The organism is Mongoliimonas terrestris, assembly GCF_001927285.1.
GTDB lineage: Bacteria > Pseudomonadota > Alphaproteobacteria > Rhizobiales > Pleomorphomonadaceae > Chthonobacter > Chthonobacter terrestris.
In genome coordinates, this window is record NZ_MSIG01000012.1 from 111,895 (window position 1) to 155,711 (window position 43,817).

General features: G+C 69.0%; 36 protein-coding genes (1 of these 36 running past the window's edge). 20 read left to right on the top strand and 16 right to left on the bottom strand.

Annotation, left to right across the window (positions count from 1 at the left end; all coding sequences use genetic code 11):
* Together BUQ68_RS16930 and BUQ68_RS16935 are read left to right on the top strand one after the other, a co-directional pair.
* Positions 1-2,271, top strand: partial view of a DUF4159 domain-containing protein gene (locus BUQ68_RS16930; RefSeq protein ID WP_075217183.1) — the 3' portion only. Its footprint begins 555 nt before the window's first position; the window shows 2,271 of its 2,826 coding nt (coding positions 556-2,826); its start codon lies beyond the left edge, outside the window; the stop codon is at positions 2,269-2,271.
* A 31-nt stretch (positions 2,272-2,302) separates the two neighbouring features.
* Positions 2,303-4,375, top strand: a complete 2,073-nt coding sequence (locus tag BUQ68_RS16935) for a hypothetical protein (RefSeq protein ID WP_075217184.1) — start codon at positions 2,303-2,305, stop codon at positions 4,373-4,375.
* Between the two features lie 325 nt (positions 4,376-4,700).
* On the opposite strand, the gene BUQ68_RS16940 is transcribed toward BUQ68_RS16935, so the two are convergent.
* Both BUQ68_RS16940 and BUQ68_RS16945 read right to left on the bottom strand, forming a co-directional pair.
* Complete coding sequence (locus BUQ68_RS16940; protein WP_083656656.1) at positions 4,701-5,249, bottom strand: GNAT family N-acetyltransferase; 549 nt, start codon at positions 5,247-5,249, stop codon at positions 4,701-4,703.
* A 423-nt stretch (positions 5,250-5,672) separates the two neighbouring features.
* Entirely contained in the window at positions 5,673-6,149 is a 477-nt protein-coding gene (locus BUQ68_RS16945; protein ID WP_075217185.1) for an NUDIX domain-containing protein, read from the bottom strand.
* Positions 6,150-6,635: 486 nt separating this feature from the next.
* Here BUQ68_RS16945 and BUQ68_RS16950 point away from each other — a divergent pair, with 486 nt between their 5' ends.
* Positions 6,636-7,535 (top strand): metallophosphoesterase family protein, encoded by a 900-nt coding sequence (locus tag BUQ68_RS16950; RefSeq protein WP_075217186.1) that lies wholly within the window; start codon positions 6,636-6,638, stop codon positions 7,533-7,535.
* 23 nt (positions 7,536-7,558) lie between these two features.
* Here BUQ68_RS16950 and BUQ68_RS16955 read toward each other — a convergent pair whose 3' ends face one another.
* From BUQ68_RS16955 to BUQ68_RS16985, 7 genes are all read right to left on the bottom strand, one after another.
* Positions 7,559-8,164, bottom strand: coding sequence for a hypothetical protein (locus tag BUQ68_RS16955; protein ID WP_075217187.1), 606 nt, complete (start codon positions 8,162-8,164; stop codon positions 7,559-7,561).
* A 194-nt stretch (positions 8,165-8,358) separates the two neighbouring features.
* A complete protein-coding gene (locus BUQ68_RS16960) occupies positions 8,359-9,108 on the bottom strand; it encodes a FadR/GntR family transcriptional regulator (protein ID WP_075217188.1) in 750 nt (249 codons plus the stop codon).
* Between the two features lie 415 nt (positions 9,109-9,523).
* Entirely contained in the window at positions 9,524-10,546 is a 1,023-nt protein-coding gene (locus tag BUQ68_RS16965) for a Gfo/Idh/MocA family protein (RefSeq protein WP_075217189.1), read from the bottom strand.
* 210 nt (positions 10,547-10,756) lie between these two features.
* A complete protein-coding gene (locus BUQ68_RS16970; RefSeq protein WP_075217190.1) occupies positions 10,757-11,698 on the bottom strand; it encodes an ABC transporter substrate-binding protein in 942 nt (313 codons plus the stop codon).
* Between the two features lie 243 nt (positions 11,699-11,941).
* Positions 11,942-12,952, bottom strand: a complete 1,011-nt coding sequence (locus BUQ68_RS16975) for an ABC transporter permease subunit (RefSeq protein ID WP_075217191.1) — start codon at positions 12,950-12,952, stop codon at positions 11,942-11,944.
* A 53-nt stretch (positions 12,953-13,005) separates the two neighbouring features.
* Positions 13,006-14,550 (bottom strand): sugar ABC transporter ATP-binding protein, encoded by a 1,545-nt coding sequence (locus BUQ68_RS16980; RefSeq protein WP_075217192.1) that lies wholly within the window; start codon positions 14,548-14,550, stop codon positions 13,006-13,008.
* Positions 14,537-15,799 (bottom strand): ROK family transcriptional regulator, encoded by a 1,263-nt coding sequence (locus BUQ68_RS16985; protein WP_210215656.1) that lies wholly within the window; start codon positions 15,797-15,799, stop codon positions 14,537-14,539. Before BUQ68_RS16985 ends, BUQ68_RS16980 begins: the two co-directional genes overlap by 14 nt.
* 937 nt (positions 15,800-16,736) lie before the next feature.
* On the opposite strand from BUQ68_RS16985, the gene BUQ68_RS16990 reads away from it, so the two are divergent.
* Entirely contained in the window at positions 16,737-17,612 is an 876-nt protein-coding gene (locus BUQ68_RS16990; RefSeq protein WP_075217193.1) for a hypothetical protein, read from the top strand.
* 24 nt (positions 17,613-17,636) lie between these two features.
* Here the strand turns inward: BUQ68_RS16990 and BUQ68_RS16995 are convergent, their stop codons facing one another.
* The 3 genes from BUQ68_RS16995 to BUQ68_RS17005 form a co-directional block, all read right to left on the bottom strand.
* Complete coding sequence (locus BUQ68_RS16995) at positions 17,637-18,545, bottom strand: ROK family protein (RefSeq protein WP_075217194.1); 909 nt, start codon at positions 18,543-18,545, stop codon at positions 17,637-17,639.
* 76 nt (positions 18,546-18,621) lie between these two features.
* Positions 18,622-19,638, bottom strand: a complete 1,017-nt coding sequence (locus BUQ68_RS17000) for a diacylglycerol/lipid kinase family protein (protein ID WP_075217195.1) — start codon at positions 19,636-19,638, stop codon at positions 18,622-18,624.
* A gap of 127 nt (positions 19,639-19,765) precedes the next feature.
* Positions 19,766-20,566, bottom strand: a complete 801-nt coding sequence (locus tag BUQ68_RS17005) for a response regulator (protein ID WP_075217196.1) — start codon at positions 20,564-20,566, stop codon at positions 19,766-19,768.
* A gap of 318 nt (positions 20,567-20,884) precedes the next feature.
* On the opposite strand from BUQ68_RS17005, the gene BUQ68_RS23845 reads away from it, so the two are divergent.
* The 3 genes from BUQ68_RS23845 to BUQ68_RS17020 all read left to right on the top strand — a co-directional run bounded on the left by BUQ68_RS23845 (position 20,885) and on the right by BUQ68_RS17020 (position 23,602).
* A complete protein-coding gene (locus BUQ68_RS23845) occupies positions 20,885-21,184 on the top strand; it encodes a NepR family anti-sigma factor (RefSeq protein WP_075217197.1) in 300 nt (99 codons plus the stop codon).
* Positions 21,181-21,768 carry a sigma-70 family RNA polymerase sigma factor gene (locus tag BUQ68_RS17015; protein WP_075217198.1) on the top strand — a complete coding sequence of 196 codons (588 nt, stop codon included), beginning with the start codon at positions 21,181-21,183 and terminating at the stop codon, positions 21,766-21,768. The genes BUQ68_RS23845 and BUQ68_RS17015 overlap by 4 nt, the downstream gene beginning before the upstream one ends.
* A 205-nt stretch (positions 21,769-21,973) precedes the next feature.
* Entirely contained in the window at positions 21,974-23,602 is a 1,629-nt protein-coding gene (locus tag BUQ68_RS17020; RefSeq protein WP_075217199.1) for a sensor histidine kinase, read from the top strand.
* A 282-nt stretch (positions 23,603-23,884) separates the two neighbouring features.
* On the opposite strand, the gene BUQ68_RS17025 is transcribed toward BUQ68_RS17020, so the two are convergent.
* From BUQ68_RS17025 to cobU, 3 genes are all read right to left on the bottom strand, one after another.
* The gene (locus BUQ68_RS17025; RefSeq protein ID WP_075217200.1) at positions 23,885-24,064 is read right to left on the bottom strand and encodes a DUF1328 domain-containing protein; all 180 of its coding nucleotides are present in this window, start codon (positions 24,062-24,064) and stop codon (positions 23,885-23,887) included.
* 169 nt (positions 24,065-24,233) lie between these two features.
* The gene (locus tag BUQ68_RS17030) at positions 24,234-25,706 is read right to left on the bottom strand and encodes a cobyric acid synthase (RefSeq protein ID WP_245293293.1); all 1,473 of its coding nucleotides are present in this window, start codon (positions 25,704-25,706) and stop codon (positions 24,234-24,236) included.
* A complete protein-coding gene (cobU, locus tag BUQ68_RS17035; RefSeq protein ID WP_095407356.1) occupies positions 25,703-26,221 on the bottom strand; it encodes a bifunctional adenosylcobinamide kinase/adenosylcobinamide-phosphate guanylyltransferase in 519 nt (172 codons plus the stop codon). The genes BUQ68_RS17030 and cobU overlap by 4 nt, the downstream gene beginning before the upstream one ends.
* A gap of 462 nt (positions 26,222-26,683) precedes the next feature.
* Between cobU and BUQ68_RS17040 the strand changes: the two genes are divergently transcribed.
* The 7 genes from BUQ68_RS17040 (at position 26,684) to BUQ68_RS17065 (ending at position 32,677) form a co-directional block, all read left to right on the top strand.
* Complete coding sequence (locus BUQ68_RS17040; RefSeq protein ID WP_075217203.1) at positions 26,684-28,045, top strand: glutamine synthetase family protein; 1,362 nt, start codon at positions 26,684-26,686, stop codon at positions 28,043-28,045.
* Between the two features lie 84 nt (positions 28,046-28,129).
* Complete coding sequence (locus BUQ68_RS17045) at positions 28,130-28,594, top strand: DUF7662 domain-containing protein (protein ID WP_075217228.1); 465 nt, start codon at positions 28,130-28,132, stop codon at positions 28,592-28,594.
* Positions 28,584-29,015: a type II toxin-antitoxin system VapC family toxin gene (locus BUQ68_RS17050; protein WP_175577834.1), complete on the top strand. Its 432-nt coding sequence runs from the start codon at positions 28,584-28,586 to the stop codon at positions 29,013-29,015. The genes BUQ68_RS17045 and BUQ68_RS17050 overlap by 11 nt, the downstream gene beginning before the upstream one ends.
* A 12-nt stretch (positions 29,016-29,027) precedes the next feature.
* Positions 29,028-30,431, top strand: coding sequence for an aldehyde dehydrogenase family protein (locus BUQ68_RS17055; protein ID WP_075217205.1), 1,404 nt, complete (start codon positions 29,028-29,030; stop codon positions 30,429-30,431).
* A gap of 315 nt (positions 30,432-30,746) precedes the next feature.
* On the top strand, positions 30,747-31,892 hold the full coding sequence (locus tag BUQ68_RS17060; RefSeq protein ID WP_075217206.1) for an iron-containing alcohol dehydrogenase: 1,146 nt from the start codon (positions 30,747-30,749) through the stop codon (positions 31,890-31,892).
* A 61-nt stretch (positions 31,893-31,953) separates the two neighbouring features.
* Complete coding sequence (locus tag BUQ68_RS23360) at positions 31,954-32,268, top strand: hypothetical protein (protein ID WP_139315262.1); 315 nt, start codon at positions 31,954-31,956, stop codon at positions 32,266-32,268.
* Between the two features lies 1 nt (position 32,269).
* Positions 32,270-32,677 (top strand): type II toxin-antitoxin system VapC family toxin, encoded by a 408-nt coding sequence (locus BUQ68_RS17065; protein ID WP_075217207.1) that lies wholly within the window; start codon positions 32,270-32,272, stop codon positions 32,675-32,677.
* Positions 32,678-32,824: 147 nt separating this feature from the next.
* Here the strand turns inward: BUQ68_RS17065 and purU are convergent, their stop codons facing one another.
* Positions 32,825-33,682 (bottom strand): formyltetrahydrofolate deformylase, encoded by an 858-nt coding sequence (gene purU / locus BUQ68_RS17070; RefSeq protein WP_075217208.1) that lies wholly within the window; start codon positions 33,680-33,682, stop codon positions 32,825-32,827.
* Positions 33,683-33,942: 260 nt separating this feature from the next.
* Here purU and pyrF point away from each other — a divergent pair, with 260 nt between their 5' ends.
* The 6 genes from pyrF to BUQ68_RS17100 all read left to right on the top strand — a co-directional run bounded on the left by pyrF (position 33,943) and on the right by BUQ68_RS17100 (position 43,402).
* Positions 33,943-34,794, top strand: a complete 852-nt coding sequence (gene pyrF / locus BUQ68_RS17075; RefSeq protein WP_075217209.1) for an orotidine-5'-phosphate decarboxylase — start codon at positions 33,943-33,945, stop codon at positions 34,792-34,794.
* A 51-nt stretch (positions 34,795-34,845) separates the two neighbouring features.
* Positions 34,846-36,657, top strand: a complete 1,812-nt coding sequence (locus tag BUQ68_RS17080) for an ABC-F family ATP-binding cassette domain-containing protein (RefSeq protein WP_075217210.1) — start codon at positions 34,846-34,848, stop codon at positions 36,655-36,657.
* Between the two features lie 286 nt (positions 36,658-36,943).
* Positions 36,944-38,176, top strand: a complete 1,233-nt coding sequence (locus BUQ68_RS17085) for a methyl-accepting chemotaxis protein (RefSeq protein ID WP_175577835.1) — start codon at positions 36,944-36,946, stop codon at positions 38,174-38,176.
* Between the two features lie 92 nt (positions 38,177-38,268).
* On the top strand, positions 38,269-40,704 hold the full coding sequence (locus tag BUQ68_RS17090) for a mechanosensitive ion channel domain-containing protein (RefSeq protein WP_075217212.1): 2,436 nt from the start codon (positions 38,269-38,271) through the stop codon (positions 40,702-40,704).
* A 220-nt stretch (positions 40,705-40,924) separates the two neighbouring features.
* Positions 40,925-41,941, top strand: coding sequence for a putative bifunctional lysylphosphatidylglycerol flippase/synthetase (locus BUQ68_RS17095; protein WP_075217213.1), 1,017 nt, complete (start codon positions 40,925-40,927; stop codon positions 41,939-41,941).
* 222 nt (positions 41,942-42,163) lie between these two features.
* Entirely contained in the window at positions 42,164-43,402 is a 1,239-nt protein-coding gene (locus BUQ68_RS17100; RefSeq protein ID WP_075217214.1) for an MFS transporter, read from the top strand.
* Positions 43,403-43,817: the final 415 nt, after the last annotated feature.

Here is a 43,817-nt window from a genome sequence, read left to right on the forward strand (position 1 = left end):
ATCGTCTGGCTCGCCGAGCCGGTGGACGACGGCTCCGGCGCCGCTTTCGCGGCAAGCCTCCGCGGCCTCGCCCCGGAGGCCGCCATCACCGTGGCCGGCGCCGACAGCCCGCCACCGGTCGCCGCCCTCACGGTGGAGCACGACGCGGAGGGCCTTGCCACCACGGTCCGGCGTATCGATGCCGCGACCGCCGCCACCGGCACGCTCCGCGCCGTCGACCGCCGCGGCACGCTTCTCGACGAGCAGCCCTTCGCCTTCGAGGGCGACGCCACGGAGGCGACCGTCGCCTTCAACCTGCCGCTGGAGCTGCGCAACGAGATCGCCCGCATCGAGGTGGTCGGCGGCAACAGCACCGCCGGTGTGCAGCTTCTCGACGACCGCTGGCGCCGGCGCACCGTCGGCCTCATCTCCGGAGCCACCGCCGACCGGGCCCAGCCGCTCCTGTCGCCGACCTACTATCTCACCCGCGCCCTCTCGCCCTTCGCCGACATCCGCGAGCCCCGGTCGCCCGCGGTGGACACGGCCGTGGAGGCCTATGTGGACGAGGGCATCGCCGCCATCGTGATGGCGGACGTCGGCACCCTCAGCGGCGACACCGCCGAGACGGTCGCCTCCTTCGTGGAGAACGGCGGCGTGCTTATCCGCTTCGCCGGCCCCAGGCTGGCCGCCGGCGAGGACGAACTGGTGCCGGTGCCGCTCCGGCGCGGCGGCCGCACCCTCGGCGGCTCCCTTTCCTGGGAGGAGCCCCAGTCCCTCGCTGCCTTCTCCGAGGGCGGCCCCTATGCCGACGTGATCGTGCCGAACGACGTCGCCGTGGAGCGCCAGGTGCTCGCCGAGCCGTCGCCCGACCTCGACGCCAACACCTGGGCGACCCTTTCCGACGGCACTCCACTCGTCACCGCCCGCCCGGTCGGCGCCGGCTGGCTCGTGCTCTTCCACGTGACCGCCGACACCACCTGGTCGAACCTCCCGATCTCCGGCGCGTTCGTCGAGATGCTCCGCCGCACGGTCGCCCTCGGGCAGGCCGGCGGCCCGGCCACCGGCGACCGCACGGTCACCACCGACGCGCTGCTCGCGCCGCTCTCCGTCCTCGACGGTCGCGGCCGGCTCACCTCGCCGCCGTCCGACGTGCGCGGCATCCCGTCCACCGCCTTCGGGACGGTGACCGCGAGCCGCGAAACGCCGCCCGGCCTTTACGGCACCGATGACGCCTTCCGAGCGGTGAACCTGATGCGCCCCGACACGCCCTTCGCCCGCCTCGACCTCTCCGGCCTGGACGACGCCACCCGCGCGCCGCTCGCCACCGACACCGGCGTGCCGCTGGAGCCCTGGCTCTTCTCCACGGCCTTCCTGCTCCTGGTGATCGACGCCATCGCGGTGCTCGTCCTCGTCGGCGGCATCGGCGCCCTGATCCGCCGCCGCGCCGCCCCGGCGGCGCTGGCGCTCGCGGTGGGCCTTGGCACCCTCGCGTCGGTCCCCGACGCCAAGGCCCAGGGCCTAACCCCGGAGGAGCAGGCGATCGTCGACGCCGTCTCGGTCACTCGCCTCGCCTACATCCGGACCGGCGACAGCGAGGTGGACGAGACGAGCCGCCTCGGCCTTTGGGCGCTCACACGCTTCCTCGCCGCCCGCACGGCGCTGGAGGGGGGCGAGCCGGTGGGGCTTGATCCGGAGAGCGACGAGCTCAGCCTCTTTCCGCTCATCTACTGGCCGATCGACCCGTCCACCTTGCCGCCGACCGACGAGACCATGGCGCGCATCGACGCCTTCATGAAGACCGGCGGCACCGTGCTCTTCGATACCCGGGACCAGTTCTCCAACATCCAGGGCGGCTCCACGCCCTCGTCGGAGCGCCTGCGCGACATGCTCTCCACCCTGGACGTGCCGGCGCTGGAGCCCGTGCCGCCCGACCACGTGCTCACCAAGGCCTTCTACCTGATGGCCGATTTCCCCGGCCGCTATGTGGGCAGCCCGCTCTGGGTGGAGGCCTCCGCGTCGGCGGAAGCAGAAGCCGAGGCCGAGGGCGGCGACGTCCGGCCGGTGCGCACCGGCGACGGCGTGTCGCCCATCCTGATCACCGGCAACGACTTCGCCGGCGCCTGGGCGGCCGACGACGCCGGCCAGTTCCTCTACCCGGTGGTGCCGGGCGAGCCCCGCCAGCGGGAGTTCGCGCTCCGCGCCGGCGTCAACATCGTCATGTACAGCCTGACGGGCAACTACAAGGCCGATCAGGTCCACGTCCCGGCGCTCCTGGAGCGCCTCGGGCAATAGGACATCGTTCGGACACAAGGAAGATTCGCCCTTGGCCTGGTCCCTCGCTTTCGATCCCTTCCTGCCATGGTGGGCGCTCGCCGTCCTGGCGCTGATCGCCATCGCCCTGGTGGCCTTCGGGGCCGTTCGCCGCATCCGCGGCGCGCTCCTGCGCGGTCTCGTCTTCCTGGCCCTTCTCGGCGCCCTGGCGGACCCGTCGCTGGTGCGCGAGGAGCGCGCGCCCCTCGAAAGCGTCGTCGCCATCGTGGCCGACCGCTCCGCCTCCCAGGAGGTGGAGACCCGCCGGGCCGATACCGACGCCACCGTCGCCGCCCTTACCGAACGGCTCCGCCGCCTGCCGGGCCTCGACGTGCGCGTGGTGGAGACCGCCCGCACCGGCACCGGCGACGGCACGACGCTCTTTTCCGACGTCTCCCGCGCGCTTGCCGACGTGCCGCCCGACCGGGTGGCCGGCATTGTCGCCGTCACCGACGGCGAAGTGCACGACGTGCCGGAAAGCGCCGAAAAGCTCGGCTTCAACGCGCCCGTGCACGCCCTCGTCACCGGCCACACCGAGGAGATCGACCGGCGCATGGCGCTCGTGTCGGCGCCGAAGTTCGGCCTCGTGGACAGCACCCAGACCCTGCGGCTTCGCATCGACGACCAGGGCGCCGGCACCGGCGGCCCGGCCGCCGTGGTGGTGAAGCGCGACGGCGAGGTGCTGACCCGCCTCGACGTCGGCTCCGGCCAGGAGTTCTCCATCGACGTGGAGATCGCCCACGGCGGCCCGAACATCTTCGAGGTCGAGACCGAGGTGATCGACGGCGAGCTCTCGCCCATCAACAACAAGGCCGTCGCCGTCGTGGAGGGCATCCGGGAGAACCTCCGTGTCCTCCTCGTCTCCGGCGAGCCGCACGCGGGCGAGCGCACCTGGCGCAACCTCCTGAAGTCGGACGCCTCTGTGGACCTCGTCCACTTCACCATCCTGCGCCCGCCGGAAAAGCAGGACGGTACGCCGATCAACGAACTGTCGCTGATCGCCTTCCCGACCCGCGAGCTGTTCGCCACCAAGATCGACGAGTTCGACCTCATCATCTTCGACCGCTACCAGCGGCGCGGCGTGCTGCCGCTCATCTACTTCGACAACATCGCGCGCTATGTGGCCGAGGGCGGCGCCGTTCTGATCGCCGCCGGTCCGGACGGGGAGAGCAACGACAGCGTCTACGACACCCCCCTCGCCCCCACCCTCCCGGCGCGCCCGACCGGCGACACCGTGGAGACGCCCTTCCGGGCGGACGTGACCGAGATCGGCGCCCGCCATCCCGTCACCCGCGACCTGCCGGGCTCGGAGGCCTCGCCGCCCGCGTGGTCGCGCTGGTTCCGCCTGATCGACGCGGTCGCCGACCGCGGCGAGACCATCATGAACGGCCCCGACGACAAGCCGCTGCTGGTCCTCTCCCGCGAGGGCGAGGGCCGCGTCGCCATGCTCCTGTCTGACCAAGTCTGGCTCTGGGCGCGCAACTTCGAGGGCGGCGGCCCGCACGTGCCGCTTCTGCGCCGCCTCGCCCACTGGCTGATGAAGGAACCGGACCTCGAAGAGGAGACCCTCCGCCTGATGGCTGAGGCGGGCGACCTCGTGGTCGAGCGCCAGACCCTGGAGGACGCCGTCGCGCCCGTCCGCGTCACCATGCCGACCGGCGAGGTCCGCGAGATGCCGCTGACGGAGGCCGAGCCCGGCCTCTTCCGTGCGTCCATCGACGAGGCGCCTTTCGGCCTCTATCAGGCGACCGACGGCGAGCGCACCGCTCTTGCCCACGTCGGCCCCACGGATCCGAAGGAGTATCGCTCGCTGATCTCCACCACGGACCTGCTGGCCCCCATCACGGAGGCCACCAACGGCAGCGTCCAGCGCCTGAAGGACGGTGCCGACGACACGCCGGTCGTCCCGCGCGTGGTGCCGCAGCGCGGCGGCAGCACCTTCGGCGGCGCCGGCTGGATCGGCCTCGACATGACCGACGCCTACGAGGTCACCGGCATCGAACGCACCCGCCTCCTCGCCGGCTTCCTCGGCCTCGCCCTCTTCCTCGCCGCCCTCGGCACGACGTGGTGGCGCGAAGGCCGCTGACGACTGGGGAAAGCGTGGGTGGTCCGCCTTCGCGGACCATGACGATGGCGAGGATGCGTCACCGGCGGCGAACGCCCGTCGAAAAGCGGTCCGGCCAGACCACGCCCCCCACCCTCCCCCATGCGGGGAGGGTTGACGGCGCGGGGAGGGTCGACGGCTTCCGGCCGTCGGGGAGGGGTCGCCGGCCATTCCCGCCCTCCGCCGTCATGGTCCGCGAAGGCGGACCACCCACGCTTTCACCGACCGACATCGTCGCGATAGGCGTGGCTGGTCTGCCTTCGCGGACCATGACGATGGGAGGGTAGGCCCCACATCCCCTCCCCCATCACCCCCCGCGCGCGTCCCCCCGCACCCCGTCGCTCGCCCCGGCCACCAGTTCCGCCCAGAGCAGCCGTGCCGGATCGACCGGCCCCGGCATCGTCACCGCGCCGCCCGGCACCGCCCGAAATCCGAACGGCCAGTAGTAGGGCAGATCCCCCACGAGCAGCACGAGCCGGTGCCCCTCCACCCGCGCCGCCTCCATGGAGCGGCGCATCAGCGTCTTGCCGACGCCGAGGTTCTTCAGCTCCGGGCGCACGCAGAGCGGCCCGAGGAAAAGCGCCGGCGTGGCGCCGATGCGCATGGGGGTGAGCCGCACCGCGCCGACCAGAGCGTCGCCTTTCAGCGCCACCAGGCTGAGGGCCGGGTCGTGCGGCACGCCTTCGCGCAGGCGAAAGGCCGTGCGGGCAAAGCGGCCGGGGCCGAACACGGCCGCGTGCAGGGCCTCCACCGCCGCCGCGTCGTCGGCGCGCTCGGGGCGGATGGTGAGGCCCGCCAGGAAGGCGGCGGCGGGGATCGGCTGGCTCGGCAGGTCGGCGGACTTGGCAGCGGTCATGGAAGGCGGCTCGTCGGATCAGGAGGCGGAAGTGTGCGTGCGCCGTTCAGTGTCCGCGGTCGCGACCGCTCCGTCATGACGATCGGGCCACCTCGGGCCGGTCGGATCGTCGAGGAAACCGCCCGGGGCCTCCGGTCAGCCGAAGCCGGCGGACGGTGCCTTTGGGCGCGTCAGAAGACGGGTACGCGAAACGGACGCGGCAGGAAGCCACGGTCCATCCGTCGTCGTCGCAGATCCGCACCCTGGATCATCGCCCGTCCCGTTTCGCCGGGTCGCCGCAGGCCATGCCTGAACGCGTCACCCGATCCTTGCCGGATCCCCGTCGGATCCGCGCAAATTCGCCTGTAGCACGACCGCGCACGCCTCACAAGCACGCCCAGACGCGCGCCTAGGTGCGCCCGGAGGCCCACGGCCACCGCCCCGTCACCAGAGATCCGACACAGCCGCCCGGCCCAGGAACTCGTCGACCCGGCGGCGCGACCCGCCCTGCGTGTCGGCCGGCAGATCCTCCATGGAGAAGAAGCGCGCCTCCAGGATCTCCCGGTTCGGCACGAAGGGCGACGGCTGACGCCAGGCCGGCACATGATAGACGGCCACATGGTCGCGCCCCGCCATGGCCTTGTTGAAATGCACGCTCATCAGGCGGAGCGGCCCGGCCGCTTCCACCGCCGTCTCCTCCCGGACCTCCCGCACCACCGCCTCGGCCGCCGTCTCGCCCGGATCCACCGATCCGCCCGGCAGGTGCCAGCCCGGCACATAGGAATGCCGCACCAGGAGCACGCCGCCGTCCGCGTCCGTGACGAAGCCGCGGATGCCGAAGGTCAACCCCTTGGTCACCCGCAGCATCAGCGACTGCACGGATCGCAGGCGGGGTTCCAGGGCTCCAGGAATGCGGATCATTCAAACCTCGCGAGAATCCGTGATGATTGGCTAAGTATTAGTCAACTTGATCATGCGTTAGGCGCGGGTCTGCTCCGCTCGCTAGCATATGGCTCAGAAGTAGGCCAAGTGCTACATCCTCAGTCGATCCTGGGACCAACAGTCCCGATCGTCCCGTAAAAGACCTTAAAGGTTATCATGTTTTCCCTGTTCAGCCGTCGCGGCACCCGTGCTCCCCGCTTCCAGTGGGCGCCCGCCGTCGACGTGACCAACCCCCGCGTCGTCGCCACCCTCATCGCGCTCGCCGCGCGCTGACGCGTCGGGCCGGCCGCCGGCTCCGCCGGGTGCGCCGCCCTCGGTCCCGACCCCACGTCCCGCACCACCATCCCCGCCCTGGTCCGCGCCCGCTTCGGTCGCCGCGGCCAGGGCGGTTTCGTGTGCGGGGAACCGGGCCATTTCGGCATCGTGTCGCTTGCCCTCGACACGCCGGGTCTGTAGGGCTCGACCATGTTCCGTCTCGCCCACCTGTCCGATCCCCACATCGGCCCGCTGCCGGCCGCCTCGGTCGCCGACCTCGCGTCGAAGCGGCTCCTCGGCTACATCAACTGGCACCGCAACCGCGCGGTCGCCATGCGGGGCGACCTGCTCGCCCGCCTGATCGACGCCGTGAAGGCGGACGGGCCGGACCACGTGGCGGTCACCGGCGATCTCGTCAACATCGCCCTGCCCGCCGAGTTGGAACCTGCCAGCCGCTTCCTGCAGTCCATCGGCCCCGGCGCCGACGTCTCGGTCGTACCCGGCAACCACGATGCCTACGTGCCGGGCGCCCTCGTCCGCTGCACCGAAGCCTGGCGGCCCTACATGCAGGGCGACGACGACCGCGGCGCGCCGTCCTGGCCCTTCGTGCGCCGCCGCGGTCCGATTGCGATCGTCGGCGTGTCCACGGCGCGCGCGTCCGGACCCTTCATGGCCACCGGCCACGTGTCGGTGCCCCAGGCCACGCTTCTCGCCGAACGGCTGGAGGCGCTCGGACGCGAGGGGCTCTGCCGGGTGGTGCTCATCCACCATCCGCCGATCCGCGGCTCCACCGAATGGCACAAGCGCCTGATCGGCGGCAGCCGGGTGCGGACGGCCATTCGCCAGAGCGGCGCCGAACTGGTGCTGCACGGCCATACTCATCTGGCAACCCGGATGGAACTGGATGGCCCGAACGGTCCGGTGCCGGTGGTCGGTGTCCCGTCGGCCAGCCAGGAGCCCTCCGGGCCGAAGCCCGGGTCCGGCTACAACCTCTTCACCATCGAGCGCCAGGACGCGGGCTGGGCGATCAACCAGATCGAGCACCGCATCCTCAGGCCCGGCGGCCCGTTCGAGCGGCTGGGTGAAAGCCGGTGGATGATCCGGGTCTGACGACCCCTGTCATCCAGGGTCGGTCAGGTCATCAGCCACGCATAGGCGAACAGACCGAAGACGCCCGCCGACAGGCCGAACAGGAAGGCGATCAGTCCCCAGATCAGGGACGACCCGCCGCGCGCGGGCTCCGCGTCGCGTCCGCCGGCCACCGCCTGTCCGCGCGGCACGGGGCCTGAAGCAGCGGAGGCCATCTTGCGCAGCAGGAAGTCGCTTTCAAGCGCCCGCTCGCGCTCCACGGTGCGCTCGGCCATATAGTCGGTCACCTGGTCGGCCATGGCCTGCAGATCGGCGGTCTCGTGGAGCACCGTCCGGCCAAGGCGCGTGTCCTTCAGCAGGCGATAGGTACGCCGGTCGCGCCCGATCACCACGTGGGTGGTCGGATCGACCCAGAGGCGCGGCGGCGTGCCGGTGTCGACCCGGCAGATGAAGAACACGTCGTCGGTCGGCACCTCGCCGAACACGCCGGCCAGTTCGTCCGCCAACATGCCGAGCCGTGCGCGCTCGGCGTCATGGAGATCCGCCACGGAGTCCAGGCGCTCCGTCTCGGCGGTTCTGACCCGGCGGACCGCATCCGTCAGCCTGCGCACTTTCGGCGCCCCGGTTCCACTGCCGAGCTGCTCGCTCATCACTCAACTCCCGAACCCCGTCTGAGGCCGCGGCCATGATCCGTCGTGCGCCGGTCGCAACCGTTCGCCCGCCGACGGCGTCACGCAGCAGCCTTGATGAACGAAAGATTAACGGATCGGTTCGGCTTTTTTAAGTCGCCGAGCGACGCATGCCGCAGGAATCCATCGCGCGTGCGTCGGCGGACCGGCACGCCTCAGCGCGGTCTGTTGCGCACCACCCCGGCTTGGATGTCCGTGTAGCTGAGGTGGATGATGCTGGAAATCAGCGTCCGCGCCAGATGCGCGTCGCCCGCCCGGATCGCGTCCAGCACGACGGCGTGGGAGGCCACTAAGTCCCGGAACGCCGTGTCCTGGGCCGTCGGGTCCAGCTTCGGTTCCCAGGACAGCGACAACCGCATCACCGATTCGATCAGGGTGCCGAGCGACCGGAGCAGCGGATTGCCGGCCGCGTCCAGAACGGCCTCGTGGAAGGTCAGGATGCCTTCGATCATGTGGTCGCGCGTGGAGGAGCGCTCCATCATCAGGATGGCCTTCTCCATGGTCGCCAGGTGGCGATCGGCCCGCCGGTCGGCGGCGAAGGCGGCCGCCTCCGGTTCCACCAGCAGCCTCAGCTCGAACAGCGACTTCAGGAAGACCTCGTTCACCGGCTCGGTCAGATGCCAGGCCAGCACTTCGTGGTCGAGGATGTTCCACTGGCCGCGCGGCCGGACCCTGGTGCCGATCTTGGGGCGTGAGTTGGTCAGCCCCTTGGCCGCCAGGATGCGGAAGGCCTCGCGAACCGCCGTCCGCGACACCCTGAACCGCTCCGCCAGCGCGACTTCGGTCGGCAGCAGCGCGCCCTCCTGATAGTCGCCCCGCACGATCTGCTGACCGATGGCATGGGCGATCTGTTCATGGAGGTTCCGCCTCACCCGTCCCGAAGGCACCCCGTCGCTGAAGTACATCGCCCGTGTCTGCCCCTTCTCGCGGCTCCCGACGACGCCACGCCGCAGATGCGGTGGGCGCCGTCCGCGACGTATGCGTTGCTTATGCGCATGTTTCGCAGTGGAAAATTACGGAAGGCTCGCGAAAATGCAACCAGCCAGAGGTCCTGCTTTACCGGAAGGACAAGGGCGAAGCGGCGCCAAAACTGTCAATAATGCCTATACGGCACAATCAATAAACGGTTGCAACTCCATGAATTTCCGGACGCTTTGGCCCCCGGAGCGACATTGTCGCCCGGCGTTCCATGTCGGATTTTTTTTCGAGGGTTGAAGGTGTCGCAGGCTGCGGGAAACGCACCTCGATCGAACTTGGCGCAGAACCGTGCAGGTATAGCCGCTCTCGATTCGGCGAACGGGAGCGCCGCTGTGGTGGATTTCACCGGCCCTTCTCTGTCAGATCCACCCATCCGGCAGCGGTTTCCGACGCGAAGACGGCGTCCAGGATCCGCATCATGCGGACCGTATCGGAAGGCCCGTAAGGCAGCACGGCCTCCTCCCGGATGGCCTTGGCGAAGGCCTCGCCCTGCAACCCATACTGGTCCGATCGCGGCAGGATCATTAGTTCCGCGCCCTCGTCCCCGAGATAGTTCCCATCGTAAAATTTCAGCACCGTTTCTTCGCCCTGCGGCGCATTGAACGGGATCAGCACCTCCACCCTGCCCTTGGTGCCGACCACGGTCACCCGCTGGTGCGGCGTGCACTGGGTGCCGACCGTAAAGGTCAGGTGCCGCCCGTCGCCGAAGTCGATGAGCGCGCTCGTCAGCCGGTCGGTGCCGAACGTCGGGTCGCGGTCCACCAGCGAGACCAGCCGGGTCGGCTCCGCGTCGAGCACGAAGCGGGAGACCACGATCGGGTAGCAGCCGATGTCGAGGGCCGCGCCGCCGCCGGTCTCCGGCTTGTTGCGGATGTTGCCGGGATCCGCGTTGGCGTAGCTGAACCAGGCCTGCACGCCCACCGGGCTGCCGATCCGGCCGGTCCGCACCATGTCCCGCACGGCGATCCACTGCGGATGGAAACGCACCATGAAGGCTTCCAGGTAAACGATGCCCGCCGGCAACGCGAGCAGCCGCTCCGCGTCGGCCGCGTTCATGCCGCCCGGCTTTTCCGAAAGCACGTGCTTGCCCGCCGCGGCCGCCTGCAGCGACAGGTCCACGTGGCTGTCGTTCGGCGTCGGGATGTAGACCGCCTCGATGGTCGGGTCCGCCAGGAGCGCCTCGTAGGAGCCGAAGGAGGCCGGAATCCCGAGCGCTGCCGCCGTCGCCGCCGCCCTTTCGGCATCGCGCGAGGCGAGCGCCGCCACCTCCAGCCAGGGCGTGGTCCGGAAGCCCGGGATCACCTTCTCGCGGGCGATCTTGGCGGTGGAGAGAATACCGATGCGAACGGGGCGGACGGGGGCCATGGGGTGCCTCTTGCGGGTCTGGGTCGGGCCGGATCCCCCGGTTCTACAAGCCCGTCGGCCTCACCGCCATCTTGTCGAATCACGCGCCGCCCGCGCACGGCCACGCCAGAGAAAACGCCGCCCGGCTTGCACCGGGCGGCGATATCCGTCTCATCCGCCACCGTCAGGGTCCGCGAGACCCGACCCTGACGAGGACAAAGGACTGCGACTTCAGCTGCGCGGGGCGGTCCAGCCCTTGTACTCGCCGATGTTGTCGCGGGTGACGAGGGTGGAGGGCAGCAGCGTCACGGTTTCCGCCGGCTTCTCGCCGTTGAGCAGCTTGGCGCCGATCTCGGTGGCGAGCTGCGCCATCGCATAGGGGTCCTGGCTCGCCGAGGCGTGGATCATCGGCGAGTTCGGGTCCTTCAGCGACGCCTCGATGTCCGGCGCGCCGTCCACGGAGGTGATGATGATCTCGTTTCGGCCGAGCTGCTTGGCCGCCAGATCCGTGCCGATCGCCTGCGGGTCGTTGATGGCGAAGATCGCGTCCACTTCCTGGAAGCGGGTCAGGTGACCCTGCGCCACCGCCAGACCGCCGTCGCGCGAGCCCTTGCCGTCCTGGTCCGACGACAGCACCTCGATGCCGGACGCCTTCTCGAACACGCTCTTGCAGCCGTTGACGCGATCAATCACCGCAGAGACTTGCGGGCCGTTCTGGATGATCACTTTGCCCTGGCCGTTCAGCTTGTCCACGATGTACTGGCAGGCGATCTCGCCGGCCTGGACGTTGTTCGTGGTCACGGTGGCGTCGGCGCCCTTGGCGGCGGTGTCCACGGCGACGACGATGATGCCGGCCGCCTGGGCGCGCTTGATCGCGGGCTCGATGGCGTTCGGGTCGCCCGGGTTGAGAAGGATCAGGTCGACGCCGGCGGCGATGAAGTTGTCGATCTGGGTGAACTGCTTGTTGAGGTCGTAGTCGTAGCCGACCGTCAGCACTTCCGCGTTCGGGTTGATTTCCTTGGCCTTGGCGGTCGCGCCGTCGGCCAGGGCCACGAAGAACGGGTTGCCCATGGAGCCGAGCGAGATGCCGATCTTGTTCAGGTCCTTGGCGGCGGCGGCGCCGGTCATCGCCAGGGCGGCGACGGCGGCGAGAAGAATGGTCTTGGACGTCATGAGCTTGATCTCCTCCTGGGTGATATCCGCCGGTTCCTGATTCCACTCGCGGACCGGCGGTTTCTCCGATCCGGCGCCCGCCCCCTCATCCCTTAAGGGTCGCGGTCGCCGGTTTCTCCCGGGGCAGGCCACCGGGGGCGACGGGTTCCACCCGTCTCCCCCGGGCGGCCGCCCGAGCCTTTGGCGGACGGCAGAGGCCGTCCGGCCGGGGCGGCCGAAGCCGCCCGGAATGTCAGCGGCCCGTCAGGTGCGGGCCGAACCCTTGGTCCGGTAGCGGTCGAGCGCCACCGCGCCGATGATCACCAGGCCCTTGATGATGTACTGCCAGATGTCGCTGACGCCGGTGAGGATCAGCCCGTTGGTCAGCACCGCGATGATCAGCGCGCCGATCAGCGTGCCCCAGATCGACCCGATGCCGCCGACGAAGGACGTGCCGCCGAGGATCACCGCCGCGATGGCGTCGAGCTCGTAGCTCTGGCCGAGCTGCAGGCCGTTGGCCGCGTAGAGCCGGGCCGCGCTCATCACGCCGCCAAGGCCGGCCATCAGGCCCGAGAAGCCATAGACGAAGAGGAGCACCGCCCACACCTTGATGCCGGAGAGCCGCGCCGCGTCCGGGTTGCCGCCGACCGCGTAGATGTGCACGCCGAGCACCGTCCGCCGGAGGATGAACCACGAGACCAGGATGGTCGCGAAGGCGATCACCACCAGCCACGGCACCCCGAACAGCGTCCCGTTGCCGATGAAGGCGAACGGCAGGTTGGAGTTGAACACCGTGGTGTCGTTGCCGAGGAGGCGCGCGACGCCGCGCACCGCGGTCAGCGCGCCCAATGTCACGATGAAGGGTGGCAGCTTCACGAAGGCGATCAGCGCCCCGTTGACGAGGCCGAACAGGAGGCCGATGGCGAGCGCGAACGGGATGCCCAGCATGCCGGCTTCCGGGATCAGCGAGCCGATCACCGCGCCCATGGCCGCCGCCGCCAGGATGGAGCCCACCGACAGGTCGATGCCGCCGGTCAGGATCACCATGGTCATGCCGGCCGCCAGCACGATGTTGATGGCCGCCTGCTGGGCGACGATCGAGAGGTTCTGGCCCGACATGAAGCGCCCGGTCATCGCTTCGAACGCGATCGCCAGGATGATCAGCACCGGCAGCATGCCGACAGTGCGGATGATGGTCTGGATCCGCATCTTGCGGGCGGCGGCGGCGCGGTCGGCCCCGCCGGTGCCGGTAGCGGTTGTGGTCTGGTCGGCCATCGGGCGAGCTCCATGGAGATCCGCGGTCGGGGGCGGATGTCGGGACGAAAGGGTCAGGGGTGGGCAGCCCGGGGCGCGGTGGCGGCCCCGGTGGCGTAGGCGATGATGGTCTCCTGGGTGGCCGGCGTGCCCGAGGCGCCGCCGACTTCGCCGGCGATATGCCCCTCGCGCATCACCAGCACCCGGTCGGCGATGCCCACCACCTCGGGCAGTTCCGACGAGATCACGATCACGCCGACGCCGGATTTGGCGAGATCGTCGATGATCCGGTAGATCTCCGACTTGGCGCCGATGTCGACGCCGCGGGTCGGCTCGTCGAGGATCAGCACTTTCGGCCGCGTCTCCAGGAGGCGCGAGAGCAGCACCTTCTGCTGGTTGCCGCCGGAGAGCGACCCCACTTCCACCTGCGGCCCGGCCACCCGGATCGACAGGGAGCGGATGCCCTCCGCCGCCCGCTCGCGCGCCTTGCCCCGGTCGAGGATGCCGAACAGGCGGGCATCGCGGCCGATCACCCCGAGGTTGATGTTGTCGGCCACCGACATGTCGAGGAAGAGGCCCTGCCCCTTGCGGTCCTCGGTGAGGTAGACGAGCCCGGCGTTGATGGCGTCCTGCGGCGTTCGCGGGTCGATCGGCTTGCCCATCAGGGTGATGGTGCCGCTCGCGCGCACCTCCGCCCCGTAGATCAGCCGGGCAAGCTCCGTCCGCCCCGATCCGACGAGGCCGGCGATGCCCAGCACCTCGCCCTGGTGCAGCTCGAACGAGCACGGCTTCACCCGCCCGCCGTCGCCGACGCCGTCCACCTTCAGGATCACCGGCCCGCGGCTGCCGTGGGCGTCGTGGTCCTTCTTGTAGAACTTGGAGAGGTCGCGGCCGACCATCATCTTGACGAGCGCCTCGGCGCTGAGGTCGCTGCGCGCCAGCGTGCCCACGTAGGAGCCGTCCCGCAGCACCGAGCAGCGGTCGGAAAGCTCATACACCTCCGCCATCCGGTGCGAGATGTAGATGATGGCGAGCCCCTCCCGGCGCAGCTGCCGGATCAGGTCGAACAGGCGGTCCGTCTCGCGGCTGGAAAGCGCCGTCGTGGGCTCGTCCATCACCAGGATGCGGGCGTTGGCGTGGATGGCGCGGGCGATCTCCACCAGCTGCCGCTCGGCGATGGAGAGGTCCTGCACCAGCGTGGAGGGTCCGAACCCGGCGCCCAGCCGGTCGAGCACCGATCGGCAGCCCTCCTTCATGGCCTTGCGGTCCACCTGGCCGCCGGCCTTCGCCTCGCGGCCGAGATAGATGTTCTCCGCCACGCTGAGGTTGGGCGCGAGCGCCAGCTCCTGGTAGATCACCGCCACGCCGAGCTGCTTGGCGGAGAGCGGCCCGTCGATGGTCACCGGCCGGCCTTCCACCCGGATCTCGCCGCCCGGGTCCGCCGTGTAGGCGCCGGAGAGGATCTTCATGAGCGTCGACTTGCCGGCGCCGTTCTCCCCCATCAGCGCGTGCACCTCGCCCGGATAGACGGTGAGGTCCACGCCGGCGAGCGCACGCACGCCCGGAAAGGTCTTGGAGATGCCGCGCATTTCCAGGATGGGCGCCTTATTCGGCTGCATGGGTCGTCTCCCGGATGGATCCGGCGGCCCCGGTCAGGATCGAGGACCGCGGAGAGAAGTTGAAGAAGAGCGGCAGCGTGGCGGCCCCGAGCGCGCCCGCGTCCGGCCCGAACGAGCCGCGGAAGAACAGCGGCCGGCGCACGCTCTCCGGGCTCGCCAGGTCGATCGCCCGGTCGAGATCCTCGATCAGGTCGTCGAGGAGGCCGCCGTCCACGTCCGCGTCGATCACCACGTGCGGCATGTCGATGAGCGACACCACCGACATCAGCGCCGGCACCAGCGCCGCCACGCAGTCGTCGATCCACTCGGCCACCGCCTGCGGTCGGGGCCGGCGCGCCAACACCGCCGACACCTCCTTCAGGCTGTTCGCCGCGATGCCGTGCCAGGCCAGATGCCGCTTCAGCGCCGTCAGCGACGCGCGGGTGAGCAGCACGTCGAAGGCCCGCGTCGGCGCCGGCGCGGAGGCGAGCCGCGAGCCCGGCACCGGCATCATGGCGATGTCGCCGGCGTTGCCCGCCACCCCGTGCACGCAGTCGCCCGCCATCACCAGGCCGCCGCCGATGGCGCCGCCGATGAATACGTAGAGGAAATCGTCGATCTGCCGGCCCTTGCCGTAGAAGAGTTCGGCGATGGCGGCCGCGTTGCCGTCGTTCTCGGCAAACACCGTCTGGCCAGTCGCCCGGCCGAGGGCGAGGGCGAAGTCGTAGTCGTCCCAGAGCTTGAAGGACGACGACGGCAGCTCCAGTTCGCGCAACCAGCTGCCGAGGTTGTAGGGCTGCGCCACCCCGATGCCGGAGAGCCGGCCGCGCTCGCCCGCCGGCACCTCGGCCAGCAGGCTTTCGATATCGTCGAGCACCAGCTCCAGCACCTCGTCCGGCGCCGGCAGCACCCGGTCGTGGCCGCGATGGGCGAGGATGCGCCCGCCGAAATCCACCCGCACCACCTCGATGCCCACCCGGTCGAGCCGCACCCCGATCGCAAAGGCGCCGGTCGGGTCGAGCGTCAGCATGGTGGCCGGCTGCCCGCGCTGCCCCTCGCGCTTCTTGCCCACGTCGCGGACGAGCCCTTGCGCCTCCAGGTCCCGGATGATTCCGCCGACCGCATTGTTGGTCAGCCCCGCCGCCCGCGCCAGATCGGCCTTCGACGCTTCGCCGAGCCGGCGCAGCGCCTGCAGCACGATCCGTTCGTTGAAATGGCGAAGCTGGGCCGAATTCGACCCCTGCCCCGTCCGCGTGATGCGAACCGGCACGACATGCTCCTCCCAGAGCGGCGCGCTCACATTCGGAGCACGTCATCTTTATTAATTCACTGTGAAGTATTTAAATGCTGGAATTTGGACGCCGTCAACCCCGTCATGACGACTTTTCCACTTTTCGCATTGCAGCAAGACCTTGCTGCCATGCAAGCCGCACACGAGCGCCCACCCGCGACGCTCTTCCCAGCCCCCCGACGATACGCCCTTCCCACCGGGACGCAATGCCCGCACCGTCGCTGCGCAAAAAAGCGGCACGCACCGCGGAGGCTCAGGGCGCCTCGACCATCCTGGTCAGCGCCGGCGGACCACCCACGCATTTCCCCACCCGCCCCCAGCGACATGCGTGGCTGGTCCGGATGAACCGGACCACGACGATCGCAGAGGTCGGTCGATGACGAGGAGCTCCCCTCGTCGAAGCGCCCTCCACTTCCCCGCCCCCTCCCCGATCGTCATGGGCCGCGCAGGCGGACCACCCACGCATTGCCCACCCGCTCCGTACGACATGCGTGGCTGGTCCGGATGAACCGGACCACGACGATCGCGGGGGGACGGCAGTGACGGCAACCCTCAGCCGCCGTCGCGCACCTCGCCACCCCCATTGACCGTCATCCCGACGAAAGTCGGGATCCAGCCGACGCCCCCGCCACACGCGCCGGTGCAATCCTCCCACCGACGGTTGGGCCCCGGCTTTCGCCGGGGTGACGCCATTGGAATAGTGTCGAGCCCCAAAGACCAGGCCCAAACTTGTGCCCCCCGCGCGCTCCCGTCCCCTCCCGAACGCGCTCCACCCCCCCCTTCCCTCCTCCCCCATCATCGGGGGCGGACGGCAGTTACCGCCACCCCACCCATTCCGCTTTCCCTCCCCATGCCCCTCCCCGCCCCCAACCCCACGCGCTACACTCCTCCGGAATCGCCCCCTCGAAAGGCCCCCATGCCGGTCCAGAAGGTCTGCGCAGTCCTTGCCTGCAACGCGCCCTTCCTCGAGCAGGCGGTGCGCGCCATGGCGTCGATCCGCCGGTTCGCGGATCGCATCGGCGACGTGGAGGTCACGCTCGCCCTCGTCGCCATCGACCTCGACCCGAGCGCGCTCGAAACCCTTGAAGCCGACGGTGTCCGCGTCTTCACCGATCTCGACCGGCTGCCGACCTACGACAACCAGCCCCGGCACGGCTATTCGGCGACCTGCCGGCCCTACCTGCCCGACCTCTTCCCCGGCTTCGACGCCTATCTCTGGGTGGACGCGGACATCCGCTTCGTGCGGGCGGAGGGCCTTCTGTTCTGGCTGTCCGGCGCGCTCAATCCGGACGCCGCCCTCGTCATGTGCCAGGAGATCGAGCCCGCCTACACGGTGGTGCACAGCGCCCACAAGGCGCGGCTCTGGCACGAGGCCAAGATCGCCCGCATGAGCCGGGTCTGGTCCGGCGACCTGATGGAGCTTGCGCGCTATTTCGCGCCCTTCAACGGGGGCCTCTACGGGGCGCGCGCCGACAGCCCGATCTGGCCCACTTACCGGCGCCACTTCGAGGCGGCGCTCCGGCGCGGCTACGATCACTGGGCGGACCAGGACGCGCTCAACGTCTCGCTCCTGGAGGTCGGCCGCTACATCCGGGCGCCCGGCACCATGAACTGGATCGTCTCCCTCGCCCAGCCGCTCGCCCTCGACGACGGCAGCTTCCGCGATCCGGCATCGCCGGAGCGGATCATCAACGTGCTCCACCTCACCGAGTCCACCCGCGTGGTCGACGTCGGCGACGGTCGGCGCATGACCCGCTACGACGCCTACAAGATCCTCGGCTACACCGACTGACCCCGCCGGCGACCGCTGCCCGGCCTAGATCCCACCCGCGTCCTTCCACAGCCACGCCGCCCCGCGCACCCCGGAGCTGTCGCCATGCAGCGCCTTGCGGATCGGCGTCTCGACGCTGTCGGAGAACACGTAGGGCACCACGAGCCCCGGCAGGTCCGCGTAGAGTTCGTCCACGTTGGACATGCCGCCGCCGAGCACCAGCACGTCCGGATCGAGGATGTCGATGAGGAGCGCCAGCGACCGCGCCAGCCGGTCCGCGTACACCTCATAGGTTGCACGCGCCACCGGGTCGCCGCCCCGCATCCGGGCGATGATCTCGGCGCCCGTCGGCCGTTCGCCAGTGCGCCGGTGGTATTCGTCCTGGAAGCCCGTGCCGGAGCAGTACATGTCCAGGCACCCGTGCCGGCCGCACCAGCACTTGGGGCCGGGCAGTTCGTCCGGCTTCGGCCAGGGCAGCGTATAGTGGCCGATTTCGCCGCCAAGCCCCTGGAATCCCGTGTGCGTGCGGCCGTCGATGGCGATGCCGGAGCCGTGTCCGGTGCCGAGGATGATGCCCTGCACCACCCGCGCGCCGGCCCCCGCCCCGTCCACCGCCTCGGAGACGGCGAAGCAGTTCGCGTCGTTGGCAAGGCGCACCGGCCGGCCGAGGGCGGCCTCCAGGTCGCGGGCCAGCGGCTTGCCGTTCAGCCACCAGGAGTTGGCGTTCCGCACCAGGCCGGTCTTCGGATTGGGGCTGCCCGGCAGGCCGATTCCGACCGTCCCGGTCTCGCCGGCGTGCGTCTCGGCGACGGCCACCAGCTCCACCACCGCCCGGATCGAGCCTTCGTAGTCCTCGCGCGGGGTCGGCATGCGGTGGCGGACCTTTTCGGTCCCGTCGGCCGCAAGGCCGATGACCTCCATCTTGGTGCCGCCCCAGTCGATCCCGATCAGCATCCGCGCCTCCTCCCGGTTCGGCCGAGAGGTAGCAGAGCGCACTCGCCCTGTCATGGCGGGCGGGCGTCGAGGTTCGTCAGATCGCCGTCGCCGCCGGCTCGCCTTCGCGCGCCTCCGGCTTCGGCGGCATCAGCACGATCAGCGCCTTGGGGTCGACGGACAGGCGGAAGGGCGGCGGCAGGCGGCGCAGTTCGCCGTCGATGGAGATGCGCAGGTTCGGCCGCCGGCTGGCGATCGTCACCCGCCGGACCGCCGTCACGTCCAACCGGGAGTTGGAGCGCCAGCGGCCGAGCGCGGCCATCAGCGCCGCCATCACGAAGTCCATGCGCCCACGGGCGGGTAGCAGCACCAGGTCGAGGTCGCCCTGGGTCAGGTCCTCCGCGTGCGGAAAGTCGCCGAAGCCCTCGCGGAACGAACCCACCGTCACCGCCGCCTGGTAGTAGCGGGCGCGCGGCTTTTCGAAGTCGCCGGAAAAGGCCAGCGACATCTGCTTCAGGGAGCGCACGGTGCGCAGCCACACGCGCAGCGATGCCAGCATCTTGCCGATCCTGGATCCATAGGGCATCGCCTCCCGCACCTCGATGAACTGCGGGTGGAAACCAAGACTCACATGGTGGAGGAAGACCCAGCGCCGGTCCGTTTCGTCGACGAGCACGCCCACGTCCACCGGCCGCACCACGCAGCCGGCGAGCGCCGCCAGCGTCTCGTCGAGGCCGATCGGGATGGCGAGCGAGCGGGCGAACAGGTTGAAGGTGCCGAGCGGGATCACGCCCATCGCCTTGCCAGTGCCGACGAACACCTGCCCGGCGCTCGACACCGACCCGTCGCCGCCGCCGACGATCACCGTGTCCACATCCGGCCGTTCCGCAAAGCCCGTGAGGGTCCGCGTCCAGGCCTTCGGCTCCACGAACTGGATGTCGACGAGGGTGCCGACGGCCGCCACCGCGTCCCGGATCCGCGCCACCAGGTCGGCCCGGTCGGAGGCCCGCGCGGCCCCCGCCTTGGCGTTGATCACCACCACGACCCGGCCCGCCGGCCCGCCGGAAGCCCGGCCCGGAGCCTCGTCCACACCCGCCTCGTCCAGACTGGTCATGCGGTTCGGCTCCCTCGGGCCGGCGATCTGCCCACGTCGACGGTCCCCCGCCGTCCGCCCGACGAGGGATCCGACATCTGATGTCGAAGTGGCGCCCCGCGCGTTCGGCGGAGCGCCTGATCGAGGGTCAGGCGTAGGTGGCGCGCCGCATGTCGCCGGCGCTGTCGCGGAAGAACAGCGCCTGGCTGACCACCGCCTTCACCATGTCCTGGCGGAACGGCTTGGTGATGAGGAAGGCCGGCTCCGGCCGCTCGCCGGTCAGGAGGCGCTCCGGATAGGCGGTGATGAACACCACCGGCACGGACAGCCCCGGCAGGATCTCGTTCACCGCATCGAGGCCGGACGATCCGTCCGCCAACTGGATGTCCGCGAGGATGAGGCCCGGACGCTTCGACTGGGCCATCTCCACCGCTTCCTTGTGGGTGCGGGCGTTGCCGACGACCGTGTGGCCGAGGCTCTCCACCAGCATCTCGAGGTCCATGGCGATGATCGGCTCGTCCTCGATGATGAGCACGTCCGTGGCGACCTGGCCGGCGATCTCGCGACCGGCCGTATCGATGAGTTGCGTCAATTCGGTTTCCTCGACGGCAAGCACCAGGGCGGCTTCCGACGTGGAGAAGCCCTCCACGGTGGTCAGCAGAAAGGCCTGTCGCGGCCGGGGCGTCAGCGCCTCGACGGCACGGAGCCCGGTGCCGGGCTGTTCGTGGGGATCCTCGCCATTGACGGCGACCGAGTTCCAGATCTGGGAGAAGACGCGATAGAGCGCCACCCGGCCCGGCAGACTGCGATCGAACGAATCCGGCGAAGCGACGAGCGCCTCCAGCACCGCGACGACATAGGCGTCACCGCTGGTCTGGGTTCCGTTCAGGGCTCGGGCATACCGGCGAAGGTAGGGAAGGTGCGGCGCGATGGTCTCGGACAGCGACATGCTATCTGCGGCTCCTCGTCTTTACGACGTTATGATCTGTCGACCTGAAAACGAGGGAAGCGCCTGATCGCGACAAGGTCGCCCGCCGCCCCACCCGCAGGCACCCGGACGACGCGAAAACGCGGTTCCGGCTGCTGCATCAACGCACGTCTCTGCATGCGGTTCCACCCTGGACGGTCAAGCTGAAGCTATTTTTCGCGATCCGGCCTTTCGCCCTGGAACCAGGAACCGTCCCGCACGTTGACGGTTCCGAGTTCGAAAACAACGACGAGCGGTTCATACTCCCGCCGTGACGAGAACACCGCGAAGGACACTCTCTTGACCCGCGACAACACGAACAAGGACCTGCCGGAACGGGCCCTGAATGCGGAACAGCCGGACAGAGACACGCGCCCGATGTCTCCGGACCTCCAGGCCCACATCGGCCTTCGCCTGAAGGCCTTCTACGACAGCGTCCTGTCGGAGCCCATCCCGGACCGCTTCGCCCAGCTTCTCGACCGGCTCGACGACGCGGAGGCCAAGCCCGACCTCACGGCCATCGATCCGGCGGACACGGCGGACGGCACCGACAGCGCGGCAGCGCCGATGCGAACGGTGGGATCGGACATCCAGTCATGAGCGGAAGCGATACGGGCAAGGAGACCAGGCGCGGCCTCCGCGACGAGCTGCTCGCCGCGATTCCGCCACTGCGCGCCTTCGCGGTCTCCCTGACCGCGGACAGCGATCGCGCGGACGACCTGGTACAGGAAACCCTGGTGAAGGCGTGGTCGAACCTCGACAGCTTCACGCCCGGCACCAACATGCGCGCTTGGCTCTTCACCATCCTGCGCAACACCTTCTACTCCAACCACCGCAAGCAGCGCCGCGAGGTGCAGGACGTGGAAGGCGAGCACGCCGCCCGCCTCGCCACCCACCCGAGCCAGAACGGCCACATGGACCTCGCCGACTTCCGCGCCGCCCTGTCGCGGCTGCCGGACGACCAGCGCGAGGCGCTGATCCTGATCGGCGCCAGCGGCTTCTCCTACGAGGAGGCGGCCGAGATCTGCGGCTGCGCCGTCGGCACGGTCAAGAGCCGGGTCAACCGGGCGCGCAACAAGCTCGTGGAGATCATGTCCATCACGTCGGCCGAGGCGTTCGGCCCGGACGACGCCACCCAGGCGGTGATGGGCGATCCCGTTGTGGCGATCCGGTCCGGAACCTGACACCCTCCCCGAACGTCTTGGACGGGAAGGTTCTGAACGTCCCGGTCGGCAACGAACCATGCCCCCTTGGCCCGCCGCGCGGCCCCGTCCGGTCTCGCGTCGGTCGGCCTCCCCCGGCGGCGATCCTGGACACCCGATGGGCTGAAGCCGGCCAACGTCATGGAGTAGGCTGGAACGTGAGCGTAGAGGTCCAACGGAACCTGGTGTGGCCGTGACCGGCGGGCTTCCCCTCGGCGTGCGCATCGGCCTGCTTCTGGTCGCGGCCGTGCTGCCGCTGGCCACGCTCGGCGCCGTCTATGCCTGGACGGCGGGCGAGACCGCGCGCGAGGCGGAGATGCGGGCCCGCTACGAGACCGCCCGCGTGGTCGCCGGCCTCGTGGAGGCCGTCAGCGAAGGCGCCGCCCGGGCGACCGACATCACGCTCGCCATCGACGGCGTCGCCACCGATCCGAACCGCTGCCGCACCGCCCTCACCCGCCTCATGGACCTTGTCGACAAGATCGCCGACGCCTCCATCCTGTCCGGCGGCGAGCGGGTGTGCGGCCTCGTGCGCACCGGCACCGGCCTTCAGCCGGTCACCGGTACCGTGCTCTCCCTGGCCCCTCGCCCCGACGCCGTGATGGCCATCGGCGCCGGCGACCGGCCGTCGATCCGCATCGTCCGCACCCGGCCGGCCGGCCCCGGTCCGATCGCCCTCATCCATGTGGCGCTCGATCCGATCTGGCAGCGGATCGCCACCTCCGTCGCCGGCCTCGGCCGCAGCCGCGTCTTCCTCCTCACCGAGGCCGGCGGCGTCATCGCCGACCCGGAGGGCGTGGTGGAGACGGCGGAAATCTCCGCCGTGGTCGCCGCCGTCAACAATGTCAGCGCGGGCGGCCTGCCGGTGGTGCAGGTGAACGCGCCCGGCGCCGGCTATGTGGCCATCGCCCGCGTCGCCGAGACCAACGTGCGGGTCGCCGTCACCAGCGACGTCAGCGCCATCACGCCGCCGCTGCCGGTCCGCATCGCCCTCGTGGCCGGCCTACCCTTCCTCTTCCTGGTCGCCGCCGTCGCGATCGCGTGGTTCGGCGTCGACCGGCTGGTGAACCGCTGGGTCCGCCGCCTCGGCCGTGTCACCCGCCACTACGGCGAGGGCGCCCTGTCGGAACGGGTCGGCGCGCTCCACAACGCCCCGGAGGAATTCCGCCAGTTCGGCGAAAGCTTCGACACCATGGCGGCCCGCATCGAGGTGCGCTCGGCCGACCTGGAACGGGCGCTCGCGGAGAAGAACCACTTCGTCCGCGAGCTTCACCACCGGGTGAAGAACAATTTCCAGATGATCGCCAGCCTGCTGACCCTGCAGCGGCGCGAGGCCGACGCGGCCACCGAGGTGGCGATCCGGGAGGCGCACGACCGGGTGCAGGCCCTCGCCGCCGCCTATCGGGCGTCCTATGCGGACGGCGAGACCGGCCAGGTGCCGATCGCCTCCCTGATGGTGGATCTGGTCGAGCGGCTGCGCGAAAGCGCCGATCTCACCGGCCGGTCCGTCACCATGGAGGAGATGGGCGAGGGCATGGCGCTGCATCTCGACCGGGCGATCCCCTTCGCGCTCCTGATGACCGAGCTCTTGGTGCCGGTGTTCGACCGCGCGCACACCAGCGACGACACCGTCCGCATTTCGGTAGCCTGGCTCGACGAAACCCGCACCCGCTTCTGCGCGTCCATCGTCACCGGCCACGACGACGTGACGGTAACCCGCCCCCTCTCCGAACGGCTTGCGCGCGCCTACGCGGCGCAGCTCGGCGCCGACGTGCGCCGCGAGGGCCATCGCATCGACGTGACGCTGGAGCCCTGATCGCCTCTGACCTTCGGGATGGACGCGACGCGGTCGGCCCAGCCCGGACAGCGGTCGACCGGCCCAGGCGTGCCCGCACCCAGCCCCGACCACCGGCTCGCAACCCGCTTGCGCCCCGCCCGGACAGAAGAAAGCCGGCGCGGATCGCTCCGGCCGGCCTCAAGGCGTTAGGGTCCAGGGAGACGGCCGCGCGGCCTTCAGGGAGGGGTAAGGCGCGCGACCGCTGGCGTCATGACGTGTCCCGAAGGTGTGCCGGCCGGTCGGCCGACACACCCGCGGGGGTCAGACGGCGGGCGGACGGCGGCCCGACACCAGTCCGTAGATGAGCGACACGACGAACAGCACGATCGCCACGAAGAAGATCAGCTTGGCGATGCCGACGGCCGTTCCGGCGATGCCGCCGAATCCGAGCGCCGCCGCGATCAGCGCAATGATCAGAAAAGTGAGTGCCCAGCCCAGCATTGTCAGCCCTCCGTCAGAGATTTCGGTCATCGACAACATGGCATGTCGATGATCTGATGCTGGATCAACGGAGGCCGATACGGTCCGGTTCCGACCAAACCGGCGATTTTCATCGGTTGGTCGACTCATTCGGTCGACGATGGTTACTTCGGCAAGCCGTTCGGCGCGCTCACCGGGCGATGGCGAACAGCCGGTCGACGGCCAGATGCGCCTCCAGGCCGTCCGCCACCGCGTCGATCGCCGCCTCCACGGCGCTTTCGTAGGAAAGCCCCGAGGCCGTCCCGAGCCGGCCGAGCCAGGCCGCCCGCTGGTCGTCTCCGGCGAACAGCCCGTGGAGATAGGTCCCGACCACCGCGCCGTCCGCAGACACCGCGCCGTCCGGCCGCGCGCCGGTATCGCCGGCCGTATCCGCGATCTCGGCGAACGGTCGCCCCGCGTCCGGTCCGACCGTCTTGCCCACGTGCATTTCGTAGCCGGTCAGCGGCACGCCGTCCGAAAGGCTGCGGCCACCCACACGGGTCAGCGCCTTCACCGGCGTCAGCACCGTCTCCACGTCGAGAAGGCCGAGCCCCGGCACCGTGCCAGGCGGGCCCTCGATGCCCTCCGGATCGGCGATCGAACGGCCGAGCATCTGGTAGCCGCCGCACACCCCGAGCACCCGCCCGCCCCGGCGAACATGCGCCGCAAGGTCGATGTCCCAGCCAGCCTCGCGGAAGGCGGCAAGGTCCGCGATCGTCGCCTTGGAGCCCGGCAGCACCACGAGGTCCGCCACCGGGATCGGCGCGCCCCGCCGCACAAAGACGAGGCTGACCGACGGCTCCATGCGCAGGGCGTCGAAATCGTCGAAGTTGGAGATGCGCGGCGTCACCGGCACCGCGACGGTCACCGCGCCGCCCCCGGCCCGTCCCATCCGGTCGAGCGCCACCGCGTCCTCCGCCGGCAGGGATGCCGCCGCCGACAGATGCGGCACCAGCCCGAGCGCCGGCCAGCCGGTGGCGGCCTCGATGAAGCGCATGCCCTCGTCGAAGAGGCGCGGATCGCCGCGGAAGCGGTTGACGATGAAGCCCTCGATCATGGCCGCGTCCGCCGGGTCGATCACCGCCTTGGTGCCGACCAGGCTGGCGATGACGCCGCCTCGGTCGATGTCGCCGACGAGCACCACCGGGACGTCGGCGGCGCGGGCAAAGCCCATGTTGGCGATATCGGTGGCCCTCAGATTCACCTCCGCCGGCGAGCCGGCGCCCTCCACGATCACCAGGTCCGCGTCCGCCTTCAGGCGGGCGAAGCTCTCCAGCACCGCCGCCTTCAGGCTCGCCTTCAGGACCTGGTAGTCCGCCGCCTTGGTGGTGCCGACGCGCCGGCCCTGGACGATCACCTGGGCGCCGATCTCGCTCTGCGGCTTCAGGAGCACCGGGTTCATGTGCACCGTGGTGGGAACGCCCGCCGCCCGCGCCTGCAGCGCCTGGGCCCGGCCGATCTCGCCGCCGTCCGCCGTCACCGCCGCGTTGTTCGACATGTTCTGCGGCTTGAAGGGCACCACCCGGAGACCCCGGCGCACCGCCAGCCGGCAGAGCCCCGCCACCAGGAGCGATTTGCCGACGTCCGACCCGGTGCCCTGGATCATCAGCGCCCGCGCGCTCATTTCACCACCACCGGCAGGCCGGCAACCACCAGCGTCACTTGCTGGGCGACCGCCGCCACATCCTGGTTGAGCCGCCCCTGCGCATCGCGAAACCGCCGCCCGAGCGGGTTATCCGGCACGATGCCGAAGCCGACCTCGTTGGAGACGAGCACCAGCGGCACCGCCACCTGCCGGATCGCCGCCATCAGGTCGGCGCACTCGGCCGCAAGGTCCGCCTCGGCGAGCAGGCGATTGGAAAGCCAGAGCGTCAGGCAGTCGACGAGGATCGGACTGTCGCCTCGGCCGAGGTCGGCGAGAACCGCCGCCAGATCGTGCGGCGCATCGACCGTCACCCAGCCCGCGCCCCGGTCCGCCCGGTGCTGGTCGATCCGCGCCTCCATCTCGGCGTCGAACGCCTCCGCCGTCGCCACATAGACCCAGGGGTCGTGGCCGGCGGACCGGACGGCGGCCTCGGCGAACCGGCTCTTGCCGGACCGTGCGCCGCCGAGGACGAGATGGGGATAGAAGGCGGTCATGGACACGCGAATGCCTTGTGGATGCGGAAGGCCCCATCAAGACCAGGGAGCCCGCCCCCTGCAAGCGCCATTTGCCGGCCAGAGCCGATCGCCGCGTGCCGCTCTGATCCTTCCCCTCAGGGGAAGGTGGCCTGAAAGGCCGGAAGGGGTCGCCTTTTTTGTATTTTTTTGGCCGCGAGCCATACCGAGACGCAGCCTCCCATCCCGCCGCCCCTCACGACCAGCCTCCGGTCCCAGTTGCCGGGCGGATCGGCGCTGGCTACAAAAGGGGATAAAAATCAGAAGGCGACGGCACATGACGGCCAGCATCCCCTCCCCGTCCGGACCGTTGCCCGGCTCTTCCGACGCCCCTTACCCCACGGGCTGATATCCCCCTATGCTGAATTCCCTCGGTGCTTCGCGCCCCGAGGCCGCGCACCCGTTCGCCCGCTCAACGCCGCACCATCGAGGAACCGTCCCGCCATGCCCGGCAATCTGTCGCTCGAATCCCTCAAGGCCGAGGTCGCGGCCGGTACCATCGACACGGTCAACGTCGCCTTCGTGGACATGCAGGGCCGCCTGATGGGCAAGCGCTTCCACGGGGAGCATTTCGTCGACACCGCCGAGAGCGAGACCCACGCCTGCAACTATCTCCTCACCGTGGACATCGACATGGAGCCGGTTCCGGGCTACGCGGCGGCGAGCTGGGAGAAGGGCTACGGCGACTTCGTGCTGAAGCCCGACCTCTCCACCTTGCGCCGGACGCCCTGGCTGCCGGGCACCGCCCTCGTCCTCTGCGACGTGCAGGACCACCATCACCACGACCTGCCCCATTCGCCGCGCGGCCTCCTCAAGCGGCAGCTCGCCCGCCTGTCGGAGAAGGGTTGGAACGCCTTCTTCGCCTCGGAGCTGGAGTTCTACCTCTTCGACGAGACCTATTCGTCCGCCGGCGCCAAGGGCTGGCGGCAGCTGAAGACCTTCACGCCCAACATCGCGGACTACGGCATCCTGCCGACCACGATGGAGGAGCCCTTCATGCGGGAGATCCGCAACCAGCTCTCCAAGGCCGGCATCAAGGTGGAGAACTCCAAGGGCGAGTGGGGACCCGGCCAGGAGGAGATCAACGTCCGCTACGCCGACGCCCTCACCATGGCGGACGAGCACGCGATCATGAAGACCGGCATCAAGGAGATGGCCCACCTGCAGGGCAAGGCCGTCACCTTCATGTCGAAGTACGCCTACGACCTCGCCGGCTCCTCCTGCCACGTGCACCAGTCGCTCTGGTCGAAGGACGGGCCGCTCTTCCTGGACAAGGATGCAGAGCTCGGCATGTCCAAGCTCATGCGCCACTACCTCGCCGGCCTCCTCACCCACGCCCGCGAGATCACCTATTTCCTCGCCCCCTACATCAACAGCTACAAGCGCTTTCAAGTCGGTACATTCGCCCCTACAAAGGCGGTTTGGAGTGGCGACAATCGCACCGCCGGCTTCCGTGTCGTGGGGGAGAACTCCAAGGCGATCCGCGCCGAGTGCCGCATGGGCGGTGCCGACATAAACCCTCACCTCGCCTACGCCGCCATGCTCGCCGCCGGCCTTTCCGGCATCGAAAACGAGCTGGAGCTTGAGCCCGCCTTCGTCGGCGACGCCTACAACGGCGCCGGAATCCGCGAGATCCCGAAGACGCTGCGGGAGGCCATCGCCACCCTCAAGTCCTCGGAAATGCTCAAGAAAGCCTTCGGCGAAGAGGTCATCGACCACTATGTTCACACCGCCGAATGGGAGCAGTTCGAATACGACCGCCGCATCACCGACTGGGAGCTGAAGCGCGGTTTCGAGCGGTATTGAGAAACACACACAGACACCCCAGTTGACGACTGTGTGTGTTTGCTGTTGGCATAGGGCTCGACGCGAGCGGTCGGGAGACCGATGATGAGCAAATACAGGCCTTTACGCGAGCATCTGGAGAAAGCCGGCGGGCGTTCGGTCCTCCCCATGACTTTCGGTGAGATCGAAGCCCTGCTCGGCTTTCCACTCCCCCGATCGTCCCGTCGTCACCGCGCATTCTGGAGCAACAATCCGTCCAACAACGTCATGACCCACGCCTGGTTGCAGGCCGGCTACGAGACCGCAGACGTCGACCTGACGAGCGAGCGGCTGGTCTTTCGGAAAGCCGCCGCAGCACTCGGACAGACCTCGGCCCCATCTCGCTCCGTGGACCCGTCGAAGGTCGTGCCGACAGACGACGACGAAGGCGAGCCGATCGTCTGCCGGCACCCGATGTTCGGTGCCCTCAAGGGACTGATCTCGGTGGAACCCGGCTACGACCTGACCCAGCCGCTGTTCGATGACGACTATTGGGAGAAGCGGATGGAAGAGAAGTATCGTGATCTCTGATCTCTTGGTCGACACCTGCGTGGCGATCTGGCTTCTCGAGGGACGAACCTTGTCCCGGAAAGGCACGATCGCCCTGAACGAGAGCGTGGACCTGCAACGCTCCGTTGTTCTGTCTCCTGTCGTTGCCTGGGAGTTCGGCATGCTGGAGGCGCGGCGACGGCTTGCGCTGAGGTTCGATGCCCTGTCAGCCTATCGGGTCCTCAGCACACTTCCGGCTACAAGAACCATTGACCTGACCCCCGAGATCCTGGTGGCCTCGACCCAACTCCCCGGTTCGCCCCACGGAGATCCGTTCGACCGCATCGTGATGGCGACGGCCCGGCTGGAGGGTCTTACGGTTCTGACCAGCGACCGCAAAATCCTCGCTTACGCCGATGCCGGCTATATCGCCGCCATTCCCTGTTCGCCCATCCGCTCCTGACGAGTCCCGCCCATGTCCAGCACCCTGAAAGTCATCTCCCCCGTCGACGGTTCGCTCTACGCCGAGCGCCCGATCGCGTCCGACACCGAGATCGCCGCGGTCTTCTCCGCCGCTCGCGACGCCCAGCGGGCCTGGGCCGCGCTGCCGCTCGAGGAGCGAAGCGCGTTCTGCATCAAGGCCATGGAGGCTCTTGTTGCGATGCGGCAGGAGATCGCCGAAGAGCTGACGTGGCAGATGGGCCGGCCGATCCGCTACACGCCATACGAGCTCAACGGCGTCGAACAGCGCACCCGCCATATGGCATCGATCGCCGCGGAGAGCCTCGCGCCCCTTGATTCCGGCCTTGAGAACGGCACCTCCGGCGCTCACCGCAAGATCACCCGCGAGCCGCTCGGCGTCGTCTTCGTGCTGGCGCCCTGGAACTACCCGTATCTCACCACGGTCAACTCGGTGATGCCGGCGCTGATGGCCGGCAATACGGTCGTCCTCAAGCATTCCGACCAGACGTTGCTGGTCGCCGAGCGCTTCCAGAAAGCGTTCGACGCCGCCGGCCTGCCGAAAGGCGTCTTCCAGCACGTGGTCCTCTCGCACGAGCAGTCCGGCCGGGTGATCGCCGCCCGGATGGTCGACATGGTGGCCTTCACCGGCTCGGTCGCAGGCGGCGAGGCCATGGAACGGGCGGCGGTCGGCAAGTTCCTGCCGCTCAACCTGGAGCTCGGCGGCAAGGACCCGGCCTACATCCGCCCGGACGCCAAGCTTCAGTTCGCCATCGAGAACGTCGCCGACGGCGCCTTCTTCAACTCCGGCCAGTGTTGCTGCGGGGTGGAGCGGGTCTATGTGCACGAGGCCGTCTATGACGACTTTGTCGAAGGCCTGGTTACCTTCGCTAAGACCTACGTGCTCGGCAATCCGACCGATCCGTCCGTCACCCTCGGCCCGCTCGCCCGCCCGCGCCAGGCCGCCTTCGTGCGCGACCAGATCGCCCGCGCCATCCGCGCCGGCGCCAAGGCCCACATCGACCCGAAGAGCTTTGCCGCCGACCAGGAGGGCACGCCCTACCTCGCCCCGCAGATCCTCACGGACGTGAACCACCAGATGGACTTCATGACCGAGGAGACCTTCGGACCGGCCGTCGGCATCATGAAGGTGCGCGACGACGCCGAGGCGATCCAGCTCATGAACGACTCGCGCTACGGCCTCACCGCCTCCATCTGGACCGAGGACCTCGACGCCGCCGAAGCCATCGGCACGCGGGTGGAGACCGGCACGATCTTCGTCAACCGCTGCGATTATCTCGACCCGGCCCTTACCTGGACCGGCGTCAAGGACACCGGCCGCGGCGCCGCCCTCTCGCCCCTCGGCTTCCACGGCCTGACCCGCCCGAAGAGCTGGTACATGCGCAAGGCACCGGTGTGAGAGGCGGGACAGCGGATGTGTCCTGGAGCATTGAGAGCGATATCGACGTCGCTGGTTTCAAGGCGCATCTGCTCCACCGCATCGATCGTCATGGTCCGCGAAGGCGGACCACCCACGCATTTCCCGCGTCGGAACCACCCCGATCTGCATGACCACGCAGCGCCGTCCGGTAAGCGGGGCTGGTTCGCCTTCGCGGCCCATGACGATGGGGGGATTCCGAAATTCTCTCGTGAACCGCCACCGTCCCACCGTTTAGATGTCAGTTCTTCGAATCCCCCGCGTCGCTCCGAGCCCCCCAATCACCGAGATCCACCCATGACCATCCGCGCCAACTGGAACTACCCCAATGCCGTCCGCTTCGGAGCCGGCCGCATTAAGGAACTCGCCGACGCCTGCAAGGCGACCGGCATCGCCCGGCCGCTGTTCGTCACCGATCCCGGCCTTGTCGATCTGCCGATGACCCAGGCGGCCATCGCCGACCTCAAGGAGGCAGGCCTTGCCGTGACGGTCTTCTCCGAGGTCAAGGGCAACCCGGTGGAGAGCAACGTCTACGCCGGCATCGACCGGCTGCGGCTCGGCAAGTGCGACGGCGTCGTCTGCTTCGGCGGCGGCTCGGCGCTCGACGTGGGCAAGGTCATCGCCTTCATGGCCGGCCAGACCCGGCCCATGTGGGACTTCGAGGACATCGGCGACTGGTGGACCCGCGCCGACCCGGCCGGCATCGCCCCGAACATCTGCGTCTCCACCACCGCCGGCACCGGCTCGGAGGTCGGTCGCGCGGGCGTGATCACCCACGAGGCGACCCACACCAAGAAGGTGATCTTCCACCCGAAGATGATGCCCTCGGTCACCATCCTGGACCCGGAACTCACCGTCGGCCTGCCGGCGAAGATCACCGCCTGGACCGGGATGGACGCCCTCGCCCACTGCATCGAGGCCTATTGCGCGCCGGGCTTCCACCCCATGGCCGACGGCATCGCGCTGGAAGGCATGCGCCTCGTCAAGGACAACCTCGCCCGCGCCGTCACGACCCCGGACGACCTCGACGCCCGCGGCGCCATGCTGACGGCCGCGTCCATGGGCGCCACGGCCTTCCAGAAGGGCCTCGGCGGCATCCACGCCCTCTCCCATCCGGTCGGAGCGCTCTACGACACTCACCACGGGCTCACCAACGCGGTGTTCATGCCCTATGTGCTGAACTTCAACCGCCCCGCCGTCGAGGAACGCCTCGCCCGCGCCGCCGCCTATCTCGGCCTCGACCGCTCGTTCGACGCCTTCGTGGCCTGGATCCTTGCGCTCCGCGAGCAGATCGGCATCCCGCACACCCTCGCAGGCCTCGGCGTCGACGACAGCCGCCTCGACGAGATCGCCGCCATGGCGGTGGTGGACCCGACCGCCGGCGGCAACCCGGTGCCGCTGGACGAGGCTGCCGCCAAAGCGATCTTCCGATCGGCGCTGTGAGCTGCCATTCTTGAAAGGCCCGATCTCTCCGGATATTTTCTCAGGGAGATCGGAGCCGCCCATGACCACCCCCGCCCAACGCCGCGCCCTCGCCACCCACCGCCGCCGCACAACAGAAAAGGGTCTGGTGCGTGTGGAGGTTCGCGTGCCGAACGTCAGCGCACCGCTCATCCAACGCGTGGCAGAGCGTCTGCGCAACGACCCCGCTGCCGGTGAACGGATCGAAGCGGCGGTATTGAAGTCAGGCAGCGGACCCGCCAAGCCCGTGACCTGGGGCGAACTCCTGTCCAACCTGCCGGACGTGTCCGGCCCGGAGTACGACGAGGTCTTCGAAACAACGCGCGGCAAGTGGACGATGCGCCCTTCCGAGCTTTGAGGTGTACCTCATCGACACCAACGTTCTCTCGGAGGTCCGTCGCGGTTCACGCGGCAATCCAGGCGCCGTCCGCTGGATGCTGGCCACAGACCCGGAACTGACCGTGACAAGCGTTGTCGTTCTCGCCGAACTGCTGCACGGGGTAGAGCGGCTGAGACGCCGGGATCCCACGCAGCATGCCTCACTCCTGAGCTGGTACCGCAGCATTCGACAAGGATTTGGCCCGCGCGTCTACGATGTCACGGAACCGATCGCTGTCCGTTGGGCCGAGATCATGGTCCCCGACCGCCTTCCAGATCTCGATGCCCTCATCGCCGCAACCGCCCTCGTTCACGAGTTGACCGTGGTGACCCGAAACGTGGACGACTTCGAGCGCTGCGGGGTAAAAGTGTTCAACCCGTTCATCTGATCGGTGAGGTATCCGCGGCCGCGTGAGGATACCCGGTGCCCCGTCTGTGGCTCACCGGTCGGACACGGTGGTCCGCCCCCTTCACTAGGATCGCTTTGTTTGCCATCGGGGTCGATCAGGTAGATAGCCCCCGATCTGCGATCCCCCTCACCCGAACACCACCGTCTTCACCCCGTTCACGAACACCCGTCGCTCCACGTGCGCCTTCACGGCGCGGGCGAGCACGCGGGCTTCGATGTCGCGGCCCTTGATCATCAGCGCCTCGGCGCCGTCGGCGTGGGTCACGCGCTCGGCGTCCTGCTCTATGATCGGGCCCTCGTCGAGGTCGCCGGTCACGTAGTGGGCGGTGGCGCCGATCAGCTTCACGCCGCGGCGGTGGGCCTGGCTGTAAGGAGCGGCGCCCTTGAAGGCGGGGAGGAAGGAATGGTGGATGTTGATGGCGCGGCCGGAGATGCGCTGCGAGGCCTCGTCGGAGAGCACCTGCATATAGCGGGCGAGCACGACCAGATCGGCGCGCACCTCGTCGACGAGGGCGAACAGACGCTCCTCCTGGGCGCGCTTGGTTTCCGGCGTCACCGGCCAGTGGTGGAAGGCGATGCCGTTGGCCTCCGCGGTTCCCCGGCTCGTCTCGTGGTTGGAGACGATCGCCACGATCTCCACCGGCAGCGCGCCGAGGCGCGCGCGGTAGAGGAGATCCTGCAGGCAGTGGTCGAACTTCGACACCATCACGATCAGCCGCGCCTTCGCGGCGGCGTCCACCACGTCCCAGGTCATCGCGAACCGTTTGGCGACGGCGGACAGCGCGCCCTTCACGTCGCCGGCAGTGACGCCGTCGGGCGCCTGGAATAGCACACGCATGAAGAAGCGGCCGGTCTCGGCGTCGCCATACTGGTGGCTCTCCACGATGTTGCCGCCCACGTTGGCGAGCGTGGAGGCGACGCCGGCCACGATGCCCGGCTTGTCGTCGCACGAAAGGGTGAGGATGAGGCGCGGATCGGAAGACATGGGGGACGTCTTTTCTCGGCTGGTGGAGGAAAGGGGCGGCCTCTTGGCGGGTCGTCCGCCTTGTCATAGACGAAATCTCCGCGGCATTGCAGCATGGCGCAAGGATCGAAACGCCGAGGCACCTCCGTCTCGAATCCCGGCAGGCGCAATCGGCATCGCGTCGCCGGAACCGGGCCGGTCGCGCCCCGACCTTCACGCCGCCGCCGGAACCGTCTAAGACCCCAGCGCAACCGCACCGTCCCGCGCCTCGGAGACCGCCCATGCCCGTCACCCCGTTTTCCGATCGCTTCGGCAAGCTCGCCGCCGCCCGCTCGCCGCTCTGCGTCGGCATCGACCCGGCCCCGGAGACCCTCAAGCTCTGGGACCTGCCCTACACGGCCGAGGGCGTCAGGGTGTTCGGCCTGGAGATGGTGGAGGCGCTCGGCGACCGGATCGGCGTGTTCAAGCCGCAGGTGGCCTTCTACGAGCGGTTCGGCTGGCAGGGCCTGAAGGTCCTGGAGGAGGTGGTCCGCCACATCCGCTCGGCCGACGCCCTGGCGCTCGCCGACGTGAAGCGGATGGACATCGGCCACACCCTGGAGGCCTACGCCGCCGCCTGGCTCGGTGACGACGCCGGCCTGCCGGTGGACGCCATCACGCTCGGCGCCTACATGGGGTCCGGGTCGCTGCGGCCCGTGGTGGCGCGGGCGATCGCCGCCGGAGCCGGCCTCTTCGTCGTGGTGCGCTCCTCCAATCCGGACGGCATCCTGCTGCAGAACGCCCGCCAGGAGGACGACCGGACGGTGGCGGACGCACTCGCCGACGACCTCACCGCCTACAACGCCAGCCACTTGAGCGGAGAAAAACTCGGCCCGGTCGGCGCCGTGGTGGGTGCGACCCTCGACGACGCGGACGCTGTCCTGGAGCGGCTCGGCACGTCGCTCATCCTGGCGCCCGGCATCGGCGCGCAGGGCGCCAGCATGAAGGACGTGCGCCAGCGGTTCGGCTCGACCGCCTGCAAGCGGACGCTCCCGACCGTCTCGCGCCAGATCGGACATGCCGGCCCGGCCAAGGCGCGGATCCGCGAGATGGCGGACGCGCTTCGCGACGAGGCCTTCGCGCTTCGCGGCTGATCCCGTTCCGGCCAACGCCCCCTTTCATCGACACGGATGTTCCGACCACCCATGGCATCGCCTCCCGTCCTCTTCCTGAAGAACACCCGCCTGACCTTCGGGGCGACGCCCCTCCTTACCGGGGCGGACCTCGTCGTCAGCGAGGGCGACCGGATCACGCTCGTCGGCCGCAACGGCTCGGGCAAGTCGACGCTCCTGAAGATCGCCGCCGGCATGGTGGAGGCGGACGACGGCGAGCGCTTCGTCCAGCCCGGCAAGACCATCCGCTACCTGCCGCAGGAGCCGGACCTTTCCGCCTATCCGACCACGCTCGCCTATGTGGAGGCCGGCCTCGGCCCCGGCGACGAGCACTACCGGGCGCAGTATCTCCTCAACGAACTCGGCCTCACCGGCGAGGAGACGCCGGCCGGCCTCTCCGGCGGCGAGGCGCGTCGGGCGGCGCTCGCCCGGGTGCTCGCCCCGGAGCCGGACATCCTGCTCCTCGACGAGCCGACAAACCATCTGGACCTGCCCGTCATCGAGTGGCTGGAAGGCGAGTTGAAGTCGCTCCGCTCCGCCCTCGTGCTGATTTCCCACGACCGCCGCTTCCTGGAGAACCTGTCGCGCACCACGGTCTGGCTCGACCGCGGCGTGACGCGCACCCTGGACCGGGGGTTCTCCCATTTCGAGGGTTGGCGCGACGAGGTGCTGGCGGAAGAGGAGCGCGAACTTGCAAAGCTCGACCAGCGCATCAAGGAAGAGGAGCACTGGATGCGCTACGGCGTCACCGCCCGGCGCAAACGCAACGTCCGGCGCGTGGACCTCCTCGCCGAGATGCGCCGCCAGAAGCGCGAGCACCGGGGTCCGACCGGCGCGGTGAAGATGGAGGCCGCCCAGGCGGATGCCGGGTCCAAGCTCGTCATCGAGGCCAAGGGCGTGACCAAACGCTACGGCGACCGGGCGATCGTGGAGGATTTCTCCATCCGCATCGGCCGCGGCGACCGCATCGGCATTCTCGGCCCGAACGGGGCCGGCAAGACCACGCTTCTGCGGATGCTCACCGGCGATCTTCTGCCGGACAGCGGGTCGGTCAAACTCGGCGTCTCGCTGGAGATGCAGACACTCGACCAGCGCCGCGCCAGCCTCGACCCGAACACCACGCTTGCCGACGCCCTCACCGACGGCAAGGGCGACTGGGTGGTGATCGGCGAGGAGAAGCGGCACGTCATCGGCTACATGAAGGATTTCCTGTTCGCCCCGGAACAGGCCCGCACGCCCCTGTCGGCGCTCTCCGGCGGCGAGCGGGGCCGGGTGATGCTGGCCCGGGCGCTGGCGCGGCCGTCGAACCTCCTGGTGCTCGACGAGCCCACCAACGACCTGGACCTGGAAACCCTCGACCTCCTGGAGGATCTCCTCGGCGACTATGCCGGCACGGTGATCGTCGTCAGCCACGACCGCGACTTCATCGACCGGGTGGTGGCGTCCGTGGTGATGGCCGAGGGCGACGGGCGCTGGACCGAATACGCGGGCGGCTACTCGGACATGATCGCCCAGCGCGGCCGCGGGGTCGAGGCGCGGCGCGCCGACGCTCCGGTGCGGTCGGGAAAGGCGGCGGATGCGGAGGGCCGTCCCGCGCAGAAGACCAAGGCCAAGATGTCCTTCAAGGACAAGCACGCCCTGGAGACCTTGCCGAAGCGGGTCGAGGCGCTGACCCGGCAAGCCGCAGACCTGAAGGCTGCATTGGCCGACCCGGCTCTCTATCAGGGAGGATCGTCCAGCTTTTCGGAGAAGGCTGCTGCCCTCGCCGAGATCGAAAAAGCCATAGCGGCTGCGGAGGACGAATGGCTGCGGTTGGAGATTCTGAAGGACGAATTCGGAGAATAGGTACACGATCTCCCCGACAGCCACGTCAGTACAGTGCTTTTCACACCTTCGGTAGATGTCGTAGTCATACGTAGCTGCCATGTTGCACTGCAACAGGCGGATTTAGCATTCGATGATTGAAATCTGTTCTTAATAGGTACGTGTTTCAGTTATCCCCGATAAGAGGTGGACCCACCCTGGGGGGATCATGTTCGGCCTATCCAACCGTAAGTCAGAAACGACCGCGCGCTCGTCTTCTGAGGGAACTCAAGAGTTGCGGGCGCTGGCCTCGGCGTCCGAAAAGCAGATGGAAGAAGCCCGGCAGGAACTCAGCCAACTGCGTCGTCGGCTTTCGGTGGACTTCGGGCAGACGGTCGAACTCTCGGTCAACATGAGCGAGCTCATGTGCCTGATGGCCTGGTCGAACGGCAACGTTCGCAAGCTGTCCGGCGAGACGGTCGCGATTTCCGGCGCCGTGGAGGAAATGGCGCGCACGATCCAGAACATCGCCGAACTCAGCGAGGGCGCCCAGCGCCGGTCGTCCGATGCCCGTGAACTGGTCGGCGTCGGTGCCGCCCGCGCCCAGTCCGCCGGACGCGCGATGTCGGAGATCTCCGCTGCCTTCTCCGGTCTCGACGAGCGCATGCAGATGCTCGGCAGCGCCACGGAATCCATTGGCGGCTTCGCCAAGGAAATCGAGAACATCTCCAGCCAGACCAAGCTCCTGGCGCTAAACGCCACCATCGAGGCGGCGCGCGCCGGCGAGGCCGGGCGCGGTTTCGCGGTCGTGGCGGCGGAAGTGAAGGCGCTCTCCGAGGAGACCTCCAAGACCACGGAGCTCATCCGCGGCCAGCTCAGCACGCTTGCCGACGTCATGCAGTCGATGCTCTACGCCATGGCCGAAGGCGGCGCCAAGGTGCGCGACGGCGCGGCCACCTTCGAGGCCGTGGTCAACGACATGGAAAGCATCCGCGGCTGCGTGGGTGAGGTGAACGGCTCCATCGGCTCGATCGCCACCATGCTGTCCGACCAGCACAACGCCACCGAATCGATCGCCAAGAGCCTCACCGAGATCGCCCGCCTCGCCGGCCAGAACGAGACGGACACCGCCAGCTCGGTCAACTACATCGAGAAGGCCGAGGGCATTCTCGCTCATAAGCTGGACGACGCCCGCAACCTCGGCATCTCCGGCATGAACGAGCGGCGGATGCGCGCCGACCACATGGCCTGGAAGCGTCGCCTCGCCGAAGGCCTTGTCGGCCTCAAGCCGATCGACGGCCGCAGCTTCGGCTTGAAGAACAAGCCGCTCGGCGAAGCCTTCGAGCAGGTCACCGACACGGCCGTGCGCAACGATCCGGCCTTCCGCGCCATCGGTCCGATGACGGAGAGCATGGCCAACGATGCGGCCCGCATGGTGCAGGAGCTGTCCACCGGCAACATGGGCAAGGCCATCGACCACTATGTGTCGATGGACAAGACCTCCAGCGAAGTGATGCAGAAGCTGAGCGATCTGGTTCGCAATCTGCGCATCGAGAGCTGATCGGCCGATCGCCTTCCCCGGGAGCCTTGATCGTGCCCAAGTTGGGCGTTGAATGTCCCGCGACGTTCGACGAGATCTGAGGCTCCCGCCACGTGACGCATATCGTGATCCGCCTTGCCATGGTCCTGGTCGCCGTTTTCGCCCTTTCGGGCGGGGCGGCGGCGCAAACCGTCCCGGGATTGCCGTCCGCCCTCAATCCGGCTGCCCCGTCGCCCGCCGAACCGGCCGCCGAGGCCCTTTCGGCCAAGGAGGCGGCCGAGGCGCTCATCCGGGTGCTCGACGACGACGCCGCCCGCGCCCGCCTGGTAGAGGATCTGCGCCGGCTTGCCGCCGAACCGCCCCCGGCCGCCGCAGATACGCCGCCCGCACCCGGCGTGCCGGCTGGCGAGGCCGCACCGACCGCCGAAGGCGCCCAGCCGGTTCTCGACATCACCGACGACACGCTTGCCCGCGAACTCGGCGAGTACACCCAGACGCTCGCCCGCGAGATCTCCGATTTCGTGACCAAGATCTGGCGCGGCCTCGCCAACCTCATGCGCCTCTTCAACGGCAGCATGGAGGTTGACTGGAACCGGGTCAGCGCCGAGGTGGTGCCGCTTCTCGGTCTCGTGCTCGTCGCCTTCTTCACGCTCTACTCCCTGCGCTGGCTCGCCCAGTGGCCGCTGAACCGTCTTGCCGCCCTCAGCGCCGAGCGCCCGCAGCCGGTGCGGAAGGTCGCCTTCCTGACGATGGCGACCGCCCTCGACCTGATCATCGTCGGCCTCGCTTGGGTGGCGGCGGGCACCTACCTGGTGGCCAACACCGCCGGCACGCGCATCGATCTCATCGAAAGCCTCTTCCTCAACGCCTTCGCGCTGATCGAGGTCACCAAGGTGGTCGTCCGTGCGGTGTTTCAGCCCCGTCGGCCGGCGCTGCGCGTCTTTCCCATTTCCGATCAGACAGCCCGCTACTGGAACTGGTGGATCGCCCGCCTAATCGGCTTCCTCGGCTACGGCGTGATGCTCGTGGTGCCGATCGTCAACTCCACGATCGCCTTCGCCATCGGCATCGGCGTTCGCCTCGCCATCGTGCTCACCGCGCTCGTCACCACCATGGTGCTCGTCCTCCGCAACCGGACGAAGGTGCGCGACGGCCTGATCGAGGCCGCGATGCTGATCCGGGGCGGCGCCCTCTCGGCCTCCCTCGCCATGGCGGCGCGCGCCTGGCACGTCGCCGTGATCGCCTACGTTCTCGTCGCATTCGCGGTCTGGGTCAGCCGACCGTTCGACGCGGTCAGCTACATGGCGACCGCCACGGTCCAGACGCTTGTCATCATCATCCTCGGCGGCGGCCTGATGAGCCTGATGTCGCGCGCCATCACCGGCGGCATCCGAATGCCGGCGGACATCAAGCGCGCCTTACCGCTGCTGGAGAACCGGCTGAATCTGCTGATCCCGAGCTTCCTCGGCGTGCTGCGCATTCTGATGTTCATCGTCGTCACGGCCGCGGTGCTCCAGGCCTGGGAGCTGATCGACGCCGCCGCCTGGATGGAGACCGAGTCCGGGCGCGCCCTGGTCGGCCGCGTGGTGACCGCGCTCATCATCGTGATCGTCGCCATGCTGATCTGGATCGCCGCCACGTCCTGGATCGAATACCGCCTCAACCCGGCGTCCGGCCGGGTCTCAACCGCACGGGCGCGGACGCTCTTCTCCCTGTTCCGGAACGCCTTTTCCATTCTCCTCGTCGTCATCACGACCATGCTGGTGCTGTCGGAACTCGGCGTCGACATCGCCCCGCTCATCGCCGGTGCCGGTGTGCTCGGCCTTGCGGTCGGCTTCGGCTCGCAGAAGCTGGTGCAGGACATCATCACGGGCGCCTTCATCCAGTTCGAGAACGCGATGAACGAAGGCGACGTGGTGACGGTGTTCAACATCTCCGGCGTGGTGGAGCGGCTCACCATCCGCTCCGTCGGCCTGCGCGACGTGAACGGCGTCTACCACGTGATCCCCTTCTCGTCGGTGGACAGCGTGTCCAACGCCATGCGGGGATTCGCCTTCCATGTCGCCGACGTCTCGGTCGCCTACAAGGAGAACATCCCCGAGGTGAAGCGCTTCATGGGCATCGCCTTCGAGCGCCTGATGGGCACCCCGAACGGCGCGCATATCCTCGAGCCTCTGGAGATGAACGGCGTCATCCAGCTGACCGATAACGCCGTCGTCATCCGCGGGCGGATCAAGACCGTACCGGGCCAGCAGTGGGCGGTCGGGCGCGCCTACACCGAATTCGTCAAGGAGGTCTTCGACGAGAACGGCGTGGAGATCCCGTTCCCCCAGCAGACCGTCTGGTTCGGCCATCCGAAGGACGGGCGCGAGCCGGACCTGCGCGTGGCCGCGGACGACGAGCAGACCCTCGCCCGGGAGAAACTCGCCGGCCGCGCCGAACGCCAACCGCGGCGCAAGCGCACACCGCGCGACACCGTGGACGTTCCGGACAGCCCGGAGCGGCGCGAGATGGAGGATGTGGACGGCGACGAGGGGCTCAACCGTTGACCTTGACCCCATTCGTCACTTGACGACATAGGAATCTCGGGGTTTCTGCTCGCCGGACCCGGCTGCCTGGGCCACACGACGGTGTCCGGTCAAACAAGCGTCATATCGTTGCCGGGTGAAAGGCCTACACCGTCGAAAAGGCCACACGCCGGCATGACTCCAGGAGCGGTCGCAACCGATCGCCCTCATCCGTGACGGCGCCAAGGAGGGTATCGAGGTCGTGCTGCAGCCTGTCGACGAGAAGCCGGACGAACGGTCCGCCGCGACCGGTTCGGTGCGTCGCCTGATTCGCTGGGCCGGCCCCGTCGTCGCCGTCGGGCTGATCGTCTCGGCGTCTTTCGTGCTGTGGCAGATGGTGACCTCCATGTCCTACGCGGATGTGGAGCGGGCCATCCTCACCATGTCGCCCTGGCGCATTCTGGCGAGCTTCCTCTTTACCGCCATCGGTCTCGCCTCGCTGGCCTGCTACGACGTCGTCGGCGTCCTGGTGATCAGCCGCAAACCGGCGTTCACCCTGCGGCGCGCGGCGGCCGGCAGCCTGATCGCCAACATCTTCGCCAATGTCCTCGGCCTGCCGCTGCTGTCCGGCGGCTCGGCCCGCTACCGGATCTATTCCATGGTGGGCGCGAGCTTCTCCGTGGTCGGTCGGCTGATCGTCATGAGCTGGCTGACCATGTGGTCCGGCATCGTGGCGGTGCTCGGCCTCAGCCTCACGTTCGAGGCCGGACGGGACGTGCCGGTGTTCGGCCACCATCTGGTGGACCGCGGCATCGGCGTTCTGCTTGTTCTCGCCATCGTGGGCTTCGTGGTCTGGGTGGGCGCCAAGCGACGGGCGATCCGGCTCGGCGGCTGGACCATTCGCTTGCCCAACACCGCGATGGCCCTTTTCATGGTCCTCGTCGGTGCCGTCGACCTGGTGGCCGCCGCCTCCGCGCTCTGGATTCTCCTCCCGGCGGATGCCGCGCCGGATCTCGCCCGCTACATCGTCGCCTACTCGGTCGGGCTCGTCGCCGGCATTGCCGCCAACACGCCGGGCGGCATCGGCGTGTTCGAGGCGGCTCTCGTCACCGGCCTCGGCATCGCCGAACGCCCGGACGTGGCCGCGGCGCTGATTCTGTTCCGGTTGATCTATTTCGTGGTGCCGCTGGTGTTCGCCCTCGCGCTCCTCGGGCTGATCGAGCTGCGTCAGCGCCGGATCGACCGGCTGAGACTCTGCGACGACGATCCGACGTCGTGATCGGCAGGCGCGCGGGCGTGCCCGCGCAACAGTCTCCGCACCGTTCATGACGAAGGCGGAGGGCGGGCACCAGGCGAAGCCGCGACCTTGCAAGCCTTCCCCGAGCCCACCCCTCGTGCTACTTGGATTTTCCCCGTCGGTTCATCACCGATGCACGGCACCCTGCCGGACCCGCCCTCCGGGTGACCGCTCTCCCTCCGCTTCCTGAAGACACGGCAACCCATGTCCGCCACCGCTCCAGCCGTGCCGCCGCCGTCTGTCAACGCCTTCGCCTACCGGCCCTTCGTCTACTACTGGATCTGCCGGGTTCTCGGCACCTTCGGCGTCCAGATCGTCTCTGTGGCGGTTGGCTGGAAGGTCTACGACATGACGCGCGACCCCCTCGCGCTCGGCATCGTCGGCCTCGTGCAGTTCCTGCCGGCGCTTGCCCTGGTGCTCTTCACCGGAACCGTGGCCGACCGCTACAGCCGCCGGAAGATTATGGCGCTTTGCATCGGGGCGGAAGCCATCTGCACCGGCATCCTCTATTGGGTGAGCCACGTGGGGCTGACGGTGGTCTGGCCCATCTACCTGGCCCTGATGGCGATCGGCGTCGCGCGCGCCTTCTTCGGCCCCGCCATGCAGGCGCTGGTGCCGAACCTGGTGCCGCCCCAGGCGCTCGCCAACGCGGTCGCGTGGAATTCCTCCTCCTGGCAGATCGCCACCATCACCGGCCCCGTCGCCGGCGGGCTTCTCTACGGACTCTCTGAATTCGCCGCCTATGCGACCGCGATCGCGATCTTCATTCTCGCCGGCATCTTTATCCTGCTGGTGCCCAAGCAGCCCCGCCACGCCATCACCGAAGAGAGGTCATGGGAGGCGGTCTCGGCCGGGTTCCGCTATGTGTTCACCAACCGCATCGTGCTCGGCGCCATATCGCTCGATCTCTTCGCCGTCCTCCTCGGCGGCGCGCTCGCCCTGATGCCCGCCTATGCGCGCGACATCCTGGACGTCGGCCCGTGGGGCTTGGGGCTGATGCGGGCGGCCCCCGGGGTCGGCGCATTGGCAGTCGCCGGGCTGCTCGCCATCAAGCCGATCCGCAGCGCCGCCGGCCTCTGGATGTTCGCCGGTGTCGCCGGCTTCGGACTGACGACGGTGGTGTTCGGCCTTTCCGTGACGCCCTGGATCAGCATCGTCGCCCTCGCCCTGATGGGCGCCAGCGACATGATCTCCGTCTACGTGCGCGAGACCCTGATCCAGCTCGCCACCCCGGATGCGGTGCGCGGGCGGGTGAACGCGGTCAACATGGTGTTCGTCGGCGCCTCCAACGAGCTCGGCGAGTTCCGCGCCGGCGTCTCGGCCGCCGTCATCGGCATCGTCCCTGCCGTGGTGTTCGGCGGCGTCGGCACCATCGTGGTAGCCGGCCTCTGGGCCAAGTGGTTCCCGCAACTCCGCCGTGCCGAACGCCTCGACGGAACGTGAGGGGGCGGGGCGTCAGCCTGGCGTCCTTTCGTCGGTCCGCGTCCAGTCCCAAACCGCATTGCCGTCGCGCTACCGCCCTCCCCGACCTGCCCTCCCCGCCTTCATCGTCATGGTCCGCGCCGGCGGACCACCCACGCATTTCACAGCGCATGCGGTTGGGGCGCGCGCGCAGCTTCAACCGATCCCATCGTCTCACGCCGCAGCCACCGCCCACCCTGCCGGCGCGCTTTCCCTGCGCCGCCGCTTTCGCCTGTCCCCAGAACGCACGAAAGCCCCGGCGAGGGGTCTCGCGCGGGGCTTTGGTGTTTGGGTCTGGTCGTCGTGGAGAAGACGTTTGGGCCGGGCATCGTTGTGGGCCGGTCCGGTCGGGACAGGCTGATGCTCGGTCGGGGTTGTCTCGTGAGGGCGCCTTTCG

Bases quoted from the DNA above. Each gene is read 5' to 3' on its own strand.
- BUQ68_RS17000 (WP_075217195.1), bottom strand. From the start codon at position 19,638: ATGACCAGTCTGGACGAGGCGGGTGTGGACGAGGCTCCGGGCCGGGCT.
- cobU (WP_095407356.1), bottom strand. From the start codon at position 26,221: ATGACCGCCTTCTATCCCCATCTCGTCCTCGGCGGCGCACGGTCCGGC.
- BUQ68_RS16950 (WP_075217186.1), top strand. From the start codon at position 6,636: ATGTTCCGTCTCGCCCACCTGTCCGATCCCCACATCGGCCCGCTGCCG.
- BUQ68_RS17030 (WP_245293293.1), bottom strand. From the start codon at position 25,706: ATGAGCGCGCGGGCGCTGATGATCCAGGGCACCGGGTCGGACGTCGGC.
- BUQ68_RS16975 (WP_075217191.1), bottom strand. From the start codon at position 12,952: ATGGCCGACCAGACCACAACCGCTACCGGCACCGGCGGGGCCGACCGC.
- BUQ68_RS17100 (WP_075217214.1), top strand. From the start codon at position 42,164: ATGTCCGCCACCGCTCCAGCCGTGCCGCCGCCGTCTGTCAACGCCTTC.
- BUQ68_RS16970 (WP_075217190.1), bottom strand. From the start codon at position 11,698: ATGACGTCCAAGACCATTCTTCTCGCCGCCGTCGCCGCCCTGGCGATG.
- BUQ68_RS16980 (WP_075217192.1), bottom strand. From the start codon at position 14,550: ATGCAGCCGAATAAGGCGCCCATCCTGGAAATGCGCGGCATCTCCAAG.
- BUQ68_RS16960 (WP_075217188.1), bottom strand. From the start codon at position 9,108: ATGTACTTCAGCGACGGGGTGCCTTCGGGACGGGTGAGGCGGAACCTC.
- BUQ68_RS16995 (WP_075217194.1), bottom strand. From the start codon at position 18,545: ATGCTGATCGGGATCGACTGGGGCGGCACCAAGATGGAGGTCATCGGC.
- BUQ68_RS16945 (WP_075217185.1), bottom strand. From the start codon at position 6,149: ATGATCCGCATTCCTGGAGCCCTGGAACCCCGCCTGCGATCCGTGCAG.
- purU (WP_075217208.1), bottom strand. From the start codon at position 33,682: ATGTCTTCCGATCCGCGCCTCATCCTCACCCTTTCGTGCGACGACAAG.
- pyrF (WP_075217209.1), top strand. From the start codon at position 33,943: ATGCCCGTCACCCCGTTTTCCGATCGCTTCGGCAAGCTCGCCGCCGCC.
- BUQ68_RS16955 (WP_075217187.1), bottom strand. From the start codon at position 8,164: ATGAGCGAGCAGCTCGGCAGTGGAACCGGGGCGCCGAAAGTGCGCAGG.
- BUQ68_RS16990 (WP_075217193.1), top strand. From the start codon at position 16,737: ATGCCGGTCCAGAAGGTCTGCGCAGTCCTTGCCTGCAACGCGCCCTTC.
- BUQ68_RS17040 (WP_075217203.1), top strand. From the start codon at position 26,684: ATGCCCGGCAATCTGTCGCTCGAATCCCTCAAGGCCGAGGTCGCGGCC.
- BUQ68_RS17015 (WP_075217198.1), top strand. From the start codon at position 21,181: ATGAGCGGAAGCGATACGGGCAAGGAGACCAGGCGCGGCCTCCGCGAC.
- BUQ68_RS23360 (WP_139315262.1), top strand. From the start codon at position 31,954: ATGACCACCCCCGCCCAACGCCGCGCCCTCGCCACCCACCGCCGCCGC.
- BUQ68_RS17085 (WP_175577835.1), top strand. From the start codon at position 36,944: ATGGAAGAAGCCCGGCAGGAACTCAGCCAACTGCGTCGTCGGCTTTCG.
- BUQ68_RS17045 (WP_075217228.1), top strand. From the start codon at position 28,130: ATGAGCAAATACAGGCCTTTACGCGAGCATCTGGAGAAAGCCGGCGGG.
- BUQ68_RS17005 (WP_075217196.1), bottom strand. From the start codon at position 20,566: ATGTCGCTGTCCGAGACCATCGCGCCGCACCTTCCCTACCTTCGCCGG.
- BUQ68_RS17080 (WP_075217210.1), top strand. From the start codon at position 34,846: ATGGCATCGCCTCCCGTCCTCTTCCTGAAGAACACCCGCCTGACCTTC.
- BUQ68_RS17060 (WP_075217206.1), top strand. From the start codon at position 30,747: ATGACCATCCGCGCCAACTGGAACTACCCCAATGCCGTCCGCTTCGGA.
- BUQ68_RS17025 (WP_075217200.1), bottom strand. From the start codon at position 24,064: ATGCTGGGCTGGGCACTCACTTTTCTGATCATTGCGCTGATCGCGGCG.
- BUQ68_RS16940 (WP_083656656.1), bottom strand. From the start codon at position 5,249: ATGACCGCTGCCAAGTCCGCCGACCTGCCGAGCCAGCCGATCCCCGCC.
- BUQ68_RS16965 (WP_075217189.1), bottom strand. From the start codon at position 10,546: ATGGCCCCCGTCCGCCCCGTTCGCATCGGTATTCTCTCCACCGCCAAG.
- BUQ68_RS17055 (WP_075217205.1), top strand. From the start codon at position 29,028: ATGTCCAGCACCCTGAAAGTCATCTCCCCCGTCGACGGTTCGCTCTAC.